Here is a 56,430-nt window from a genome sequence, read left to right as displayed (position 1 = left end):
GCCTGCGGCCAGCCCGGCGCCGCGGAAGATGTTGCCGCCCCCGATCACCAGCGCCACTTCCGCGCCGGCCTGCTGGGCTTCGACCACTTCACGCGCGAGGCGGTTGATGATCTTGGGGTCGATGCCGTAGTCCTCGTCCCCCATCAGCGCCTCCCCGGAAAGTTTCAACAGGATGCGGCGATAGGCGAGCTTGGACATGGGGGACCTCAGGGTGCGTGAATTCCCGGCAGATTCTACTGGCAAGCGCGGCGCTGCTGTAGTTATTTCGCGCGCGGGCCCTGGTTCAGGCGGCGGACGGGGCTTCGGCCGGCCGGACCAGGGCCGCTCCATCGCCCGGCGAACGCGCGATCACCCGGTTGCGGCCAAGGTTCTTGGAGCGGTACAGCACATCATCGGCCGCACGCAGCAGGTCCTGCACGTCGGCGAATCGCTCGTAACCACCCTGGGTCGCCACGCCGGCGGAGAAGGTGATGAACAGCGGACCGCCTTCCAGCATCGCCATCGGCGTGGACACGATGCGTGCCAGCACCCGCCGGATCACGTCCAGCGCGACCGCTTCGGTGGTGTTGGGCAGCAGCGCGACGAACTCTTCGCCGCCAAAGCGCGCCACCGTGTCGCTGGTGCGCAGATGGCCCTGCAGCGTGCCGGCGAACTCGCGCAGCACCTCGTCGCCGGTCAGGTGCCCGTGCGCATCGTTGATCTTCTTGAAGTCGTCCAGGTCGATGAAGGCCACCGACAGGGGCCAGCCATGCCGGGTCGCACGCAGGAACTCCTGCTCCAGCACGGTTTCCAGCTGGCGGCGGTTGAGCACGCCGGTCAGGGCATCGCGGTGGGCCTGTTCGGTGAGCCGGTTGGCCCGCGCTTCGAACTCGTCTGCGCGCCGCCGGGCCTGCTCGGCGTCCTGCATCTGGCGCAGGTTGCGCAGGGTCGCCAGTTCCTGTGCGTGGTCGATCAGCAGCTGCACGCGCTCCGGGGTGGCAGGGGAGGCATCGAACAGGCTGGCGATGGTGGGCAGCGCCTCGCTGATCTTCGCCAGCACCAGGTCGAACTGGGCGCTGTCCAGCTGCAGGCGCGCATGGACCTGCTCCAGTGCCCGTTCGCGAGCCGCATCCGGGTCGCTGTCCAGCCAGATGTCGGCCACCGTGCCGGACAGCTGGACGCAGGCCTGGAAGGTGTCCCCGGACAGGGTGCTGTCTTCACTGCGCGCGATCGCTTCGCTGAGGTAGCGGGGCAGGTCCCACTGCGCGGCCATGTAGGCCCCGACCTCGGCGTGGGTGCACTGCAGCTGCGCACGTTCGGCGTCCAGCAGGGTCGCGTTGCTGTCGGCGTCGCGCAGCAAGGGCAGGTAGGTGTCGGGGTGCGACTGGGCCAGCGCAAGCACGCCGATGTCCTGCAGCAGGCCGGCCAGCATCAGCTCTTCCAGCCGGCGCAGCCCGCGCGCCTGGCCGAGTTGGCTGGCGGCCAGCGCGCTGAGGATGCTGCGCCGCCACGCGCGTTCGCGCACGTCCTGTCCGGGGCTGCCGGCACTACCCGCCACGCCCTGGGTGATGGTGAAGCCCAGGGCCAGGCTGAGGGTGGCGTTGAGCCCGAGCATGGTCAGCGCCTGGCCCAGGTTGTCGATCCGGCGGCGGCTGGCATACAGCGGGGAATTGGCGATGCGCAGCATGCGCGCGCTGAGCGCCATGTCGATGGCGATGATGTCGGCGGCGGTGCTGAGGTCCGCTTCGGGATCCTGGGCCAGTTCGATGATGCGCAGCGCGATGCCGGGAGGCGACGGGAGATTGCGGCAGAGCGCCAGGACGGCTGTCAGCTCGGGAGGCATATCGAGTCGTTCGTTCAAGGGTGCGGGATGAGGGTTCCGTCACAGATCTGCATAGTGGCCCTTGCACTCAACGAACTCCCCCGGAAGAAGTATCGGTCCGAACGCCACATAACGCAAAGGCAGCACGGCGCTGTCCCGGGGCCCCTGCGCCGCACGCACAAAAAAGCCGCGCAGGGCGCGGCTTCTTCGTGAATCAGGTCAACCCGGCAATCAAGCCAGGCCGGCCTGCTTCATCACTTCGGCGGCGTAGTCTTCCACCACCTTCTCGATGCCTTCGCCCACGGCCAGGCGCTTGAAGCCCACCACGTCGGCGCCGGCAGCCTTCAGCACCTGCTCGACGGTCTGGTCGGTGTTCAGAACATACGGCTGGCCGTACAGGGTGACTTCGTTGACGATCTTGGCGATCTTGCCGCTGATGATCTTCTCCAGGATGTCGGCCGGCTTGGCCTTGTCCTTGTCGGTCATCTTGGCCAGCTCGATTTCCTTCTCCTTGGCAACGAAGTCGGCCGGAACGTCGGACGCCTTGTTGTGCGGGGGGTTCATCGCGGCCACGTGCATGGCCAGGCCACGGGCCAGCTCGGCATCGCCACCGGCCAGCTCCACCAGCACGCCGATGCGGCCGCCGTGGACGTAGGCAGCCACGTTGTTGCTGCTTTCCAGGCGCACGATGCGACGCACGTCGACCTTCTCGCCGACCTTGGCGATGACCGCGGCGCGGGTCTCGTCGACGGTGTCGCCCGAAGCCAGCTTGGCGGCCTTCAGCGAATCGATGTCGGCAGCGCCGGAGGACAGCGCAATGTCGACGACCGACTTGGCGAAGTTGGTGAAGTTCTCATCCTTGGCGACGAAGTCGGTTTCGGAGTTGATCTCGACCAGCACGGCCTTGCCGGCTTCCTGGGCGGCCACGATGACGCCTTCGGCGGCAACGCGGTCGGACTTCTTGTCAGCCTTGGCCAGGCCGGACTTGCGCAGCGCTTCGATGGATGCCTCGATGTCGCCGTTGTTCTCAACGAGCGCCTTCTTGCATTCCATCATGCCGGCGCCGGTGCGCTCGCGCAGTTCCTTGACCAGGGAAGCAGTGATTTCCATGGGATTTCCTCACAAAAGAAAGGGGTTGGGCCGGCATGCTGGCCGGCCCGTATGACAGGGTGCTGTCAGCCGCCGAAGCGGCCGGCAGGGCGGGTGGACGCAGCGCATCCACCCGGGGCCTGGATCAGGCCTGTGCGTCGTCGGACTTCTTCGGCGCCGCCTTCTTGGCCGGAGCGCGACGGGCCGGCTTGGCCTCTTCGCCTTCAGCGGCTTCGGCGAACTCTTCTTCGCGCACGGTGGCGGCGTGCGGCGCAGCGGCCTTGCCTTCCAGCACGGAGTCAGCGGCGGCGCGGGCGTACAGCTGCACGGCACGGATGGCGTCGTCGTTGCCCGGGATGGCGTAGTCCACCAGTTCCGGGTTGTAGTTGGTGTCGACCACGGCGATCACCGGGATGCCGAGCTTCTTGGCTTCCTTGATGGCGATGTCTTCATGGCCGATATCGATCACGAAGATCGCGTCCGGCAGGCGGTTCATGTCCTTGATGCCGCCCAGCGAAGCTTCCAGCTTGTCGCGCTCGCGACGCAGGCCCAGCACTTCGTGCTTGACCAGCTTCTCGAAGCTGCCGTCGTTCTCGCCGGCTTCCAGTTCCTTCAGGCGGGCAACCGACTGCTTGACGGTACGGAAGTTGGTCAGGGTGCCGCCCAGCCAACGCTGGTTCATGAACGGCATGCCGCAACGCTCGGCTTCTTCGCGGATCGACTCACGCGCGCTGCGCTTGGTGCCCAGGAACAGGATGGTGCCGCGCTTCTGGGCCACCGAGGAGATGAAGTTCATCGCATCGTTGAACAGCGGGACGGTCTTTTCCAGGTTGATGATGTGGATCTTGCCGCGGGCACCGAAGATGTACGGAGCCATCTTCGGGTTCCAGTAACGGGTCTGGTGACCGAAGTGGACGCCGGCTTCGAGCATCTGGCGCATGGTGATCTGGGGCATTGCAAAACTCCTGGCAGGGAACCGGCGTGCTCCGTTGTCCCTTGCGGGACGCCCGCGGAAAGTGTGCGGGACTGCGCGGGCGCGCATTGATGGTTCCGGGGTTGGGCTTCCCCATCGTCTCCGTGGCCGAACCCCTTGCGGGGCACCCCGGCACGGATCGGGACGATGGGTGTGGATTCACCGGTGACGTCCGGTGTGGACGATGTCCCGCGCAGGGATGCGGCAGGCAATCCACCAATTATAGGCCAGCAGGGGGCTGCGCTGCAATCAGCCCCAGGTGAGCGCCGGCGGCGGCGTCGCGACAGGCCTGGAGCGGCCGTCCGCCACGGCTCGGAGCCCGGCGAGAGCGGGTGCCGGCGCGTATTCAGCTTCCTTTATGGTCCCGTGCCCTCGGTCAGCCCCGGCTGTCGCTGTGTCACGAACCCGTTCAGCATCGGGCCCGGATCGGCGATAATGGCAGGCATGAGCGTAAATCTGAAAACCCCCCAGGAAATCGAGTTGATGCGCGAGGCCGGGCGACTGGCCAGCGAAGTGCTGGACATCGTCACGCCCTTCGTCAAGCCCGGTGTCACCACCGAAGAGCTGGACCGCATCTGCCATGACCACATCGTCAACGTGCAGAAGACGATCCCGGCCAACGTCGGCTACCGCGGCTTCCCCAAGAGCGTGTGCACCTCGGTCAACAACGTGATCTGCCATGGCATCCCCAGCGAGGCCAAGGTGCTCAAGGACGGTGACATCGTCAACATTGATGTCACCGTGATCAAGGACGGCTGGCACGGCGACACCAGCCGCATGTACTACGTGGGCACGCCGTCGGTCATGGCCAAGCGCCTGGTCGATGCGACCTATGAAGCGATGTGGCGCGGCATCCGCGCGGTCAAGCCCGGCGCCACCCTGGGCGATATCGGCCATGCCATCCAGAGCTACGCCGAAAGCGAGCGCTTCAGCGTGGTGCGCGAGTACTGCGGCCATGGCATCGGCAAGGTCTACCACGATGAGCCGCAGGTGGTGCATTACGGCCGCCCGGGGCAGGGCCTCGTACTGCAGCCGGGCATGACCTTCACCATCGAGCCGATGATCAACGAAGGCACCCGTTACAACAAGGTACTGCCTGACGGCTGGACCGTAGTCACCAAGGACCGCAAGTTGTCGGCGCAGTGGGAGCACATGATCGCGGTCACCGAGACCGGCGTGGATGTGTTGACGCTGGCGCCGGGCGAATCGCAGGTCGCTTGACGATGCTGCCGGCGGGGTCGTTGCTGGACACGCCGGCGTCGTCGGTGCCCGATGTCGAATGGGCTGCTGCGGCGCGCCAGGCGCTGCAGCAGACCGACGCGCGCCTGCACCGCCGCTTCGACCAGGGCGACCGGATCGAGCGCCTGCTGGCGTTGCGTGCACGGGCGGCCGACCACCTGATCCGCCTGGCCTGGCAGCGTTGCCTGCCGGCCGGGCAAGGCCTTTCGCTGTTTGCCGTGGGCGGCTACGGGCGCGGCGAACTGTTCCCGCACTCGGATATCGACGTGCTGGTACTGGGCGAGACACAGGCGCAGCACGCCGTCGAAGCCGGGCTGTCGCGCTTCTTCGCGCTGCTGTGGGATTGTGGCCTGCCGGTCAGCCATGCGGTGCGATCACTGCAGCAGTGCCGGGAGGCGGCCGCTGACCAGACCGTGATGACCGCGCTGATCGAGGCACGCCCGCTGGTCGCCACCGAGGGCGAGCGGCGCGGCCTGCGGCAGGCCACCGATGCGCAATCGCTGTGGCCGCCACGGGCCTTTTTCCTGGCCAAGCTCGATGAGCTGCGCACCCGCCATGCCCGCTTCGGTGATACCGCCGACAACCTCGAGCCGGACCTGAAGGACGGACCCGGCGGGCTGCGCGATCTCAATACGCTGGGCTGGATGGCGTTGCGTGCCTTCGGCGTGCGTGAACTGGAGGCGCTGGTCGGCCTGGGCCACCTCGGCGCCGATGAAGCGGTGGCCCTGCAGCGCGAACGCGCGGTGCTGGCCGGGCTGCGCTACGGGCTGCACCTGGTCGCCGGACGCCCCGAAGAACGGCTGCGCTTCGACTACCAGAAAACCCTGGCCGCGCGCCTGGGGTTCGAGGACGACCTGGAAAGCCTGGGTGTCGAGAAAATGATGCAGGGCTTCTACCGCGCTGCTTCGGTGGTGCGGCGGATCAGCGACCGGTTGCTGCAGCGGTTTGAAGAACAGTTCGATGGCGAGGCGGTGCCCGAACCGTTGACGGTCGGCTTCTCGCTGCGCCGGGGGTATCTGGCAGCCAATGACGCGGACTGGCCACGCGGGGAGATCGGCGAGGTCTTCGCCCTGTTTTCCAGCTGGGCCAACAATCCGCAGGTCCGCGGGCTGCATTCGCTCACCGCGCGCGCGCTGGCCGAAGCACTGCCGCAGCTGCCCGGGTACGAACAGGCCTCTCCCCACACGCGCCAGCAGTTCCTGTCGCTGCTGCGCCAGCCGCGGCCGGTCGACACGCTGTCGCGCATGGCGCGGCTGGGCGTGCTCGGCCAGTGGGTCCCGGCCTTCGCCCAGGTCAGCGGTCGCATGCAGTTCGACCTGTTCCATGTGTACACCGTGGACCAGCACACCCTGATGGTGCTGCGGAACATGGGTGAGTTTTCCAGCAGCAGGGCCGCCGAACGCTTCTCCATCGCCCATGAGGTATGGCCGCGCCTGCGCAAGCCCGAACTGCTGCTGCTTGCCGGGCTGTTCCATGACATCGCCAAGGGCCGCGGTGGCGATCATTCCGAGCTCGGCGCGGTCGACGCGCGTGCCTTCTGCCAGACCCTGGAGATGAGTACCGCCGATACCGACCTGGTGGCCTGGCTGGTGGAACAGCACCTGCGCATGTCGGTGACTGCGCAGAAGCAGGACATCTCCGATCCGGCGGTGATCCACCGCTTCGCGACCCTGGTTGCCAGCCGCGAGCGGCTGGATTACCTGTACCTGCTGACCTGCGCCGACATCGCCGGCACCAGTCCGAAGTTGTGGAATGCGTGGAAAGACCGTCTGCTGGCCGACCTGTATTTCGCTACCCGTCGTGCACTACGCGAGGGCCTGGAGCCGCCGCTGCCGGCCGCCGAGCGGGTGATCGAGGCGCGCGAATACGTGCGCCAGCTGGTGCGCGAGCAGGGCTATGACGATGCCACGATCAGCCGCCAGTTCGCGGTGATGCCGGATGAAGGGTTCATCCGCCTGCGCCCGGAGCAGCTGGCGTGGCAGGCGGGTGCGCTGGTGCCGATCCGCCAGGGGCATACCCTGGTGAAGGTGCGCCCGATCAGCCCGGATGACCCGGCGCTGGAAGTGTTCGTGCATTCGCCCGACCGCGACGGCCTGTTCGCCGCGATCGTGATGACGCTGGACCGCAAGGGCTACGGCATCCACCGGGCGCGCGTGCTGGACGGTCCTTCGGATACGATTTTCGATACCTTCGAAGTGAACCCGGCCGACAGCTTCGCCGATGGCGACCCGCTGCGGCTTGAGGCCGCCCTGCGCGAGGCCCTGTCCGGCGACCTGTCGCGGCTGCGTCCTTCGCGACGCGCGATCCCGCGCCAGCTGCGGCACTTCCGCTTCGCCCCGCGCATCGAATTCCGCGATGAAGCGGGCGATGCCACCGGCACCCGCTTCAGCCTGGTCGCCCCCGACCGCCCCGGCCTGCTGGCCGACGTGGCTCACGTGCTGCGCAACCAGCGACTGCGCGTGCACGATGCACGCATCGCCACGTTCGGCGAACGCGCCGAAGATACTTTCGTGATCACTGACGAACACGACCTCCCCCTGGATGAAACCGCCAGGCAACAGCTGCAGGACGCCATGCTGTGCTGCCTGGACCCAGACCGAAACGCCGGAGATACCCACTGATGGCCACCAAGCCGACCAAGAAAGCTTCACAACAGCCGACGGCTGGTCAAACCGCCGCTGCCAAGACCGTGGCAACCAGGAAGCGCACCGCTGGCAAGGCCGTGGCGGTCAAGCCGGCCGTGAAAAAGGCAGCGGCCAAGTCGACCATCGCGAAGAAATCGGCCGCCAGCAAGGCCGTCGCGAAGAAGGTGCCGGCGGAGAACGCCCGCGCGGAAAACATCGCCCGCAAGTCGCTGCGCAAGCCGCCTGCAGTGGGCGTGGAAGAATTGAAGTTCGGCATCGAGAGCGCCTTCGAGCGCCGTGCCACCTTGACCCTGCATGAGCTGGAGGGCTCCACCAAGCCGCTGGTCGGCCGGGTCATCGATGGCCTGGAAAGCGGCGAGTTCCGCGTCGCCGAGCCGGACGGGCACGGCGGCTGGAAGGTCAACGAGTGGTTGAAGAAGGCGGTGCTGCTGTACTTCCGCGTCAACGACATGGCGGTGGTCGATGCGCGCCCGGCACCGTTCTGGGACAAGGTCGAATCGCGCTTCGCCGGCCATGACGAAGCGAAGTTCCGCCGCGCTGGCGTACGCGTGGTGCCGGGTGCGATCGCGCGCCGCGGCACGTACTTCGGCAAGGACGTGGTGTTGATGCCGAGCTTCACCAACATCGGTGCGTACGTCGGCGAAGGCACCATGGTCGACACCTGGGCCACCGTTGGTTCCTGCGCGCAGATCGGCCAGCACTGCCACCTGTCCGGCGGTGCCGGCATCGGTGGCGTGCTGGAACCGCTGCAGGCCAGCCCGACCATCATCGAAGACCATTGCTTCATCGGTGCGCGTTCGGAAGTGGTGGAGGGCGTTGTCGTCGGCCATCACAGCGTGATCGGCATGGGCGTGTTCCTCAGCCAGAGCACCCGCATCTACAACCGCGCCACCGGCGAAATCAGCTACGGCTACATCCCGCCCTACAGCGTGGTGGTGTCCGGCTCGCTGCCTTCGGCCGACGGCACCCATTCGCTGTACTGCGCGGTGATCGTCAAGCAGGTGGACGCGCGTACCCGCAGCAAGACCAGCGTCAACGACCTGCTGCGCGGCCTGGCTGACTGACTACGATGACCACCACCGTGCACGGGTTGAAGAACTGCGACACCTGCAGGAAGGCCACCAGGTGGCTGGACCGTTTCGAGGTGCCGTACACCTTCGTTGATTATCGAGAGAACACGCCTTCGCCCGAGACGCTGATCAACTGGGCCAGCCAGGCCGGTGGCTTCCCCGCGCTGGTCAATAAATCCTCCACCACGTGGCGGCAACTGCCGGACAACCGCAAGGCGGCCGATTCGGACGCCGAGTGGAAGCTGCTGCTGCGCGAATACCCGCAGTTGATCAAGCGGCCGGTGCTGGTGACCGCCGATGGCAAGGTCAGCCAGGGCTTCTCGGACAACGGCTTCAAGCAGCGCTTCGGAGTGGGCGCGTGAGTGCGGTGCTCGACCTGGCCTGCGACCTGATCGCACGGCCGTCGGTCACCCCCGATGATGCGGGCTGCCAGCAGTTGCTGGCCACGCGGCTGCAGGCCGTCGGCTTCCAGTGCGAGCACCTGCGGCTGGGCGAGGTCGACAATCTGTGGGCCACCCACGGCAGCGGTGGGCCAGTGCTGGTACTGCTCGGCCACACCGATGTGGTGCCCACCGGGCCGGTGGCGGACTGGACCAGCGATCCGTTCGTGCCGACCGTGCGCGATGGCGTGCTGTACGGGCGCGGCGCGGCCGACATGAAGGGCAGCGTGGCCGCCTTCGTGGTCGCAGCCGAACAGTTCGTTGCCGCGCACCCTGATCACCCGGGCACGCTGGCGGTACTGCTGACCAGCGACGAAGAAGGCGATGCGATCGATGGCGTGCGCCATGTCGCGCGGCTGTTCGCCGAGCGCGGCGAGCGTATCGACTGGTGCATCACCGGTGAGCCGTCGTCGACCGCACGCCTGGGGGACCTGCTGCGGGTCGGTCGTCGCGGCAGCCTGTCGGCGCGCCTTCTGGTGCAGGGCGTGCAGGGCCATGTCGCGTATCCGGACAAGGCGCGCAACCCGATCCACCAGGCCGCGCCTGCGCTGGCCGAACTGGTTGCCCGGCGCTGGGACGAGGGCTTTGAAAGCTTCCCGCCGACCAGCCTGCAGGTGTCCAACGTGCAGGCCGGCACCGGTGCCAACAACGTGATTCCCGGCCAGTTGCAGGTCGATTTCAACCTGCGTTACAACCCGCATTGGAACGCGGACGGGCTGGAAACGGAGATCGCTGCGCTGCTGGACCGGCACGGGCTGGAGTACACCGTGAAGTGGCATCGCAGTGGCGAGCCGTTCCATACCCCGGAAGGCACGCTGCGACGCGTGGCACGCGAGGTGCTCGGCGAATTCGCCGGCGCGCCGCCGGAAGAAAGCACCGGTGGCGGAACGTCGGACGCGCGTTTCATTGCCCCGTTGGGCGCGCAGTGCATCGAAGTGGGGCCGGTCAATGCGAGCATCCACCAGGTGGACGAGAACGTGCGCGTGGACGACCTGGAGCGGCTGCCGGCGCTGTACCAGCGCTTGGTCGAACGCCTGCTGGGGTGAAAGCGGATCGCGGCTAGGCCACCACCAGGCCGAACGCGGCCAGCGCGGCGGCGGCCTGGCGCTGCGAAATCACCGCTTTCCGGAACAGCTTGGCCTCCATCACGTTGAGCCCGGTGATGTCGGTCCCGCGCAGGTCCGCGCCTTCGAAGCGGGTCAGCCGCGTCTGCGCGTGGCGCAGGCTGCCGCCATTGAACACCGCCTCGCGGAAGTCGCAGCCGGAAAGATCCGCATCGGAGAAATCCATGCCCTGCAACTGGGCCTTGCGGAACGACAGGCCGCGCAGGTCGGCACTGACCATCAGGCAGTCGCGGAACTCCAGTGCCCATCCGCTTGCCTCCTGCAGGTGCGCGCCGGTCAGCTTGCAATCCAGGAACTGCACCGAAGACAACGTAGCGCGCCGCCAGTGGCTGTTGTTGAGATCGCAGTGCGAAAAGCGCGCGTCGCTGAGCAGGGCCGAACTGAAGTCGCAGGCCGCGCCGCGGCACTTGTTCCACTGGCTTTCCTCCAGCGAAGCCGCCAACCAGTTCGCACCCGCCAGCGAACACTGGTTGAACTGGAAGCCGTCCATGTCCAGCCGCGAAAAGTCGCCATGATCGAAGCTGCAGCCTTCGAATATCGCCGCGCGGGGGTGCGCGGCGATGATCGCCTGCATGCGTTCGCGGGTGAGGGTTTCAGCGCGGAAAATGGCGGTCGTCATCCCGCCATTCTGGGCGATGTACACCGCTCACAATAGACTTGAGCATCGCATTGGAGTGTGTACAAAGCCAGCGTGGAGCCGTTACTCGAACGTCCAGAAGGGCGGTGCGATCGCCTCGCGCCAATACGATTCGGCCGCCATGTAGAAGCCCTGTGCTTCGGCCAGGGCGAACCATGCCGCCGCCGCATCCACGTCCTTGGCCAGTCCGTCGCCGCCGCGGCCCACGGCCAGCCCGGCCAGGTACTGGCCATACACGTTGCCCTGCCTGCCGGCACGTTCATACCAGCGCAATGCTTCGGCCTTGTCCTGCACCACGCCGATGCCGGCCTCATGCAGCGCGCCGAGGTCGACCTGTGCCTCGGCATCGCCGCGCGCCGCGCGGCGCTGGATGCCGGCGATGACCGGGTTCGGCGCCGGGCCGGGATCGATCGGCTGGCCGTGCGGTGCCGAGCCGCTGGTTGCCTCGCGCAGCGGCTTCAGCTTGTACAGCTCGCGCAGGTACACCGCCGAACGCAGCCGCCAGCGCAGCGCGCCGGTCATGTCGCCGCGACCTTCGTACCAGCGCTCCAGGTCGTGCATCGCATAGGGCGAGCCGTGGTAGGCCGCACTCTGGAACCAGCGGAACGCCTTGCGCGGTGACGCCTTCATGACCACGTCGGCGGGCTTCTGTGGGCCCTCGCCGCTGTCCAGGCGGCCGCGCGCATACAGCGTCCCGAGCGTTTCCTCGGCGCTGGTGCTGTGGTGCGTGCGCGGGGTCGTCGCGGCCGCGCGTGCGTACCAGTCCAGCGCGCGCGGATCATTCCAGGCCTGGTACATCCGGGCCACGCGCAGCGCCGAGTCGAAACGGCCATCGGCGGCCGCGGCGAGGGCATCGCGCTCGGTGTCGCTGGGCGGGCGGGTGGGCGTGCTGGCGCAACCGGCCAGGGCAAGCAGTGCCAGCGCATGCAACAGTGCGCGGCGGGGGAAGGGAATCATCCGTGAAGTCCTGAAGGGGGCGGGAGATTATCCGGGACGTCGACCGCGTGGCGGCTGAACGCCGGCGCAGGAACGGTTGCCATCGCAACAGTTGCGCCGCCGCCGGAACCCGGTTACGGTCGATCCATGTCCTGGATCCCCGCCACCGCCGTCCGCAATACCAACCGCAATAACCTGCGCGCGAATAATCGTGCGCGGCCGATGCGGGACTGCGCCCTGGGTAGATAAGACACTACACACCCGGACACCAGAAAACCCGCATCGACCGATGCGGGTTTTTTTTGTGCCCGGGAAACCTTCCGGGCCAGGCTGGCCGGTCGAACACCCCTACCGCGTATAGACACCAAACAGGAGCTTCCCCCATGTGTTCGATCTTCGGAATATTCGGCCTGCAGGCCGGCGATGACCTCCCCGCGCTGCGCCGGCACGCATTGGAATCCTCACAGCGCCAGCGCCACCGCGGCCCGGACTGGAGCGGTGTCTACCTGGACGACGGCGCGCTGCTGGTGCACGAGCGGTTGGCCATCGTCGATCCCGCCGGTGGCTCGCAGCCGTTGCTGTCCGACGATGGCAGCCTGGCGCTGGCGGTCAACGGCGAGATCTACAACCACCAGCAGCTGAAGGCCGTATTGAGCCAGCCGTACGCGTTCCAGACCGGGTCGGATTGCGAGGTGATCAACGCGCTGTACCGCCAGGGTGAACCGTCGCAGTGGCTGGAACGGCTCAACGGCATCTTCGCTTTCGCGTTGTGGGACAAGGCGGCCGCGCGGGTGTTGGTGGCGCGTGACCCGATCGGGGTGGTGCCGCTGTACTGGGGCCACGACGCGCAGGGGCGCCTGCGCGTGGCATCCGAATTGAAGGCGCTGGTGGATAGCTGCGCCGACGCCGCGCAGTTCCCGCCGGGTCACTACTACGACAGCGCAACCGGCGAACTGGTGCGTTACTACCAGCAGTCCTGGCGCGACTACGACGCTGTGCAGGGCAAGCCGGTGGACCTGGCCGAACTGCGTGAAGCGTTCGAGCGCGCGGTGGAGCGCCAGCTGATGAGCGACGTGCCTTACGGCGTGCTGCTCTCCGGTGGGCTGGACTCCTCGCTGGTGGCCGCGGTGGCCGCACGCTATGCGCGGCGGCGCATCGAAGACGGTGGAGAGAGTGAAGCGTGGTGGCCGCGCCTGCATTCCTTCGCCATCGGGCTCAAGGGCTCGCCCGATCTTGCCGCCGCCGCCATTGCCGCCGAGGCGCTGGGCACCGTGCACCACGGATTCGAATACACCTTCGAAGAAGGCCTGGACGTACTGCCGGAGGTGATCCGCCATATCGAAACCTACGACGTCACCACCATCCGCGCCTCCACGCCGATGTTCCTGCTGGCGCGGCGGATCAAGGCGATGGGGGTGAAGATGGTGCTGTCCGGCGAGGGCAGCGACGAGATCTTCGGGGGCTACCTGTACTTTCACAAGGCGCCGGATGCGCGTGAGTTCCACAACGAACTGGTGCGCAAGCTGGACGCCCTGCACAACTACGATTGCCTGCGCGCCAACAAGTCGATGATGGCGTGGGGCGTGGAGCCGCGCGTGCCGTTCCTGGACCGTGAGTTCCTGGACGTGGCGATGCGTTTCGATGCCGCGCACAAGATGGTCGGCAGCGAAGCCTCCGGTGGCCGCCGGGTGGAGAAGGGCGTGCTGCGTGCGGCGTTCGAAGGCTATCTGCCGGACAGCATCCTGTGGCGCCAGAAGGAACAGTTCAGCGACGGCGTGGGCTACGGCTGGATCGACGGGCTGAAGGCGCATGCCGAAGCGCAGGTCAGCGACCGTGTGCTGGCTGCCGCCGACAAGCGCTTCCCGCACAACCCGCCGCAGACCAAAGAGGCGTACTACTACCGCCACGTGTTCGAGCAGTACTTCCCCAGCCATGCGGCGGCGGAAACCGTGCCCGGTGGCAAGTCGATCGCCTGTTCGTCACCGGCGGCGATCGCGTGGGATGCCAGTTTCGCCGCCGCCGCGGACCCGTCCGGCCGGGCGATCGCCGGCGTGCACGAAGCGGCGTTGGCCTGACATGCGGCCGCTGCCTGCGGCGCTACCGCCGGACGGTCGACGGCCATGGATGAATCAGGCGCGTCGGGACGTCAGCGGGCGGGCCGCAGGGTCAGCGTGTGCCGGCTGGGACCGGGCAGGAACGGGGTCGGCCGCCCGTGCACGTAATCCTCGTGGCCGGCCGCCCAGAACGGTGACAACGGGTGGCCGCTCTGGCCGCCCGGCATGTGGATGATGCCCTCGGCCTCGTGGCCGGGGGACACCACCATCCGCTGCGAAGCGCCGAAGCCCGGCCCCTGCACGCGTGGCATGTTGTTGTCACCGGGCAGCGGCTCGGCCGGCATGCACAGCCAGCGTTCTGCGAAGGTGGGCAGGGCACGGCTGATCGGGTGGCAGATCGCAGCGGTATTGCGCTCACCCCAGCTGCGCTCGGCCAGCGGCCCCTGCGCGGTCAGGTCCGCTTCCAGGCGCTTGGCGGTGTCGGCCAGCAGCGCGTCCCAGCTTGCGTGGCCAGGCGGCAGCAGGTGCGGCGGGCGCTGGTCGACCAGCGGCCACAGCACGCCTTCGAACTGTGCCAGCCGCGGTTCCAGCCAGTCGTCGCCCAGCGCTTGTTTCGCCGGTGCCAGCATCGCACCGGACACTTCGTCCAGCAGCATCCCGCGGAAACCACGCACCACCCGATAGCTCACCGAGTCCACCGACGCATGGCCCTCCCAGCTGCGCGTGACGGCCTCCAGCCGCTGCAGTTGCGGGTCACTGGAGCCCACCACCACCTGGCGCAGCAGGTGCCACCAGCGTTGCAGGAACAGCGCGCGGTCATCCAGCTGGATCGCCAGCAGGTCCGCTTCGCTGAAGCGTTCGTTGGCCTGCAGTGCATCCCGGATCTGCGCCCCGCGCGCGCCGAGGTCGTAACCGCCGTCACCGGCGACAGCCAGTGCTTCGCCGTCCATCACACGTCCGTTGGCGGTCCACAGGCGGTGGCTTGGCGGGTCGATCAGCGAGGGCGCCGCGTCACTGCGGATGCCCCATGCCGGGCAGCCATCGGCCGCGGTGGTGCGCATGTCGGTGGGCGCGCAGCCGGCACTACGGTCCGGGCGCGCACCGAGCACACGCCAGCCGATGCGCCCGTTGCTGTCGGCCAGCAGCAGGTTCTGCGCCGGGATGCGGGTGCGGTCGGCGACCTGCAATGCCTGGTCTAGATCGGCGACGCGCGCCAGCTCGGTCAGTGCCAGGCTGACCGCACCGGGCTGGTGGGCAACCCAGCGCAGCGCGTCGCCGCTGCCATCGGCGCGCTGGTGCAGCAGCGGCCCCCATGCGCTCTCGCGCACGGTGAAATCCACCGGCGGGGCACCGGCCACCTCGATCTTTTCGTGGTACTCGGTAAGCTTCGTGCCGGCCGGCACCGGCTGGAAATCGGCGGTGTCGATGTAGCTGTTGGTGAAGCCCCACGCCACGTGTCCGTTGCTGCCGACGATGACCGCCGGCAGGCCAGGCAGCGAAAATCCACTCACGTCGACCTGCCCACCGGGCGCCTGCGGATCGGGGTAGCGCAGGCGCACGCGGAACCAGATGTTCGGTGCGCGCAGGCCCAGGTGCATGTCGTCGGCGAGGATCGCGCGGCCATCGGCGGTCAGCGCCGCGCCGACGGCGAAGTTGTTGCTGCCTTTGACATCCGCATCCGCCACGGCAGCGGCAGGTGCGGCAGGCTGGCCACGCAGGTCCAGCACATCGGCGCCGGGCAGCACCGCATCGCCACGCGGCCCGCCCATCAACGGCGCGTCCCAACTGCTGCCATCGTGGCTCAGCAGCGCATACAGCGCCGGCGGCACCACCGCACGCAGGCGGCTGTACGCCAACTCGCTCTGGTTGGATGGATCCTGCAGGTCGGCATACATCGCATAGCCGGTCAGCAGGCTGTCGGCGGCCTGCCACGGCGCGGGCTGCTGGCGCAGCAGCAGGTAAGGCCAGGGCCGCACGCGCAGGCTGGCGATTCCTGCATTCACGCCTTCCACGTAAGCCTGCAGTTCGGCACTTACCGGTTCTTTCGATGCGCGATGGCGCAGGCGATGCACGCGCATGCGTTTGTCAACCTCCAGCGCAGCTGGGCCGAACAGCGCGGACAGCTCGCCAGCGGCACTGCGGCGCATCAGGTCCATCTCGAAACCGCGTTCCTGTGCGTGCACCTGGCCCAGGGCGCGCATCACATCGCGCTGGCTGGCGCCTTCGATGGTGACCACGCCCAGGCCGTCGCGGCTGACGGTCACCGGGGCCTGCAGGCCACCGAGGACCTGCTCGCCGTCCAGCGGCGCAAGGCTGCCGCGCAGCAACCACCAGGCCATCAGGCCGAGTCCCAGGGCCAGTACCAGCAGCAGCCAGAACAGCCGCAACAACCATCGACGCATGGGACGCTTCCTTGCAGGGTGGAGGGTGGGGCCGAGTGTAGCCAGCCGGTGTGGCAGATCGCAGACGTGACGCGACTGCGATTGATTCCGATTAGATCACGGGATTTCCGGATAGGGCACCATGGCGCCATCGAGTCAAAGGAGCATCCCCCATGAAAGGCAATCCGGACGTCATCGCCTGCCTGAAAGAACTGCTGCGCGGCGAGCTTGCTGCCCGCGACCAGTACTTCATCCATTCCCGCCGTTACGAGGACCAGGGCCTGTTCGCGCTGTATGAACGCCTGAACCACGAAATGGAAGAAGAAACCCAGCACGCCGATGCGCTGCTGCGCCGGATCCTGTTCCTGGGCGGCGACCCGGACATGCGCGCGCACGCCTTCGAACCCGGCAAGACCGTGGAAGAGATGCTGCGCAAGGACCTGGACACCGAATATGCGGTGCGCAACAGCCTGGCCGCCGGCATGAAGCTGTGCGAAGCCAACGGCGACTATGTCAGCCGTGACATGTTGCTGGTGCAGTTGAAGGACACCGAAGAAGACCACGCCTGGTGGCTTGAGCAGCAGCTCGGTTTGATCCAGCGCATCGGCCTGGAGCTGTACCAGCTGAGCAAGATCGACGGAAAGGGCGCTGCCGCGCACTGACCTCGCAGCCAGCCACCCTCGCGCCAGCCAGCAACCAAAATGCGGGGGAGGCCCCGGGCTTTTTATTGTTCGATCCCTGGTGTTGTGGGGCGCCGGGCTGGGCCCGGCGCTACCGCCCTCATTCCACCGACAGCCCTTCCACCTTCTGCCAACCGCGCGGCAGCAGGTGGCCACGCGTGGCGCGCGAACCCAGGTAGGTGTCCAGCTCGCTGAACTTCAGGCCCATGGTGCGCTGGCCGCTGCGGACCTGCAGGGTCTGGCCGGGGCTGATCGCCACCACCGCCACCACCCGTTCGGTGGCCAGCTTGGCCTTGGGGATTTCGATGATCTTGTTGCCCTTGCCCTTGTCCAGTTCCGGCAGGTCGCTGGCGGCGATCGCCAGCAGGTTGCCCGAACTGGTCACCGCCACGATGCGGTCGGTATCCACGTTGGCCACCAGCGCCGGCTGCAGCACCGACGAGCCCGATGCCAGGTTGAGCATCGCCTTGCCGGCCTTGTTGCGGCCGATCAGGTTCTCGAAGCGGGTGACGAAGCCATAACCATGGGTGGAGGCCAGCACGAAGCGGCCGTTCGGCTCGGCACTGGCCAGGGTGACGAAGCTGGTGCCCGGGGCCGGCGAGAAGCGGCCGGTAAGCGGTTCACCGTTGCCGCGTGCCGACGGCAGCGTGTGCACCGGCGTGGAATACGCGCGGCCCTCGCTGTCCAGGAAGGCGACCTGCTGGGTACTGCGCGCGCGCACCGAAGCCAGCATGCTGTCGCCATCGCGGTAATTCAGCGACGACGCATCCACGTCGTGGCCCTTGGCCGCGCGGATCCAGCCCTTCTCCGACAGCACCACGGTCATCGGCTCGCTGGGCACCAGCTCGGTTTCGTCGATGGCCTGGGCGGCAGTGCGCTGCACCAGCGGCGAACGACGCGCGTCGCCGAATTTCTTCGCATCGGCGGTCAGTTCGTCCTTGATCAGCTTCTTCAGCTTGGCCTTGCTGTCCAGGATGCCGAGGATCCTGTCGCGTTCATTGGCCAGCTCATCCTGCTCGCCGCGGATCTTCATTTCTTCCAGGCGGGCCAGCTGCTTCAGCTTGGTTTCCAGGATGTACTCGGCCTGGTCGTCGGACAGGCCGAAGCGCGCGATCAACGCGGCCTTCGGCTCGTCTTCGGTACGGATGATGTGGATCACCTCGTCCAGGTTGAGGAAGGCGACCAGCAGGCCTTCCAACAGGTGCAGGCGACGCTCCACCTTCTGCAGGCGATGCTGCAGGCGGCGGGTCACGGTGCTGCTGCGGAACGCCAGCCATTCGCTCAGCAGGGTCTTGAGGTTCTTGACCTGCGGGCGGCCATCCAGGCCGATCACGTTGAGGTTGACCCGGTAGCTGCGTTCCATGTCCGTGGTGGCGAACAGGTGCCCCATCAGCTGGTCGGCGTCGACCCGGTTGGAGCGCGGCACCAGCACCACCCGCACCGGGTTGGCATGGTCGGATTCATCGCGCACGTCCTCGATCCACGGCAGCTTCTTGGCGCGCATCTGCGCGGCGATCTGCTCGATCACCTTCGACGGCGATACCTGGAAGGGCAGGGCGTTGACCACCACGTTGCCGTTTTCCTTGAAGAACGTCGCACGCGCGCGGACGCTGCCATGGCCGGTCTCGTACATGTGCAGCAGGTCGGCGGCCGGGGTGATGATCTCCGCGTTGGACGGATAGTCCGGGCCCTTCACGTGTTCGCACAGGTCGCGCACGCTGGCATCGGGATCTTCCAGCAGGTGCAGCAGGGCGCTGACGATCTCGTTGAGGTTGTGCGGCGGCACGTCGGTGGCCATGCCCACGGCGATGCCGGTGGTGCCGTTGAGCAGCAGGTGCGGCAACCGCGCCGGCATCCAGGTCGGCTCCTGCATCGTGCCGTCGAAGTTCGGCGTCCAGTCGGTGGTGCCGTGGCCCAGTTCGCCCAGCAGCACTTCGGCGATCGGGGTCAGCTTGGATTCGGTGTAGCGCATCGCCGCGAAGGATTTCGGGTCGTCGCTGGAACCGAAGTTGCCCTGGCCTTCGATCAGCGGATAGCGGTACGAAAACGGCTGCGCCATCAGCACCAGTGCTTCGTAGCAGGCGCTGTCACCATGCGGGTGGTACTTACCGATGACGTCGCCGACGGTGCGGGCGGACTTCTTCGGCTTGGAGGCAGCGTTGAGCCCCAGCTCGCTCATCGCATAGATGATGCGGCGCTGCACCGGCTTGAGGCCGTCGCCGAGGAAAGGCAGCGCACGGTCCAGCACGACGTACATCGAGTAGTCGAGGTAGGCGCGCTCGGCATACTCGCGCAGCGGCAGTTGTTCGAAGCCGTGGAAGACGGGGCGGGCAAGATCGGTCATGCGGGGTTGTTACCTGTGTTCGGAGGCGGCGACGGCCGTCGCCCTCGCAATGCGTTGATTATCCGGATGCGGCCGGAGAAGCCAAGCCGCGCGGTGGATCCAGTCCGTGCGCGGCCCGGGCCAGATAGCGTCCCGGTGGCACCCCGAAGTGGCGGCGGAACACGGTGACGAAGGCGCTGGAGCTGCTGAAGCCCAGTGCGTGGGCGATATCGGCCACCGCGCGGCCCTCGCTGAGCTGGCGCAGCGCCTCGGCCAGGCGCGCCTGCTGGCGCCAGTGGGCGAAGCTGAGCGTGGTTTCTTCGCGGAAATGGCGGGTCAGCGAACGGGTCGACAGGCCAGCCCAGGCCGCCCACTGCGCCAGGCTGCGGTCGTCGGCCGGTTCGGCCAGCAGCTGCGAGGCGATCTTCAGCAGGCGCCGGTCGCGCGGCATCGGCAGGTGCATGCGCTGGCGCGGGGCGGCGCGGATCTCGTCCAGCAGTACCTCGATCAGGTGCTGCTGGCGCGCGCTGGCGGCGTTGGCGGCCGGCCAGTCGCAGACCCGCAGCGCCACCGCGTGCAGCAACGGGGAAATGCCGATCACGCAGGGGTCGGTGGGCAGGTCATGGCACAGCGCCGGCGCCAGCACCATGCCCCAGCCGCGCAGCGGTCCATCGATGGCCACCGTGTGCGGTTCGGCGGCGGGCATCCAGCCGGCCGATCCAGGCGCCAGCGACCAGGTCCCGTGGCGGGTGCGGGTGGTCAGCAGGCCACTTTCCACGCAGATCAGCTGGGCACGGCCGTGGGTGTGCCAGTCCACCTCGTTGGCCAGGCCGGTCGGGCTGTCGATGCGGAAGCCCACCACCGGCAGCCCATCCTCGCGTTCGAACCATTCCAGCGCACTCTCGCGCAGGACCTGCCGGCCCGCCTCGAGGTCGGGGCCTTGGCGGATAAGGGTGGGCGACATTGGCTGAAAAGTGTCATTCATTGGCTGGATTGTACTACCGGGCCAACGGCGCCTGCTATTAACGTGGCGGCCTGCCGATCACGCCATTGCTGCAACACAGCATTCCCAGCCAGATCGAAATATTTCCATTGAGAAATATATTTTCTGGAAGAGAATGCTACCCCATGATCTGTCCCTCCGACTCACCCCCCAGCTTCGGGCTGCTGTTGCGCCAGGTGCGCGACGGCCTGGTCCGCCAGCTTGATGCGTCGATGGCCGAAGAAGACCTTGGCCTCAACTTCACCCATTACATCGGCCTGAAAGTGCTCGCGCGGATGGCGCCGTGCACCGCCAACGAACTGGCCAAGGCCATCGACCAGGTGCCCAGCGCGGTGACCCGCCTGCTGGACAAGCTTGAGGCGCTGGGCTGTGTTCGCCGCGAAGCGCATGCGCAGGACCGGCGCGCGCTGCAGATCGTACTGACCGAAGAAGGCCGCGCGCTGTGGCTGCGGCTGCAGAAACGTGGCGAGGACGTGATCGATTATGCCTCCCGTGAGCTCAGCGCCGACGAACGCGCGCAGCTGCTCTCCTTGTTGACCCGAATCCGCGACTCCCTGGCGACCCCATGACTCCCATCACTTTCTCTTCCAAATGGCGGCACGGCCGGCCGTTGCTGCTTGCCGGCCTCGCGCTGGCCCTGGCAGCGTGCGCCAGCAGCCGTGGCCTGCAGCCGCACGGCGCGCTGCGCGATGTCGATTCCCTGCACAGCGAGCGCACGCTGGCCGATGCCTCGCTGGGTGCGGCCGGTTTCCCCGCGCGCGACTGGTGGACCGCGCTGGGCGACCCGCAGCTGGATGCCCTGATCAGCGAAGGCCTGGCCAGCCACCCCAGCCTGGAAGCGGCTGACGCACGCCTGCGCCAGGCCCGTTCGCAGGTTGGCGGTGCACGCGCCGACCAGTTGCCGAACCTGTCTGTTTCCGGTGGTTACACCGGCCTGCGCCTGCCCGAGTCGATGCTCGGCGAGGAGACCGGTGGCCATTACGCCGGCAGCGGGCAGGTCGCGTTCAATTTCAGCTACGGCGTGGACCTGTGGGGCGGCAAGCGCGCGACCTGGGAAGCGGCGGTGGACAGCGCCCACGCGGCGGCCATCGATGCGCAGGCCGCTCGACTGAACCTGTCGGCCAACATCACCCAGGCCTATGCCGGGCTGGCCTATGCGTGGCAACTGCACGACGTGGCGGCCGAAGAGCTGGCGCGCTCGCAGAAGGCATTGCAGCTGACCCGCCAGCGTCGCGCGGCCGGCATCGACAGCGACCTGCAGGTGCGCCAGGCGGAATCCCGCGTGCCGGCGGCGCAGCAGCAGTTGCAGGCCGCCCAGCAGCAGATCGACGAAGGCCGTACCGCTTTGGCTGCGCTGGTCGGGCAGGGGCCGGATCGTGGCCTGCGGATCGAACGGCCCCATGCGCTTGATCCGATGGCGCTGCAGCTGCCGGGCGTGCTGCCCAGCGCGCTGCTGGGCCGTCGTCCGGACATCGTGGCGGCGCGCTGGCGGGTGGAAGCGGCCGGCAAGCAGATCGATGCAGCCAAGGCGAAGTTCTACCCCAGCCTCAACCTCACCGCGCTGGCCGGGGTGGTCGCCCCGAACGTTGGCGACCTGCTGCAGAGCAGCTCCACCTTCGCCTACATCGGCCCTGCGCTGAGCCTGCCGATCTTCGACGGCGGCCGCCTGCGCGCGGGACTGGACAGCAAGGACGCCGACTACGATCTGGCGGTGGCCACCTACAACCAGCGGCTGGTGGACGCGCTGCACGAGGTCGCCGACCAGGTCAACGCCATGCGCTCGCTGCAACAGCAGTCGCAGTCGCAGCAGCAGGCGGTGGATACCGCGCGCGCCGCGCATGGCCTGGCCGAACAACGCTACCGCGCCGGCATCGGCGGCTATCTCGACGTGCTGACCGCGCAGTCCACCTTGTTGCAGGCACAGCAGCGGTTGGCTGGGCTGCAGTCGCAGCAGGTGCTGTCCTCGGTGCGCCTCAGCCAGGCGCTGGGCGGGGGCTTCGAGCCCTCCGCCGACGACGGCCGCCGCGCCGCCTCCCTTTCCGATTCCTCGCATTCCTGAAGAAGCCTCCCATGAGCCAGACTCCCAACTCCGCGGCCCCCGCCGCTCCCAGCCGCCGCGGCAAGCTGCTGCGCGGACTGCTTGTCATCGTGCTGCTGCTGATCGCCGCGGCCGCGCTGTGGTACTTCATGTTCGGCCGCTGGTTCGAAGAAACCGACGATGCCTATGTCGGTGGCAACCAGGTGCAGATCACCTCGATGATCACCGGCACGGTGGTTGGCATCGCGGCCGACGACGGCATGCGCGTGGAGCGTGGCCAGGTGCTGGTGCAGCTGGATCCGTCCGATACCGAAGTCGCCCTGCAGCAGGCCGAAGCCAAGCTGGCCGGTACCGTGCGCCAGGTACGCGGTCTGTACCGCAGCGTGGAAGGTGCGCAGGCCGAGCTCAACGCCCGCCAGGTCACCCTGAAACGCGCCCGTGATGACTTCGCACGCCGCAAGGACCTGGCTGCCACCGGCGCCATTTCCAATGAAGAGCTGGCGCATGCGCGCGATGAACTGGCCGCTGCCGAAGCAGCCGTGGCCGGTTCGCGCGAGACCTTCGAGCGCAGCCGGGCATTGGTGGATGACACCGTGATCGCCACCCAGCCGGACGTGCAGGCCGCCGCGGCGCAGCTGCGCCAGGCGTGGCTCAACAATGCGCGTGCCGGCATCGTTTCGCCGGTCAGCGGCTACGTTGCGCGTCGTTCGGTGCAGGTGGGCCAGCGCGTGCAGCCGGGCAATGCGCTGATGGCGGTGGTGCCGACCGAGCAGATGTGGGTGGAAGCCAACTTCAAGGAAACCCAGTTGCGGCACATGCGCCTGGGCCAGGAAGTGGAGCTGCGTTCGGACCTGTACGGCGGCGACGTGCGCTATACCGGCCACCTGACCAGCTTGGGGATGGGCACCGGTTCGGCGTTCTCGCTGCTGCCGGCGCAGAATGCCAGCGGCAACTGGATCAAGATCGTCCAGCGCGTGCCGGTGCGCATCGCCATCGATGCCAGGCAACTGGCCGAACACCCGCTGCGCATCGGCCTGTCGATGAAGGCCGAAGTGAGCCTGCGCGACCAGAAGGGCGAAGTGCTGCCCAGCCAGGTCGCCACCGGTTCGGTGTTCGACACCGATGTGTATTCCAAGCAGATGCACGATGCCGATGATGCGATCCACAGCATCATCCAGGGCAACCTGCCGCAACGCGCCGACGCGGCCGCAGCGGCCGGCCCGAAGGCGACCGCCGCGGTGGGCCAGCAGCCGACCACGCCGCCCCACGTCTCCAAGGCAGGCTGAGTTTCCATGTCCTCCCAAGCCCCTGCCGTGCCCGGTACGCCGGGACCGCCGGCCGCCCCGGCGACCGGTTTCCTGCCGCCCAACATCGCCCTGTGCACCGCCGGCCTGGCGATGGCCTCGTTCATGCAGGTGCTGGACACCACCATCGCCAACGTGTCCCTGCCGACCATCGCCGGCAACCTGGGCGCCAGCTCGCAGCAGGCGACCTGGGTGATCACCTCGTTCGCGGTCAGCACCGCCATCGCGCTGCCGCTGACCGGCTGGCTCAGCCGCCGGGTCGGCGAGACCAAGCTGTTCGTGTGGGCCACGCTGGCCTTCACCATCGCCTCGCTGCTGTGCGGGCTGGCCCAGAGCATGGGCATGCTGGTGGTATCGCGCGCGTTGCAGGGCTTCGTCGCCGGCCCGATGTATCCCATCACCCAGTCGCTGCTGGTGTCGATCTACCCGCGTGAGAAGCGCGGACAGGCGCTCGCGCTGCTGGCGATGATCACCGTGGTGGCGCCGATCTGCGGGCCGATCCTTGGGGGTTGGATCACCGACAACTACAGTTGGGAATGGATCTTCCTGATCAACGTGCCGCTGGGCATCTTCGCCGCATTGGTGGTGGGCAGCCAGATGAAGGGCCGCCCGGAGCAGATCGAAAAGCCGAAGATGGATTACGTCGGCCTGGTCACCCTGGTGATCGGGGTCGGCGCGCTGCAGCTGGTGCTCGATCTGGGCAACGACGAAGACTGGTTCAGTTCGCCGATGATCGTCGCGCTGTCCTGCGTTTCGGTGGTCGCGCTGGCGGTGTTCCTGATCTGGGAACTGACCGACAAGGACCCCATCGTCGACCTGCGCCTGTTCCGCCATCGCAACTTCCGTGCAGGCACGATGGCGATGGTGGTGGCCTACGCGGCGTTCTTCAGCGTGTCGCTGCTGATCCCGCAATGGCTGCAGCGTGACATGGGCTATACGGCGATCTGGGCCGGCCTGGCCACCGCGCCGATCGGCATCCTGCCGGTCATCATGACCCCCTTCGTGGGCAAGTACGCGTCGCGCTTCGACATGCGCATGCTGGCCTCGGTGGCGTTCGTGTTCCTGTCCTTCACCAGCTTCCTGCGTTCCGGGTTCAACCTGCAGGTGGACTTCCAGCACGTGGCCGGCGTGCAGTTGTTGATGGGCGTCGGCGTGGCGCTGTTCTTCATGCCGGTGCTGCAGATCCTGTTGTCCGACCTGGACGGGCGCGAGATCGCCGCCGGCTCCGGCCTGGCCACCTTCCTGCGCACGCTGGGCGGCAGCTTCGCGGCTTCGTTGACCACCTGGCTGTGGTCACGGCGCACCCAGGTGCACCACGCCGACATCACCGAGCACATATCGGTGTACCAGCCGGGCATCCAGGAGCAGGTGACCGCGATGGGGCAGGGCGACCTGCAGCATGGCGCGGCGGCGCTCAATACGATGATCAACCATCAGGCATCGCAGATGGGGTTCAACGACATCTTCTTCCTGCTGGGCTGGATCTTCCTGGCCATCATCGCGTTCCTGTGGTTGGCCAAGCCGCCGTTCGGCGCAGGCGCGGGAAGTGCGGCGGCCGCCGGCGGGCACTGATCCGCAATCGAAAACGCCGAGCGTTGCTCGGCGTTTTTTTTTTTTGCATGGGGGGCGCCATCAATGCCGAACGCCAGGCATGAAAAAACCCGCTTGCGCGGGTTTGATCATTTCCGAGTCGTGGTGCCCAGGAGAGGACTCGAACCTCCACGAAGTTGCCCCCGCTAGCACCTGAAGCTAGTGCGTCTACCAATTCCGCCACCTGGGCGACTCAGGAGGAGAATTATGGGCAACGAATTAATTCGTGTCAACACTATTCCTGCATTCCGATGACGCCACCTCGTCAGTCCTCCACGGCGTGCCCGCCGAGGTGCAGCAGCAGGCTCTGCATCGAGCGTGAAAGGCCGTTCCAGCGGACGAAGCACAGGCTCAGCTGGCGGCGCGCCCAGGCATCTTCCAGCGCGATGGCGTGGAAGCCGTAGCGGCGCCGATGCTGCCGGCAGATCGAGCGCGGCACGATGCCGATGCCGATACCGTGGCCGACCATCTCGCACACGCCTTCGAAGGTCTTCATGCGGATGCGCGGTGACAGGCTGCGGCCGAGCGTGCGCGCGTTGTCTTCGATGTGTTGCTGCAGCGCGTTGCCATCGGCGAGGGCGACGAAGGTATCGCCCAGTACCTCGGCGAAGCGGATCGAGGTGCGGGCCGCGAGGCGGTGGTCGGGCGGCACGATCAGCAGCAGCGGATCATCGGCCACCGGCTGCAGCTGCAGCGGGGCGCTGTCCACCGCATTGGAGGTGATACCGGCCTCGGCCTGTCCGCCGCGTACCGCGCGGACGATCTCCTTGCTGGTGCGTTCCTTCAGGTCCACGTGCAGGCGCGGTCGCGCGGCCATCCAGGGCGCCAGCCGGCCCGGCAGGAAGGTGGTGAGTGCGCCGGTGTTGGCATACAGGTGCAGGGTGCCACGCGCACCGCTGGCGAACTCCTGCAGTTCTTCGCGCAGCAGCGACTGCTGGCGCAGCATCAGCCGTGCATGGTGGGCAAGGGTCTCGCCGGCCTCGGTGGTGGTGACCCCGCGCGGGTGGCGGGTCAGCAGGGCGATGCCCGCTTCGGCCTCCATCGTGCGCAGCCGTTCGCTGGTCGAGGCCAGTGCAAGGTGCGCGCGTTCGGCGCCTGCCGTGATGCTGCCGGCTTCAACCACCATCAGGAACAGGCGCAGGTCGGCCAGGTCCATTCGCATATCCGCTGCTCCCTGCCTTCGGCCCAGCCGAAGGCTCGCTCATCCAGGCCGCATTGTGCCGCAGGCGGGTGGCAGGTCCTAATGAGGGAATGAACGATTCGCTCTACTTCTATTTCCTGTTGGTGGTGGTGTTCGTGTTGGCCGGCGTGGTCAAGGGCGTGACCGGGATGGGCCTGCCGACTGTCGCGATGGGCCTGCTCGGCAGCGCGCTTTCACCGGTGGCCGCCGCCTCGATGCTGTTCGTGCCGACGCTGGTCACCAACGCGTGGCAGATCCTGGCCGGGCCGTCGATCGGGCGCATCGTGCGCCGGCTGTGGCCGATGATGCTGGGCGTGGTGGTCGCCACCGTGGCCGGCGCGGCGCTGCTGGTGCAGGTGCAGGCGCGCTGGTCCGGCCTGGCACTGGGCGTGGCGCTGATCGTGTATGCCCTGTACTCGGCGTTCGCGCCGGCCTTCCGCGTGCCGCCGCGAAAGGAGCGCTGGCTGTCGCCGCTGGTCGGTGCGATATCCGGCCTGGTCACCGGCGCCACCGGGGTGTTCGTGATGCCGGCGGTGCCGTACCTGCAATCGCTCGGGCTGGATCGCGATGAGCTGGTGCAGGCGCTGGGCCTGGCGTTCACCGTATCCACGATCTCGCTGACCACCGGGCTGCTGGTGCACGGCGCGTTCGGTGTGCAGCAGCTGGGGCTGAGCGCACTGGCGATCATGCCAGCGCTGGCGGGAATGTGGCTGGGGCAGAAGATCCGCGGGCGGATCAGCGCGCGCGCGTTCCGGCTGTGCTTCCTCGGTTTCCTGCTGCTGCTGGGAATCGAGCTGGTGGTGCGTCCGTGGATCGGATGAGACGGCAAAAAAAAACCCCGCATCAGCGGGGTTTTTTTTATCGATGGTGCCCAGGAGAGGACTCGAACCTCCACGAAGTTGCCCCCGCTAGCACCTGAAGCTAGTGCGTCTACCAATTCCGCCACCTGGGCATCGAGGGAGCGAATTATGCAGAGGCGTGAAGAGGCTGTCAACCCTGTTTTCAGGCGTTTTATCGCGCCCAACAAAAAACCCCCGCTTGCGCGAGGGTTGTTTGTTTTGGTGCCCAGAAGAGGACTCGAACCTCCACGAAGTTGCCCCCGCTAGCACCTGAAGCTAGTGCGTCTACCAATTCCGCCATCTGGGCTTGCAGAGCGGGCGATTGTGAACAGGTGAGCGGAACTTGTCAACGACTTTGTTGAAAATGCCTGCGCCATTCATTTACGCCGGGCCATGACCCGTTCTGCACGCCCGCAGCGGCTACCATGGAGGGCGATGAACACCAAAAAACCAAGCAAGGGCGGGAAGAGCTCCCGCACATCGCCGCCCCAGGGCGCCCCCGCCGGATCGCCGAAGGGCCCGAAGAAGAAGAGCCTGCCGCCGTGGATGCCGGAAACCCTGACCGGTGGAAACGCCGGTGCGGCTGCCGCGCCACGTGGCGCAGGCCGCCGCGGCCCGGCCCCGTCCGGCCCGCGCGGGCGCCGTCCGCTGCCGCCTTTGGGCGCACCGGTGGATGATCCGCATGCCGCGCGCGAAGCGGAAAAATATGAGCAGCCCATCGCCAGCCGCGAGGCCATCCTGGCCTTGCTGGAACGTTGCGAAGGGCCGCAGACCGCCGAGGAAGTCGGTGCCCGCCTGGGCCTGACCGCACCGGATCGCGCCGAAGCGCTGTCGCGCCGGCTGGGTGCGATGGTCCGAGACGGCCAGCTGGTGCAGAACCGCCGCGGTGGCTTCGCCCCGATCCAGGCGCTGAACCTGGTGACCGGCGTGGTGATCGCCAATCCGGAAGGCTTCGGCTTCCTGCGCCCGGTGGAAGGCGGCGACGACCTGTTCCTGCCACCGTATGAAATGCGCAAGGTCATGCACGGTGACAAGGTGCTGGCCAACGTGACCGGCATCGACCACCGCGGTCGCCGCGAGGGCAGCATCGCCCGCGTGCTCGAGCGCGGCATGACCCGCCTGATCGGCCGCTTCAGCGTGGAGATGGGCATCAATTACGTGGTGCCCGATGACAAGCGCATCCAGCGCAACGTCCAGGTACCGCCGGACCACACCGGCGGCGCGCGCGATGGCCAGCTGGTGGTGTGCGAACTGACCCAGGCCCCGGACAGCCGCCGTCCGCCGATCGGCCGCATCATCGCGGTGCTCGGTGACAAGCTGACCGCTTCGCTGGTGGTGGAAACGGCCATCCACGGCCACGAACTGCCGTTCGAGTTCCCGCAGGAAGTGTTGGATGAAGCCGCCTCGGTGCCGCTGGTGGTTGAACCGGCGATGATCGGCAACCGCGTGGACCTGCGCAGCACCCCGCTGGTCACCATCGATGGCGAGGATGCCAAGGACTTCGATGACGCGGTCTACTGCGAACCCAATGCCAACGGCTTCCGGCTGGTGGTGGCGATCGCCGATGTGTCCAACTACGTGCGCCCCGGCACCCCGCTGGATGACGAAGCGCAGAAGCGCGCCACCTCGGTGTATTTCCCGGGCTTCGTGGTGCCGATGCTGCCGGAGACGCTGTCCAACGGCATCTGCTCGCTGATGCCCAAGGTCGACCGCATGTGCTTCGTCTGCGATATGCAGGTGGACCGCGATGGCCAGGTCAGCAGCTCGAAATTCTACGAAGCGGTGATGAACTCGCACGCGCGCCTGACCTACACCCAGGTGTGGCAGGCGGTCGGCGAGGACGATGCCGGCGCCAAGGCGGTGATCGGTCCGCTGCTGCCGCAGGTGGAACGCCTGTACCAGCTGTACCACGTGCTGGCCAAGGCGCGCAGCAAGCGCGGTGCGATCGAGTTCGAATCCAGCGAAGTGCGCTTCGTGCTGGACAACACCGGCGAGGTCACCCAGGCCGGCATGCTGGTGCGCAACGACGCGCACAAGCTGATCGAAGAATGCATGATCGCCGCCAACGTGGAGGCCGCGCGCTACCTGCTCGGCCATGGCGTGCCGGCACCGTATCGCGTGCATGAAAAGCCGCCGGAGACCAAGTTCGCCGACCTGCTGGAGTTCCTGAAGGAGTTCAAGCTGAGCCTGCCGCCGTGGTCGAAGGTGGTGCCGGGCGACTACACCAGGCTGCTGAAGAAGATCCGCGATCGCCCCGATGCCGCGCTGCTGGAATCGGTGCTGCTGCGCAGCCAGAGCCTGGCGGTGTACAGCCCGGACAACAACGGTCACTTCGGCCTGGCGCTGGAGGCGTACGCGCACTTCACCTCGCCGATCCGTCGTTACCCCGACCTGCTGGTGCACCGTGCCATCAAGCACGCGCTGACCGGTGCACGCGTGGACAAGTACATCTACACCGCGCGCGAAATGGCCGCGCTGGCGCTGCAGTGTTCCGAACGCGAGCGCCGTGCCGATGAAGCCGAGCGCGAAGTGGACGAACGTTACCGCGCCGCGTGGATGGAAAAGCACGTCGGCGGCCAGTTCGAAGGCGTGATCAGCGGCGTCACCAGCTTCGGCCTGTTCGTCGAACTGACCGATTCCAAGGTGCAGGGCCTGGTGCATGTCACCCAGCTGCCGCATGACTATTACAAGTTCGACGCGGTGCGCAAGACACTCGGTGGCGAGCGTCGTGGCACCAGCTACCGCTTGGGTGACAGCGTGCGCGTGCTGGTGCTGAAGGCGAGCATGGAAGAGCGCAAGATCGACTTCCGCCTGGTCGAGCACAAGGGCGAGGAAGAAGAAGCGCCGCGCGCGGCACCCTTGCCCGAGCACGGCAAGCCGGCCAAGCGCAGCAAGAAGAAGTACTGAGAAGACGCGGTAGCGCCGGGTCCTGCCCGGCGTCCGCTGCAGAGGGAGGCGAACACCATGCAGGGCCAACCCGAACACAGCGGCGGCTGCCAGTGCGGCGCCGTCCGCTTCGAAGTCCGCGGTGAGCTGAAGGACAGCTCGATATGCCATTGCCGGATGTGCCAGAAAGCGTTCGGTGCGTACTACGCGCCGTTGGTTTCAGTGCGCGGCGCGCAGTTCAGCTGGACCCGCGGCCAGCCCAGCCACTTCCAGTCGTCCAACCTGGTGCGGCGCGGCTTCTGCAACCAGTGCGGAACCCCGCTCACCTACGAAGCGCCGGATGGAATGGCCATCGCGGCCGGCGCCTTCGACCAGCCTGCGCGGCTGCCGCCGGTGCGCCAGTACGGCATGGAAGCGCGGCTGCCGTTCATCGATGCGCTGGGCGCGTTGCCGTCCTCGCGTACCGAACAGGACGTGGAGGCGCTGGAGTTCCTGGCCCGGCTGGTCTCCCACCAGCATCCGGACCACGACACCCCGCACTGGCCCCCGCAGAGTCGCTGAGGTGCCTGCGCCGGCGCGGCCGATGCTCTACCATACCCACCCCCCTTACCGGTCACGCCGAGCATGAGCAGCAAGAGCAGCCAGTGGATTGTCGGCGTCAACGCCGTCGCTTCCTCCATCGAAAACGATGCCGAGAACGTCCGCGAGGTGCTGGTCGAAGCAGGCGCGAAGAACCCGCGGCTGGTCGAGATCGAGGAAAACGCCCGCCGCAAGGGCATCGATGTGCGCAAGGTGAACAGCCAGGCGCTGGACGGTGTCGGTGGGTCGGTGCGCCACCAGGGCGTTGCCGCGCGCTATGCCGCTGCGCGCACCTACAACGAAAACGAGCTGGAAGCGCTGGTGGAAGCTGCCGAGGGCAAGGCGCTGCTGCTGGTGCTGGATGAAGTGCAGGATCCGCACAACCTCGGTGCCTGCCTGCGCAGTGCGGCGGCTGCCGGTGCCACGGCGGTGATCATTCCGAAGGACAAATCGGCGACGGTGAACGCCACCGTGCGCAAGACTTCGGCCGGCGCCGCCGACCGCATCCCGGTGGTCGCGGTGACCAACCTGTCGCGCTGCCTGAAGGACCTGCAGAAGCAGGGCGTGTGGATCTACGGCCTGGCCGGTGAAGCGACCGCCTCGCTGTACGACCTGGACCTGAAGGGCAACATCGCGCTGGTGCTGGGCGGCGAGGCGGACGGCCTGCGCCGGCTGACCCGTGAGAACTGCGATGGGCTGGTCAAGATTCCGATGCCGGGCGAGATTGAAAGCCTGAACGTGTCGGTCGCCACCGGCGTGAGCCTGTTTGAAGTGGTGCGCCAGCGCGGCTGAGCCGCCGCGCACGGTAGCGCCGAGCCATGCTCGGCGAGCGCAGCGGTGATGGAGCAACAGCGTGACGATCAACGGTCGTCACCCACCAGGGCGGGTCGTCACCCATCAGGGCGGAAAGCCTGACGGCCAGCGGCCGTCACTACCGGCATCAGGAGGGTAGCGCCGAGCCATGCTCGGCGAGCGCAGCGGTGATGGAGCAACAGCGTGACGACCAACGGTCGTCACCCACCAGGGCGGGTCGTCACCCACGAAGGCGGAAAGCCTGACGGCCAGCGGCCGTCACTACCGGCGTCAGGAGGACGGCCAGCGGCCGTCATTACCGGGCTGCGCTGCCCCCCAGCGCCTTGAACAGCGTCACGTCGTTGGCCAGCTGGGTCTGCCGCACGCGCGCCAGGGACAGCTCGGCCTGGCGCCGGGTCTGCTGCGCCAGCAGCCAATCGCGCAGGTCGGTCGCACCGACCCGGTAACGCACTTCTTCGGCCCGCTCCACTGCCACCGCCTCGTTGAACGAGGCTTGCGATGCGGCCACCTGGATGGCCAGCTGGTCACGTGCGGACAGCGCGTTGTCCACTTCGGAAAGCGCGGTATACAGCGTCTTGCGGAACGTGGTGGCGGCGATCTGGTAGTCCGTGCCGGCCACATCGGTGTCCAGCTGCGCACGCTGCAGGTTGAGGAAGGGCAGGGCAAGTCCGGCGCCCAGTGTAGCCACCGGGTTGCGCAGCACATCGCCCAGGCTCGGACCGCTGGTGCCGATGCCGCCGTTCAGGCTCAGCGTCGGGTAGTAGCTGGTGGCCGTCACGTGGATCTGCTTGAGGCTGTTGCGCAGGCGCAGTTCGGCCGCGCGCAGGTCCGGCCGGCGCGCCAGCAGCTCGGCTGGCAGGCCGGCCTGCAGCGACGGGCTGCTGGCACCAGCCAGGCGCTGCGGTTCCTCCGCCTGCGGCCACGGCTGGCCATCCAGCAGCACGGTCAGCGCGTTGCGCGCCTCCACCCGCTGCTGTTCCAGCGCGGATTGCCCCGCACGTTGGGCTTCAAGGCTCTGCCGGGCCTGGCGCACTTCCATGCCCGATGCCGCGCCGGCGTCCAGCCTTGCCTGCACCAGCTCCAGGGTGCGCTGCAGGCGCGCGAGGTCTTCCGCACCGGCGGCGATGGACTGGTTCAGATAAGCGAGGTTCCAGTAGTAGTTGACCGCATCGCCGATGGCGATCAGCGCGGTGTTCTGCCGGTCTTCCTCGCTGGCCTGCGCCGACCACACCGCGATGTCACGCTGGGTGCGCAGCCTGCCCCACAGGTCCACTTCCCACTGCAGCGAAACGCCGGTGCTGTAATCGCCCGTACGCTGCCAGTCCGCACTGCGGTCGATCGGCCGCGCCGTGCTGGTGCTGATGCCGGACAGGGACGGATCCGGCCACAGCGCATTGCGCGCGAGGCCAGCCTGCAGGCGGGCCCGTTGCACGTTCAGCCCGGCCACGGCGAGGTCGTTGTTCGCGTCCAGTACGCGGCTGACCAGACGGTCCAGCCCGGCATCACCGAAGCCGGTCCACCAGGCATCGGCGCGTACATCCGGACGAGGCTGGTCCAGTCCGCTCTGCGGTGCTGCATGGGCCGCGCCCAGGCCGGCGCTGTGGCTGCCATAGCGGGCGGGAACGGCGGCGTCCTGCACCGGGTAGCGGCCTGCCGTGGCGCAGCCGGCCAGCGCGGCGAGCAGCGATCCGGCCAGCAGCAGGCGCGAAGGCATCGAGTAGGAACGGGTCATGGGGATCCTCATTCGCGGGCCAGCGCGTCGACCGGATCCAGCTGCGCGGCACTGCGCGCGGGCAGGAAGCCGAAAGCCACGCCGATCAGGGTGGAACAAGCAAAGGCAGCAATGATGGACCCGGTGGAGAACACCATCTGGAAGTCGTTGGAGAACCGCCCGAACGCCCAGCCCAGCGCCAGCGCGAGGCTGACGCCGATCAGCCCGCCCAGCAGGCAGACCAGCACCGCTTCGATCAGGAACTGCTGGCGGATGTCACTTTGGCGCGCCCCCACGGCCATGCGCACGCCGATCTCGCGGGTGCGTTCGGTCACCGACACCAGCATGATGTTCATCACTCCGATGCCGCCGACCAGCAGCGCAATGGCGGCAATCGCCCCGATCAGCAGGGTCATCGTGCGGGTGGTCTGCTCGATGGTCTCGCGGATTTCCGCGCTGTTGCTCAGGAAGAAGTCCTCGGTGCCGTGGCGCATCGTCAGCACGTTGGTGATCGCCGCCTGGGCGGCATCCATCGGCGTATCGTCCTTCACCCGTACGGTGATGCTGGACACATGGTTCTGGCCCAGCATGCGCGACATCGCCGTGGTGTGCGGCACCCAGACACCCAGGCTGGTGCTGCCGCCAAAGCCGAAGCTCTGCCGCTTCGCCACGCCGACCACGCGTGCCGGCACGTTGCCGAGCAGGATCACCTGGCCGATCGGGTCGCTGTCCGGGAAGAACTGGGCCTTGGTGTTTTCGTCGATCATCGCGACCTGTGCCAGTGACTTCACCGCGTCGGTATCAAAGAAGCTGCCACTGACCAGGCTGACCCCTTTCACCCGGAAGAACTGCTCGCCCACGCCGCTCACCGACGCGGTGGCCGACAGGTTGCGGTAGCGTGCGGTCACCGAAGTGGAAACACTGGGCGTAGCACTGTCCACGTAGCTCTGCCGGGACAACGCATCGGCGTCACTGGCCTTGAGCGTCTGCACCCGCGCCGAACGCATGTCACCGAAGCCACGACCCGGATAGACATCGATGGTGTTGGTGCCGAGCGAACTGATGTTCTGCAGGATCTGCTGCTGCGAGCCGTTGCCCAGCGCCACCACCGACACCACCGAGGCGATGCCGATGATGATGCCGAGCATGGTCAGGAAGGTGCGCAGGCGGTGCGCGTTCATCGCCAGCAGGGCCATGCGGAAGGCTTCGGTGAAGCGGTCGCGGGCTGCACGCCAGCTGTTGCCCTTGCCGGCATCGATGCTCGGCGCGCGCTGCGCACGGTAGGCCGGCGCCCTCTCGTTGATGCGGTCGGCGATGATCTCGCCGTCGCGGATTTCGATGATGCGCTGGGCGTGCTCGGCCACGCTCATGTCGTGGGTCACGATGATGATGGTGTGGCCTTCGGCATGCAGTTCGCCCAGGATCCCCATCACCTCTTCGCCGGAACGCGTATCCAGGGCGCCGGTGGGTTCGTCGGCCAGGATCACCTCGCCGCCGTTCATCAGCGCACGCGCGATGGACACGCGCTGCTGCTGGCCACCGGACAACTGTCCCGGCTTGTGCTGCATGCGATCACCCAGCCCCAGGCGTTGCAGCAGCTGCACCGCACGCGCGCTGCGCTGTTCGCTCGGGTTGCCGGCATAGATGGCCGGCACTTCCACGTTGCCACGCGCGTCCAGGTCGCCGAGCAGGTGGTAGCGCTGGAAGATGAAGCCGAAATGTTCGCGGCGCAGTTCCGCCAGTTCATCCGGGCCCATGCGACCGGTCTCGCGGCCGGCCACCTGGTAACTGCCGCGGGTAGGGCGGTCCAGGCAGCCCAGGATGTTCATCAGCGTCGACTTGCCGGAGCCGGACTGGCCGACGATGGCGACCATCTCACCGGCATGGATGTCCAGGTTGACGTCGCGCAGCACGGCGATGGTGTCTTCGCCGGCCGGGAATTCGCGGCGCAGGTCGCGCAGCCGCAGCAGCACGGTGGAAGCGGCCGGCGTGCTCATCGGCGTGGCCCGCCGCCGCCCATGCCCGGGCCCATGCGCATGCCGGGGGCACGGTTGGACGAGGCCGAGGCGCTGGCCGTGCCGCCTTCGCCGACCACCACGCGCTCGCCTTCGACCAGCCCGGACAGGATCTCCACGTTGGCGCCGTTGTTGATGCCGACCTTGACCCGGCGCGGCTGCGGCTGGCCGTCTTCGCCGACCACGCGCACCATCTGCTGGCCATCACGGGTCTTCGGTCCCAGCGCGACCGATGGCACCGTCAACGCGTCCTTGGCCTGCTTCAGCAGCACCGATACCTGGGCGGTCATGTCGATGCGAAGGGTGCCATCGGGGTTTTCAACGTCGAACAGCGCGTTGTAGTAGACCGCCGTGCTGGAGCTCGAACTGGATGAACTGCTTGAACTGGACGAGCTTTCGCTGGCGATCGACGCCGGCGCCGGATTCACCTGGCGCAGCGTGGCATGGTACCTGCGGTCCGGTTCGCCCAGCGTGGTGAAGTAGACCGGCATGCCCGGCTTGATCTTCACCACGTCGGCTTCGGAGATCTCCGCATTGACCGTCACCAGGTCCAGCCGCGCCAGCATCACGATGGTCGGTGCGGTCTGGTTGGCATTCACGGTGCGGCCTTCTTCGGTGACCACCGCCACCACCGTGCCATCCATCGGCGCGGTGATGCGGGTGTAGGCCAGGTCGGCCCGTGCGGTGGCGACTTCGGTTTCGCTGCCCTTGATCTGCGCCTGGTTGGCCTGGATCTGCGCGCGGGCGGTCTTCAGCGCGGCTTCGGCGGCGTCGTATTCCTGCCGCGAAGTGGCTTCGGCGGCGAGCATCTGCTGCTGGCGGGCGAAGTCCAGTTCGGCCTGGCGCAGGCTGGCCTGCTGCACCGCCAACTGCGCGCGCTGCTGCTGCAGGGTGGCTTCGGCCTTGAGCACGGTGTTCTGCTGGGTGGTGGCGTCGATCTCGGCGATCAGGTCGCCTTCCTTCACCGTGTCACCGAGCTGGACCTTCAGCGAGCGCACCTGGCCGGAGGCCTGCGCGCCGACGCTGACCAGCCGGTAGGCATCGATGACCCCGGTGGCGTCCACGGTCTGCTCCACGTCGGCGCGGGTCACCGGGGAGGTGGCCAGCGCCGGCGCGGCGGGCTTGCGCAGCGACCACCAGGCAATGGCCGCCAGCAGCACGATGACCAGCAGTGACAGCAACAGGCGACCGCGGCGGGTCCTGGGCAGCAGACGGAAATTCACGATGGGGTGTACTCGGCAGGCCGGCCAGCGGCGTCGCGTTCATTGTGCGAACCGTTTACCTGCAGGCTCAATCCTCAACGTGTGTCTGTGTGTAACATTGCGGCCTCCTGTCTGTTTCACCGTGTATCGCGATTGCCGCTGGATACACTGCAACGCATTGGCCCGCGTGCGGTTCAGCTGCCGACAGGGGATGATGCCGCCATGGAGACCGCCCACCCGATGCACCGCCTGCTCATCGTCGATGACGACACCGACATCCGCAGCCTGCTCGCCGAACAGCTCGGTCGCGCCGGCTACCAGGTCAGCACTGCCGCCGATGGCGCGGCCATGCGCCAGGTGCTGGAACGCGAGCACGTCGACCTGATCGTGCTGGACCTGAACCTGCCGCGCGAAGATGGGCTGACCCTGTGCCGCGACCTGCGCGCACGCTCGGCCACGCCGGTGATCATGCTCACTGCACGCGCCGAACCCATCGATCGCGTGCTGGGGCTGGAAATGGGGGCCGACGATTACCTGGCCAAGCCGTTCGAACCGCGCGAGCTGCTGGCGCGCATCCGCAACGTGCTGCGCAGGACCGAAGCGTTGCCGGCCAACCTGGAGCCGCTGGCGATCCGCCGCGCGCGTTTCTCGCGCTGGGTCTTCGACCTTGAACACCGCCACCTGGTCGACCCGGACGGGCGGGTGGTGGTGCTGTCCGGCGCCGAATTCCGTCTGCTGCGGGTGTTCGTCGGGCATGCCAACAAAGTGCTTTCGCGCGAACAGCTGGTGGCGCTCAGCACGGGGCGCAACTACGAATCGCAGGACCGCGCGATCGATCTGCAGGTCAGCCGGCTGCGCAACAAGCTGGCCGATGATGGCGGTCCCGACGGCCTGATCAAGACCGTGCGCAACGAAGGCTATGTACTGGCCACGGCGGTGACGCTGGAATGAGTCGCCTGCGCCGCTTCCTGTCTTCGATGGTGGGACGCCTGTTCGTGATCCTGCTGCTGGGCATGAGCGTGGCGGCGATCGGCGCGACCCTGCTGGCCGGCGCCAAACGCCAGCAGGAGTTCGAACGGCAGAACCTGACCCGCATCGCCGACCGCCTGCAGGGCTACGTGAACCTGCTGGACGGCAATCCGGAACTGCGCGAGCGACTGCTGGCGGCGGGCGGCCCCAGCGTGCGCGTGCTGCTGCCCGGCGCCCGCACCGGCAGGCAGGACACTGCGTTGATGGGGGTGCTGGCGGCGCGCCCCGGGCCGGTGGCAGGCGCATCGGTGCATTTCACGTCCTTCCGGGCCTGCCTGCCACGCATGGAAGACCTGCTGCCGCCGCAGCAGGACAAGGACAAGCACCGCAACCGACCGCCACGCGATCGCGATCCAGCGTTCATCCCGCCGCGTTGCCGCGCGGTGCAGCTGACCCTGTCCGATGGCACCGCGCTGGCGCTGGCGCTGGAATCGCCTGCAGTGGCGCACAACGGCGTGCTGGCAGTGGATCCGCTGTTCCTCAGCCTGCTGGTGCTGGCCATCGCGGTGCTGGCGTATGCCGTCGCGCGGATGGCCAGTGCGCCGCTGCAGCGGTTGGCCAGCGCTGCGCAGGAGCTGGGACAGGACCTGCACCGCGAGCCGATGCCGGTCACCGGCCCGCTGGAAGTCCAGCGTGCCGCCGAGGCCTTCAATGCCATGCAGCAGCAACTGCAGCGGCACCTGGCCGAGCGCACCCATATGCTGGCGGCGATCACCCACGACCTGCAGACGCCGGTCACGCGCCTGCGCCTGCGGCTTGAAAACGTGGAAGATGAAGCCCTGCGCGAGCGCCTGGTCGCTGACCTGGCGGCCATGCAGGCGCTGATCCGTGAGGGGCTGGAGCTGGCGCGCAGTGCCGAAAGCGCGGAACAGCGCGCCCCGCTGGACCTGGATTCGCTGCTGGAAAGCCTGGTGGAAGATGCCGTGGAAGCGGGCGCCGAGGCCCGCTTCGATGGCGGCTGTGGCGCGGTGCTGATGCTGCGGCCGCTGGCCATGCGCCGTCTTTTCAGCAACCTGCTGGACAACGCGCTGATGTACGGGCAGTCGGCCAGCGTGCGGGCCGAACGGGAGGGCAAGGGCGTGCGGGTACGCATCAGCGACCAGGGCCCCGGGCTGGCCGAAGACGAGCTGCGCAGCGTGTTCGATCCCTTCGTGCGGTTGGAAACCTCGCGTTCGCGCGCGACCGGCGGGGCCGGACTGGGCCTGACCATCGCCCGCGCCCTGGCCGACAAGGACGGTGCCCGGGTGAGCCTGGAGAACCGCGCAGGCGGCGGTCTGGACGCGGTCGTTTACTGGCCGGCGCCCGTGGTGGCCGCCTCGCGCGGCGGGGCTTGACACGGGCGGGCGCGGATTTGCCTATGATGCGCATCTCTTCCCAGCGTCAACCCGATGAACCAGATCGATCCCGCCCCTGCCCGCAAGGGCGCATGGCGCACTTGCGTGCGCGTGCGCCGCTGCCATCGTATGCCGGGAGCTGACGCGCTGCGATGAGGCACCGGGGGATTCAAGCCACCGCGCGGCGGCGCGATGGAGGCGTGGCCGGCTTCCGGCGCCTGGCGCTGTGCGTGCTGCTGGGGCTGCTGATGCTGGCGGTCTGGCGGCCGGCGTCCGCACACGGCGGCGGCGCGCCGCCGCTGCGCGACTATGCCATCGATGTATGGACCTCGCGCAATGGCCTGCCGCACAACTCGCTGCGCGATATCGCCCAGACCCCCGAAGGCCACCTGTGGTTTGCCACCTGGGAAGGCCTGGTGCGTTACAACGGCCTGGATTTCACCGTCTTCGACCGCAGCACGCGCCCCGGCCTGCGTGACAACGGCGTGGGCTCGCTGCTGGTGGACCGGCAGGGCGGGCTGTGGATCAGCGATTCGCGCGGCAACATCACCCGGCGTTCGACCGATGGCCAGTGGGACGTGTGGCAGCGCCAGCAACACACCCCACAGGTGCTGATCCAGGCGATGCAGATGGACAGCCATGGCCGCCTGTGGCTGTTGTTCGAAGGCAAGGGGATCGGCTATCTGGGGCCGGACGGGAAGATGGTCTACGAGGCGCCACCGAAGGACCTGCCGTTCGCGCTGAACTTCACCAAGCTGGTGGTCGATGCGCAGGACCGGGTCTGGATCGGCACCCTGGACGGCCTGTTGCTGCGCGATACCGATGGCACGCTGAAGCGGGCGCCGGCCGCCTGGGGCGTGGGTAGCGGACTGGTATGGCCCTACCGCGCCCCCGATGGCGTGGTGTGGATCGTCGGCGGGGAGAGCCTGTACCGGTTGCAGGACGACACGCCGCACCTGGTCCATCGCCTGCCCGGGCAGATCCACCTGACCGCGATGCTGCAGGATCGCCACGGCGACCTGTGGCTGGGTACGGAGAACCAGGGCCTGCTGCGTATTTCACAGCACGGACTGGAACGCCTGCCGGCGGGGCTGAACCTGCCCGGTGGGCGGGTGGTGAGCCTGCGCGAGGATGCCGAAGGCAGCATCTGGGTCGGCGCCAATGGCGGACTGTACCGGCTGCGCGAAACCCTGTTCGCCAGCTATACCGAGCGTGACGGCCTGAGCGGCGACTATGTGCGCACGGTGCTGGAAGATGCCCGGCGCACGCTGTGGGTCGGCAGCGCCAGTGGCCTGGACCGGCGCGGCGCGGACGGTCGTTTCGCACCGGTCATCCTGCATAACCGGGGGGGCAAGGCCCCATCGGTGCTGAGCCTGGCGCAGGGCCGGGACCGCGATGTATGGGTGGGGACCTTCGGTGACGGGGTGATGCGGTTGGACGAAAACGGGCATCCCGAACGCACCTATGACAGCGTCGATGGGGTGCCTATCGGCAACATCCGCGCGATCAGCATCGATGCCCAGGGCGTGGTGTGGGCCGGTACCCAGAGGGGCGTGGCGCGCATCGATGACAAAGGGGCGAGCCTGCCGCGCATCGAAGGCATGCCGACCGCATTGATCACCGCACTGGCCCACGATGCCGCCGGCAACCTGTGGATCGGCACCATCGAAGGCATCCGCGTGCTGCGCGGCGACACCGTACAGCACATCGACCTGGCCGGACTGGGCGGGGGGCGCAGTGTGTTCGGCTTCCAGCAGATCGGCGATGCGATGTGGATCAGCAGCGACCGCGGTCTCTACCGCTACCAGAAGGGCGTGCTTGCGCGCGTGGGGCTGGAGCAGGGCATGCCGGTGGACACGGTGTTCCAGCTGGTGCCGGACAAAGTGGGCAACGTGTGGATCAGCAGCAACCGGGGCGTGCTGCGCACCGACATGGGCATGCTCAACGAAGTGGCCGACGGCCGCGCCGCGCGCCTGGACGTGGAGCGTTACAACGAAATCGACGGGATGGCGAACTCGCAGGCCAACGGCAGTTCCGGGCCGGCGGCGCTGTTGCGCCAGGACGGCACCTACTGGGTGGTGACCGCCGGTGGCTTGAGCATGGTCGATCCGCTGCGGCTGCAGCGCTTCCGCGAGCGGCTGGCGCCGCCGGCGGCGATCGAGAACGTGCAGGTGGATGGCGCACCGATCCATTGGGAGGGCAGCGATCGCAATCGCATCGAAGGCGGGCGACGGCTGGCGGTGAGCTTTGTCGGGCTGAGCTACCTGATGTCCGAACGGATCCGCTACCGCACCCGGCTGGACGGACTGGACAGTGGCTGGGTGGAGCGCGGGCAGCAGCGCAGCGTGGAGTTCATCGGCCTGCCGCCGGGCGATTACACCCTGCATGTATCCGCGGCGCATCCCGGTGGTGCCTGGAGTGACAGTGAAGCGGTGTGGTCGTTCACCATCGAGCCGTTCTGGTGGCAGCGGCACAGCGTGCAGGCGGTGGCGGCGCTGCTGCTGCTGGCCGGCCTGGTCGCCCTGTACCGTTTCCTGATCAACCGCTACAAGACCTCCAATATCCGCCTGGCGCGCATGGTGGACGAGGCCACGCGCGACCTGCAGGCGCAGACCGTGCACCTGCAGGCGTTGAATTCAGAGAAGAGCGACCTGGTGGACCGGTTGGCACTGCAGTCCGAGGCGTTCGAACGCCAGGCCCGCGAAGATGCACTGACCGGCCTGCCGAACCGCCGCGCCTTCGACGAAACGATGGCGCGTGACTTCGCCCGTTCGCAGCGCAGTGGGCATCCGCTGTGCCTGGTGGTGCTCGACGTGGATCACTTCAAGAACGTCAACGACCGCCATTCGCACAGCGTGGGCGACGCGGTGCTGGTCGAGGTGGCGCAGGTGCTGGCCTCTGCCTGCCGCGATTCGGACCTGCCCGCGCGCACCGGAGGCGAAGAGTTCGCCCTGCTGCTCAACGACACCCGGCTGGAGGAAGCGGCGCAGGTCTGCGCGCGCCTGCACGGGCTGTTCCACGACCATCCGGACTGGGCCGGGATCCCGGATCTGCGGGTCACCTTCAGCGCCGGCCTGGTGGAGCTGGACCCGGCCGACCGCACGCCCAAGCTGCTGTACCAGCGCGCCGACCGGGCGCTCTACCGCGCAAAGAGCGATGGCCGCGACAGGACCAGCATCGGCTGACCTTCGGTCAGCCGATGCTGGTCCACGCATTCCACCTTATCCCCGCGCCTGTCGGCGCGCCCCCTTGAACAACAAGGGGGCTGTTCTGCAGACACATGGCGTGCGGAAAGCCCGGAGGCTGTCGGACTGCAAGCCCCCGTTGTCAGGTGGCCGCCTCGGTGGGTGACGACCGTTGGTCGTCACGCTCCTGATGCAGCTCAGCGCGGCCAGGCGTTCGCGATCGTGCAGAACAGCTTTGCGGTCTGCTCGGTGTCATACACCGCGCTGTGCGCCTCTTCGGCATCCCAGCCGAGCCCTGCCGCCGTGGCGGCGCGGGCCAGTACGGTCTGGCCGTAGGCGATCCCGGCCATGGTCACCGTGTCGAACACGCTGAAGGGATGGAACGGGTTGCGCTTGTGGCCCACGCGCTCGACGGCGGCGTTGACGAAGCCCAGGTCGAAATGCGCGTTGTGGCCGACCAGGATCGCGCGCTGGCAGCCGTATTTCTTCATCGCCGCACGTACCGGGGTGAAGATGTGGTCCAGCGCGTGCTTCTCTTCCTTGGCCAGCCGGAACGGGTGGTCCAGGATGATGCCGGTGATTTCCAGCGACTTCGGATCGATCTCCAGGCCTTCGGCCGGCACCACGTGCGCGCTGGCCGTCTGGCCCGGGTACAGCAGGCCGTTCTCGTCCATTTCAATGGGCACCGCGGCGATTTCCAGCAGCGCATTGCGTCGACAGTCGAAGCCGCCGGTTTCCACGTCCACCACCACCGGCAGGAAGCCGCGGAAGCGCTGCGACATCGCGCGATGCGTGGCAGGAGGCGGGGCAGGGGCGTCGACGGGCGGGGGCAGCGGGGTGTCAGTCATGCCCGAATTCTAACAGAGGCCGCCGGTCGCCCCCTCCAGGGGCCATGAACGAGGAAAGCCGAGCAGGGCTCGGCTTCCGGGCACGGCCACGCCGGGGATCACTCCGCGGCGCTGGAGGTCTCGTCGCGCTTCTCGCGCGGCGGCAGCGGCTGTTCGCCATGCACCAGGAACCAGACGTTCTCGGCGATGTTGGTGGCGTGGTCGCCAACCCGTTCCAGGTTCTTGGCCATGAACAGCAGGTGGGTGCAGGGGGTGATGTTGCGCGGATCTTCCATCATGTAGGTCAGCAGCTCGCGGAACAGCGCGGTGTACTGCGCATCCAGGCGGGCGTCGTCCTCGCGCAGCGCCAGCGCCGCTTCCACGTCGTTGTCCCGGTAGGCTTCGATGGCCCGGCGCACCTGCACCGCGGCCAGCCGGCCGAGTGCCCGCAGGCCCTGGATCTGCGGCAGCGGCGGCACCTTGCCCAGCGCGATGGAGCGCTTGGCCACGTTGGCGGCATAGTCGCCGATGCGTTCGATGTCGGCCGGGATGCGCAGGCCGGCGAGGATCTCGCGCAGGTCGCGCGCCATCGGGCCACGCAGCGACAGGCGCATGACGTCGTGGCTGATCTGCTGTTCCAGCGCGTCGATGGCTTCGTCGTTGGCGATGATGCGGCGGGCGGCATTCTCGTCGCGCTTCTCGATGACGTCCATCGACGCCTCCAGCTGCGCCACGGCCATCTCGCCCATGCGCACGATTTCGGCGACCAGGCGCTGCTGCTCTTCGTCGTAACTCTTGACGATGTGGTCGTTGGGAAGGTTCATGTCTGTGCTCTCGGAAGGGGGCGTGCGCGGATCAGCCGAAACGGCCGGTGATGTAGTCTTCGGTCTGCTGCTTGCTGGGCTGCGAGAAGATCACCTCGGTCCGGTCATGCTCGATCAGGTCGCCCAGGTACATGAAGGCGGTGTAGTCCGAAACACGCGCGGCCTGCTGCATGTTGTGGGTCACGATGACGATGGTGTAATCGTGCTTGAGCTCTTCCACCAGCTGCTCGATGCGGCTGGTGGAGATCGGATCCAGCGCGGAAGTCGGTTCGTCCAGCAGCAGCACGTCCGGGCGCAGGGCGACGGCGCGTGCGATGCACAGGCGCTGCTGCTGGCCACCGGACAGGCCCAGCGCGCTCTGGCCCAGCTTGTCCTTCACTTCGTCCCACAGCGCGCCCTGGCGCAGCGCATGTTCGACGCGGTCGTTCATGTCCGCCTTGGACAGTTTTTCGTGGTGGCGGATGCCGTAGGCCACGTTCTCGAAGATGGTCATCGGGAACGGCACCGGCTTCTGGAACACCATGCCGACCTTGCTGCGCAGGCGGTTCATCGGGTACTTCGGCGACAGGATGTTCTCGCCGTCCAGCAGCACCTCACCACGCGCTTCCAGCTTCGGGTACAGCGCGTAGATGCGGTTGAAGATGCGCAGCAGGGTCGACTTGCCGCAGCCGGAAGGGCCGATCAGCGCGGTGACGCGCTTCTCCGGCACTTCGATGTCGATGCTCTTCAGGGCATGGAACTTGTCGTAGTAGAAGTCCAGTCCACGCGCGGCCAGCTTGACCGGCGCCGGGGTGGCAAGCGATTCATGCGAGGCCGGGACCACGATGCGCTGCATCGGCACGGCGTTGGAAAGATCGTTCATGGCAGTGTCCGCGGAAAGGTCAGTCATGGGAGATACGGTTGCGCAGCAGGATGCCGCGTGCGCTCAGGCTGATAAGGAGCACGAAGACGGTCAGCACCAGCGCGCCGGCCCAGGCCAGCACCTGCCAGGATTCGTACGGGCTGCCGGCGAACTGGTTCATCACCACCGGCACCGAAGCCATCGGCTGGAACACGTTGCTGCTCCAGTACTGGTTGCCGAAGGCGGTGAACAGCAGCGGGGCGGTCTCGCCGGAAATGCGCGCCAGGGCAAGCAGGATGCCGGTGACGATGCCGGCCGAGGCGCTGCGGTACAGCACCTGCACGGTGACCTTCCACTGCGGGATGCCCAGCGACAGCGCGGCTTCGCGCATCTGCGACGGCACCAGGCGCAGCATCTCGTCGGTGGTGCGAACCACCACCGGCAGCACGATGAAGGCCAGTGCCAAGGCACCGGCGAAGGCGGAGAAACTGCCACCGGTCTGCATCACGAACAGCGTGTAGACGAACAGGCCGAGCACGATCGACGGGGCCGACAGCAGGATGTCGTTGACGAAACGGACCACGGTGCCGGCCTTGCGGAAGTTGCCGTACTCGGCCAGCCAGGTGCCGGCCAGCACGCCCAGCGGGGTACCGATGCCGATCGCCATGGCGCACATCACCGCACTGCCGTAGAAGGCATTGGCCAGGCCGCCTTCCTGCATCGGCGGCGGGGTCATCTGGGTGAACAGCGCCCAGTTGATGCCCGGCAACCCCTTGGAAAACAACGTCCACAGGATCCAGCCGAGGAAGAACAGGCCGAACAGCGCGGTGACGACGGACAGCAGGATCGCAACGACGTTGCCGATGCGGCGGCGCAGGTACAGCGATTCGGTGGCAGTGGACATCAGTTGCCCTCCTTGCGGGACAGGCGCATCAGCATCAGGCGGGCGATGGCGAGCACCACGAAGGTGACGATGAACAGGACGAAGCCGAGCAGCAGCAGGGCCGAACGGTAGGTCTCGGTGGCTTCGCCGAAGTCATTGGCGATCAGCGCGGCGATGGTGGTGCCCGGTTCCAGCAGCGAAGGCGACAGGCGCACGCTGTTGCCGATCACGAAGGCCACCGCCATGGTCTCGCCGAGGGCGCGCCCCAGGCCGAGGAAGATGCCGCCGATCACCGCCGAGCGGGTGTAGGGCAGCACGATGTCCCAGCTGACTTCCCACTTGGTCGAACCCAGCGCATACGCCGATTCCTTCAGGCGGGTCGGCACGGTCAGGAACACTTCGCGCATCACCGAAGAGATGAACGGAATGACCATGATGGCCAGCACGAAGCCGGCGGTGAGCATGCCGATGCCCAGCGGCGGACCCTGGAACATCGGGCCGATGATCGGCCATTCGCCCAGGGTTTCATTGAGGAAGGGAGTCACGTACTCGGTCATCACCGGCACCAGCACGAACAGGCCCCACATGCCGTAGATGATCGAAGGAATGCCGGCCAGCAGTTCGATGGCGGTGCCGACCGGGCCACGCATCCAGCGCGGGGCGACTTCGGTCAGGAAGAAGGCGATGCCGAAGCTCACCGGCACGGCGATGACCATCGCGATCAGCGCGGTGACCAGGGTGCCGTAGATCGGCGCCAGCGCGCCGAATTTGTTCTCCACCGGATTCCATTCGGAGGAGTAGAAGAAGCTCAGGCCCTGGGCTTCCAGGGCGTGGCGACCGCCCCACAGCATCGACAGCGCGGCGCAGGCCAGCGCAGCCAGGACGAAGATGACGGTGCCGACCAGCACCCATCGGAACAGGCGGTCATTGCGGGCGTCACGCGCATCACGCGTGGAAGGTACGGCGGCAGGCTGTGCGATGGCATTCATGGGATAGGCGGCGCGGCCAGTTGGGGGCGGGGTGACGCGGTACTCGAAAGGACGGTGCCCGCGCAGGGCGGGCACCGTGCCGGCATCACTTCAGTTCAGTACCCCAGTAGGCTTCGATCTGGGTGACCAGCTCGGCCGGCAGCGGCACGTAGTGCAACTCGTTGGCCTGCGCCTGGCCGTTTTCGAAGGCCCATTTGAAGAACGCCAGCGCGTCCTGGTTGCGCTTGGCATCCTTGGGCTGCTTCTGCATCAGCATGAAGTTGGTGGCGGTGATCGGCCAGGCCTGCTCACCCGGTGCATTGGTGATGACCAGGTTGAAGTCCTTGGCGCTGGCCCAGTCGGCGCTGGCGGCAGCGGCGGCGAAGGTTTCAGCATTCGGCTGCACCCAGGTGCCGGCCGCGTTCTGCATGGAGGTGTACGGCATGCTGTTCTGCAGGGCGTAGGCCAGTTCGACATAGCCGATCGAGCCCTTGATCTGCTTCACGTACGAAGCCACGCCTTCGTTGCCCTTGCCACCCACGCCGTCCGGCCACTGCACCGAAGTTCCTTCGCCGACCTTGCCCTTCCAGTCCGCGCTGACCTTGGACAGGTAGTTGGTGAAGTTGAAGGTGGTGCCCGAACCATCGGAGCGGTGCACCAGGGTGATCTTGCCTTCCGGCAGGGTCACGCCCGGGTTGGCGGCGACGATGGCCGGGTCGTTCCAGGTCTTGATCTTGCCCAGGAAGATGTCGGCCAGCAGGGCGCCGCTCAGGCGCAGCTTGCCCGGCTCCAGGCCTTCGATGTTGACCACCGGCACCACGCCGCCGATCGCCGACGGGAACTGTGCCAGGCCGGACTGGGCCAGCTCTTCGCTGCTGAGCGGCTTGTCCGACGAACCGAAATCAACGGTGCCGGCCTTGATCTGGGCGATGCCGCCGCCGGAGCCGATCGACTGGTAGTTGATCTTGGCGCCGCTGGCGGCGTTGTAATCGGCCGACCACTTGGACACCAGCGGGAAGATGAAGGAAGCGCCGGCGCCGGAGACTTCGGCGCTGACCTTGTCACCGGCGGCCGGGGCCGCGGCGGTGGAACCGTCGGCCGGCTGCTGGGCGGTCGGCGCTTCGTTGCCGCCGCAGGCCGACAGGCCGAGGGCAATGGCCAGGGAAAGGGTGGCCAGGCCGGCCTTCTGCAGTTTCATGCGTCACTCCATAGCGGTAGGTTGCCGGTCTGTCCGGCGGTTGCGGCTATGAAATGATGTTTTTGTTACAGCCTGATGACGCAGGTCACGGACACCCGCCACGTCACCACATGACGGGCCTTTCACACCCCAGGCCAGCGCCCGCCTCCCCCCGCGAGGACCAGAACTGCGCGGCTTCTGCTCCCCGCTTTCAACCCGCACCGCGCCCGCAGTCTGTCAGCAGCGGTGCCGGGTGGGGTCGTGCAGGACGCTGAGCCGCATGGATGCGGCGACGCAGCCTACAAGGACGTACTTGCGGCGTGTCCTGCACGACCCCACCCGGGACCGCATGCACGCGAGCAAGACCGGGCGCAAAAAAAAACGCGCAACCCTGGAAAGGTCACGCGCCCCGGAAAGGGGCCGGCGGAGGGAGAGAGTCCCCGCCGGCCCCATGCCTTGATGGATCAGTACTTCAGGTTCTGCGTCCAGTACGTTTCGATCTGCTGCACCAGGCTGTCCGGCAGCGGCACGTAGTCCAGCTGCTTGGCCTGGTTGTCGCCGCTCCTGTAGATCCAGCGGAAGAAGTCCTGGGTCGCCTTGGCGTTGGCCACGTTGCGCGGCTGCTTGCGCACCAGGATGAAGTTGGTGGCGGTGATCGGCCACGCCTGGGCGCCCGGCGCGTTGGTCATCACCAGGTAGAAGTCCTTGGCGTTGGCCCAATCGGCGCTGGCGGCCGCGGCGGCGAAGGTGGTGTCAGACGGCTGCACGACATTGCCGGCGGCGTTCTTCATCGAAGCGTAGGACATGCGGTTCTGCAGGGCGTAGGACAGTTCGACATAGCCGATGCCGCCCTTGATCTGCTTCACGTAAGCGGCGACGCCTTCGTTGCCCTTGCCGCCGATGCCGGCCGGCCACTGGACCGAGGTGCCTTCGCCGACCTTGGTCTTCCACTCCGGGCTGACCTTGGACAGGTAGTTGACGAAGTTGAAGGTGGTGCCCGAACCGTCCGAACGGTGGACGATGGTGACCTTCGCGGCCGGCAGGGTCAGGCCCGGGTTCAGCGCGGCGATGGCCGGGTCGTTCCAGGTCTTGATCTTGCCGAGGAAGATGTTGGCCAGGGTGGCGCCGTCCAGCTTCAGCGCGCCCGGGGCGATGCCGGCCACGTTGATCACCGGCACCACGCCGCCGATCACCGACGGGAACTGGGCCAGGCCCGCAGCAGCCAGTTCTTCCGGCTTCAGCGGAGCATCGGAGGAACCGAAGTCGACCGTAGCGGCCTTGATCTGCGCGATGCCACCGCCGGAACCGATGGACTGGTAATTGACCTTCTTGCCGGTGGCGACGGTGTAGTCGGCCGACCACTTGGACATCACGGGGAAGATGAAGGACGCGCCGGCGCCGGTCACATCAGCGGCGTTGGCGGCGAAGACGGACGACGCGGCCAGGATGGCGACGGCGGCGCGCGACTTGAAGGCGTGGATCACGGGGATGGCTCCTGGGTGGTGGACGGGCGAGTACCCGTCGTGTCGCTGCACATTCCATAACGATTGCGTGACATCAACGCGACTGTCACATGACGCATCCATGACAGCGCCCGGGTGACCGATTTCCAACAGTTGCCCGGGCGGTGCAGGCGTATACCTGCACTGGCGCCCATCCGGCGCATGACAGCAAGGAGACGATGATGGACGTACTGGTCCTGCATGACCTTGAAGAGCGCATCTCCGCCATCAGCGAAGAGGACGCGATGTACGTGGCAGGGGAAGAGATCGACCTGGACTGATCCGGCCGGGGGGCAGGGCATGTCCTGTTCCCCTTCTTCATGTGGAGGATCCGATGGTTCCGATCAAACCCCTGCTCAAGCGCTCGCACCATGTACTCGTTTCCGAACAAGGTGACGTGTGCATCGGAGAGATTCCCGGTACGGCGAAAATACTCACCGCACCACCGGAGTGGGCCACGGTGGTGCTGTCGCTGCTGGATGGCCAGCACACCGTTCCACGCATCCAGAAGGAACTGGCTGCGCGCCAGATCACCTTCGTCCCCCACGATGTTCAGGCGTTGATCGAGCAGCTCGGGAGCCACCGGCTGCTGGAAGAGGGCGCTTACGCGTCCGTGGTGCTCAGCGCAGCGGAGATGGAGTGCTACGACCGGCAGATACTGCAGTTCGCACTGCTCGACCAGGCGCGGCAGCCGCATGGCACCTGCTACCAGGAGCGGCTGAAGCAGAAGCGTGTGCTGGTGCTGGGCCTGGGCGGCTGGGGCACGTGGTGCTGCCTCAACCTGGCGCGGTTGGGAATCGGCACCCTGCGCATCGTGGACGGCGACTGCGTGGAGCTTTCAAACCTCAACAGACAGGTTCTCTACGACGCAGACGATGTGGGCGCCAGCAAGGCCGTGGCTGCGGCCGCGTCGCTGCGCCGGCACAACCCCCATCTGAACGTGGAAGCGGTGGCCGAATTCGCCAGTACCGGCGAGGAGCACCTGCGCGCGCTGCTCGAGGGGGTCGACCTGGTGGTGCTGGCCTGGGCCAGCCTGGGCTACTACCGCATGCGCAGCGTGGAGCGTCGCCTGCACCGGCTCGCCGGGACGCTGGCCATACCCGTGATCGAGCTGGGTGGCGACCCGCTGCAGATATCGGTGGGACCTGTCTACCTCAACGATGGGTCGCATCCGGGATTCGAACAGTTGCGTGAAGCGGCGCAGCGGTCGTTCTACGGCAGTAGTCCGCAGATCCGTGCGTTCCAGCGTGCGCGCATGCGCAATGCCTTCAACGACGGCGGGCGCCTGGTCAACGCCTGGCAGAGCGCGCCCTCGCTGAGCATCATGGGCGGGCTGGTCGCTGACCAGGTGATCAAGCTGCTCAACGGCTACGACGCCTGCATCCTGGTGGGCAAGCGGCTGCACTTCTCGTTGCAGACCTATCAAAGTCACCAGGAGGTGGTCTTTGAGCATGCCTGACGCGCTTGCGCACACCTTCCGCGATCACGGCCATGTGCATTTCAACGTGCTGCCTTGGCTGCCGGAGCTGGACGGCATCAGCGGCGGGCTGGAGCACCTTCCGGAGCAGGCGTGGAGCTACATCATCAGGAACCGTGACGGCGAGTTCGAGTTTCCTGCCAGGCAACGTAGCCTTGCGCGGGTACAGCAGCGCAAGGCAATGCGTGATCGCACTGCCGGAACGTTCGCATTCTCATTCCGGCGCATCGATGGCGCGTCGCAGAATCTTCATGTTCCCGCACTTGCCGGCGCGCGGCGCCTGATGGATGGGCCCGCCCTGCGATCGCTCCTGCACACAGTCACCGGCCGCGTACCGTTGGCGATCCGGCAATTCTACGTAAGCCGCTTCGATGAGGGAGACTTCCTGTCCACGCATTGCGATCCTGGCCAGAGCTTCGGTGTAGTGATCAACCTGACCCGCGAATGGGACCCCAACCACGGCGGTCTGACGATGCTGTTGAGCGAGGACCGCAGCCGGGTGCGCTCGTGCCTGTTGCCGGTCAGATTCCAGTTGCTGGTGTTTGACACCAGCAAGCGCCTCATTCCACATTTCGTTTCCACCGTTGGTGCCCACGGGCCGTGCAAGCGCTTGGCTCTGGTGGTCCGTTACGACGCAGCGTTCGTCGATGGCAATTCCCCGGACTGACCTGCGCGGCGCCGCTGCTGCGCTTGCCGTGGTAGTGATATGGGCTGCGAGCTTTTCCTTCGCGCGGCAGGCCATCGAGCATCTTGGGCCCTGGATGTTCCGCTTCTACAGCGGCTCGCTCGGCCTGTTGCCGCTGCTGGGCGGCCTGGCCGCCAGCCTTGCGGAACTACGGCGGCTTGACCGGCGGTCACGCTGGCAGATCCTCGTTGCGGTGACGGTGAACGGCAGCCTTGTGGCGACAATGAACATCGTGGCGCTGTCCTGGTTTCCCGCGTCCACGGTGCTTGCCTTGATCTACACCATGCCGGCGTTCACCAGCCTGATCGACGCTGCGCACTCCCGCCGCTGGACGCTGTTGGGTGCCGCAGCGCCTGCAGCCGCGTTGGCCGGCGTGCTGCTCTTCGCAGGAGCGAGTGCAACGCCACTGGGCGCCGGCGGGCTGCTGGTGGTGGCCAACGCGCTGGCGTGGGCATTCGGTACGTGGTTGGCAGGCCAGCCGACCCAGCGCCTGCCAGCGCGGTCGATGGTGACCCTGCAGATGCTGTTGGCACTGCTGACCTCCCTGCCGATGGCGGGCTGGGTACTGCTGCAGCCGGGCGCACTTGCGCAGCCCGGCGCGGCGGACCTGCTGGGGATCGGCTGGGCGGGCCTGCTCAATGGCAGCGTGGTGTTCGGTCTGTGGTACTACGCAATCAACCTGCTCGGTGCAGTCCGCGCATCATGGTTCACCTTGCTGGTGCCTGTGCTGGGCAGTGCGGTGGCAGTGCTGTTCTTCGCCGAAACGCTGGCGACGTGGCAGCGGATCGGCATTGGGCTGGTCAGCGTGGGGATCGCGCTGCATTCCCTGTCCCGGCGTCGCCAGCAGGTCCCGCGCGCCCTGTAAGGACAGTGTTCCGCAACAACGCAGAAGGGCACGGCGCAATGCCGTGCCCTCCATCATCAGCGTGTTGCAACTGCGGGGCTTACCAGAAGAACTGCAGGCGCGCTTCCAGGATGTTCGGATCATCGTTGACGAAGCCGCGCACGCTGGAGCTGTACTTCTGGCTGTCCACCATCACGTAGTTCAGGGCGAACTTGGTGTTGGAGCGCCAGTAGTAGTTCACGCCCACGGTCCAGATATCCATCTTGCCGCCGAGCACGCCGTCCACGATCGGCGGACGACCGGCGACCGGGTTGGCGCTCAGGTTGCCGTCGTTGAGGTCCATGTGGTCGTAGCGGGCGCCAAGCTGCCACATGCCGCTGCCCGGGTTGTCCGGCAGGCCGGTGCCCGGCACGCCGCCCTTGTAGCCCCAGGTCTCGCCGGTGATGTTCCACAGGCCGCTGACATAGAAACCATCGCTGGTGTAGTTGTCGTTGGCCATGCGCTTGGCCTTGCTGCTGTAGTACTCACCCTGCGCCTTGAACGGACCGCCGATGTACATCGCTTCCACGCCCAGCGTGGTGACGTTGTCGGTGTCGACCATGTTGCCGCTGTCGACCAGGCGCACAGTGGCCAGGTCGGCATTCGGACGGGCCCGCACGCGCAGGGTGTCCGCATCGGTGTCATAGGCCACGTAGCTCAGGCCGAAATGCAGCACCTGGCCCTTTTCGTTGATCGGGGCGAAGGTACCGCGCGCGCCATAGCCGCTGCCGTGGGCCAGGTTGCGGGTCAGTTCGCGGCCGAAGGCGCTGGCGGTCACCGACCAGTTGTCCTGGCCGTAGCCCCAGGCGCCGCCGAGGCGACGGGCCACCGCGTAGGTGTTGGTGACCGCGGCCTTGGAGATGAAGTCGTTGTTCTTGGTGCTGGACAGTTCTTCCAGGCTGTTGGGCTGCTTGTACTGGCCCAGCTGGATGAAGTGGTTGCTGTTGCCGCCCAGCTTGTACTTGATGTTGGTGTCGAGGAACTTGTCGGCCTTGGCGTCATAGCCGACCACCCATTCCACGTTGCCCGGGCCCTTGCCCTTGAGCACCAGTTCGGCGCGGCGCAGCTCGAACTCGCTGTCCTTGCCGTTGGCTGCATCGCCGCCGTTGAGGTCGGCTACATCGTTGTCGAACCAGTTGCCATCGGCCTGGACCAGGCCTTCGAAGGTGATCTCCGAACCGCCGATCACATCGATGGCCACTTCAGCGTGGGCGGCCGGGACGAACAGCGCAGCCGCAACGGCCGCAGTGAGAAGTTGGCGATGCAGTTTCATGGAGAAAGTAGCCTTGCAGGCAGGTGGGAAGATGCGCGCAGGCTAGATCGTGAAGATTGCGTAAATATGACAGTTCGCGAACGGCCGCCGTCCGCGAGGAGCGCTGCCCATGCAGAAAGTGCCTATCAGGCCCGACCCATATGACGGCAGGATTGCGTCCCGATGGCAGCGCGTGCGGCCGGCTCAGGTGGCCGGCGTCTTGTCCTTGAAGCGGCACAGATCGCGGATGACGCACTGCGGGCAGTCAGGTCTGCGCGCCTTGCACACATAGCGCCCGTGCAGGATCAACCAGTGGTGCGCATCGAGCAGGAACTCCCCTGGAATCGCCTTCATCAGCCCGTCCTCAACAGCGCGCACATCCTTGCCCGGTGCCAGCCCGGTACGGTTGGACACCCGGAAAATATGCGTGTCCACCGCCATGGTCGGCTGCCCGAAGGCGGTGTTGAGCACCACGTTGGCGGTCTTGCGGCCCACGCCGGGCAGGGCTTCCAGCGCGGCGCGGTCTTCCGGCACCACGCTGCCGTGCTGCTCGACCAGCAGGCGGCAGGCGGCGACCACGTTCTTCGCCTTGGCGTTGAACAGGCCGATGGTGGAGATGTAGCGCTTCAGGTCTTCCTCGCCCAGGTCCAGGATCGCCTGCGGCGTGTTGGCCACCGGAAACAACTTGCGCGTGGCCTTGTTGACGCCCACGTCGGTGGCCTGCGCGGACAGCGCCACGGCCACCAGCAGCTCGAACGGCGAGCTGTATTCCAGTTCGGTCTTCGGATGTGGATTGAGCTCGCGCAAGCGGGTGAACATTTCCACCACGTCGGCGCGCGGCATCTTCGCGGTACGCCGCGCGGGTGCGCGCGCGTTCTTGCTGGCGTTGGCCATCAGTTTCCTTTGGGGACGGCCGCCCGCGCCTTGGCGCGCGCCAGGATCGCTGCGGCGGCAGAGGGCAGGGCGGGCTTCTGGTCGGGTGCCGGCGGCGGTGCACGGCGCGCATCGCGCTCGGCATCGCGGCGCGCCAGGCGTACCGCGCGTGCCCGGTAGCGCTCGCGGGCCGCCCAGGCCCGGCGCAGCTGGTGCTGGGCCTGCAGCAACCGCTGCGGCAGATCCGGATGCCCGGGCACGCGGCCGCCATCGGCATCACCAGCTGCGTATTCCATCAAGCCAGCCTGCACGGCGGCATCCAGGTCGTCTGCCAGCACCAGCTGCAACAGCACGGCGGGATCGGGCGAACGTGCCATGGCTCAGCGGTTCCGGAAGACAGCGGCCCGCCGTTCGAGGAAGGCATGGGTGCCTTCCCGCATGTCCTGCGTGGCAAACAGCAGGCCGAACTGCGCACTTTCATACTCCAGCCCGGATTCCAGGCTGCATTCTCCGCCCACGTGCACCGCATCGAGCAGCGCCCGCAGGGCCAGCGGTGCGGCGCTGGCCAGCCGTTCGGCATGGGCGGCCACCCGTGCATCCAGCTGGTCGGCGCTGGCCACCTCGTTGACCAGGCCCAGCTGCAGCGCACGCGCGGCGTCGATGGGGGTGCCCAGCAGGCACAGTTCCAGCGTCGCGGCGCGGCCGCACAGGCGCAGCAGGCGCTGGCTGCCGCCGAACCCGGGAATCAGCCCCAGGGTGATCTCCGGCTGGCCGAGCCTGGCGGAATCGGCGGCAATGCGCAGGTGGCAGGCCATCGCCAGTTCCAGCCCGCCACCCAACGCGAACCCGTTCAGCCGGGCGATGACCGGCTTGGGCATGCGCTCGATCTGACGCATAAGGCGCTGTCCCAGCAGGGAAAAATCCCGCCCGTCCACGGCAGAAAGGGTATTCATCTCACCGATGTCGGCCCCTGCGACGAAGGCTTTCGGCCCGGCACCGGTCAGCACCACGACGCGAACGGCCGGTTCCCGGGCGGCATCTTCGAAGGCCGCAGCCAGCGCACGCAGGGTTTCCCGGTTCAGGGCGTTGAGTTTCTCCGGCCGCTGCACCGTCACGGTGCGGATGGCACCGTGGTCCATTACGGCGACGGGGACGGCAATCGGGGCGTCGGCCACGCGGAATCTCCAGGAACGTTAAAAAACGGTGATGTTGAACTCTTGAAACGTAATCAGGTCAAAGCCTGCGTTGTCAGTAGCGGAACCCCCCTCGCGGCCGCTATCCTAACCCGTCGCCTCAGGGCGGCGAAAACGCCCCCTGAGTTACCACCCCTGGAGAATTGTTTGATGAAGTTGCGTTCTATCGCGGTCGCCGTCGCGGCCCTGGCCCTGACGGGCAATGCCTTCGCCCAGGACGTTGCGTCCGAAAAGGGCAAGCTCAGCTATTACTTCGGTTATGACTACGGCAACAACCTTGCCGAGCTGACCGGTCGCGGTGAGCAGCTGGACATCAACTCGGTGGTGAAGGGCCTGCAGGACGCCTACGCCAAGAAGCAGCCGGCCATTACCGCCGACCAGCTGAAGCCGGCCGTTGAAGCGTTCCAGAAGCGCGAGCAGGGCCGTGCCCAGGCCGCCAAGGCCGAGTACGACAAGGCTGCAGCCGAAAACAAGACCAAGAGCACCCAGTTCCTGGCCACCAACAAGGCCAAGTCGGGCGTGCAGACCCTGGCCAGCGGCGTGCAGTATCGCGTGATCGAAGCCGGCAACGGCGCCAAGCCGACCCAGGCCAGCACCGTGCAGCTGGAAGTGGCCGGTCCGTTCCCGTACGGCACCCGTCCGGCTGAAGCACGCCCCGCCCAGCAGATTCCTGCGATGAAGCTGAGCGAAGTGGAAATGAAGGCCATGCGCGAGACCCTGCTGCAGATGCCGGCCGGTTCGAAGTGGGAAGTGACCCTGCCGCCGGAACAGGCCTATGGTGCCGACCCGCGTACCCCGTTCCCGCCGAACGTGGCCGTGCAGTTCGAAATCAAGCTGGTCAGCGTCAAGTAATCAGCAACACCGTTCAACCCGACGCGCCGGTGGCTTCCACCGGCGCGTTTTTGTTTGCGCCGGGTGCCGGCCGCGGTCCATTCGCGGTAATGT

Annotated in this window: 46 protein-coding genes, 3 tRNA genes and 1 pseudogene (1 of these 50 cut by a window edge); 23 read left to right on the top strand and 27 right to left on the bottom strand. The window is 67.2% G+C overall.

Annotation, left to right across the window (positions count from 1 at the left end):
* From pyrH to rpsB, 4 genes are all read right to left on the bottom strand, one after another.
* Positions 1–198, bottom strand: the start of a protein-coding gene (gene pyrH, locus ABE522_RS04850; protein WP_042613838.1) for a UMP kinase. It extends 534 nt beyond the left edge of the window; only the first 198 of its 732 coding nucleotides appear in the window; it begins with the start codon at positions 196–198; its stop codon lies beyond the left edge, outside the window.
* A gap of 85 nt (positions 199–283) precedes the next feature.
* Positions 284–1,822 carry a GGDEF domain-containing protein gene (locus ABE522_RS04845; RefSeq protein ID WP_346590737.1) on the bottom strand — a complete coding sequence of 513 codons (1,539 nt, stop codon included), beginning with the start codon at positions 1,820–1,822 and terminating at the stop codon, positions 284–286.
* 210 nt (positions 1,823–2,032) lie between these two features.
* Complete coding sequence (gene tsf / locus ABE522_RS04840; protein ID WP_346590736.1) at positions 2,033–2,911, bottom strand: translation elongation factor Ts; 879 nt, start codon at positions 2,909–2,911, stop codon at positions 2,033–2,035.
* A gap of 124 nt (positions 2,912–3,035) precedes the next feature.
* On the bottom strand, positions 3,036–3,845 hold the full coding sequence (gene rpsB, locus ABE522_RS04835; RefSeq protein WP_042613841.1) for a 30S ribosomal protein S2: 810 nt from the start codon (positions 3,843–3,845) through the stop codon (positions 3,036–3,038).
* Between the two features lie 462 nt (positions 3,846–4,307).
* Here rpsB and map point away from each other — a divergent pair, with 462 nt between their 5' ends.
* From map to dapE, 5 genes are read left to right on the top strand one after another with little or no spacing between them, the layout of a single operon-like run.
* Positions 4,308–5,084 (top strand): type I methionyl aminopeptidase, encoded by a 777-nt coding sequence (gene map, locus ABE522_RS04830; RefSeq protein ID WP_220485006.1) that lies wholly within the window; start codon positions 4,308–4,310, stop codon positions 5,082–5,084.
* A 2-nt stretch (positions 5,085–5,086) separates the two neighbouring features.
* Positions 5,087–7,723 carry a [protein-PII] uridylyltransferase gene (locus ABE522_RS04825; RefSeq protein ID WP_346590755.1) on the top strand — a complete coding sequence of 879 codons (2,637 nt, stop codon included), beginning with the start codon at positions 5,087–5,089 and terminating at the stop codon, positions 7,721–7,723.
* Positions 7,723–8,811 carry a 2,3,4,5-tetrahydropyridine-2,6-dicarboxylate N-succinyltransferase gene (dapD, locus tag ABE522_RS04820; protein WP_406846306.1) on the top strand — a complete coding sequence of 363 codons (1,089 nt, stop codon included), beginning with the start codon at positions 7,723–7,725 and terminating at the stop codon, positions 8,809–8,811. Before ABE522_RS04825 ends, dapD begins: the two co-directional genes overlap by 1 nt.
* Before the next feature lie 5 nt (positions 8,812–8,816).
* Entirely contained in the window at positions 8,817–9,179 is a 363-nt protein-coding gene (locus ABE522_RS04815) for a Spx/MgsR family RNA polymerase-binding regulatory protein (protein ID WP_346590735.1), read from the top strand.
* Positions 9,176–10,303 carry a succinyl-diaminopimelate desuccinylase gene (gene dapE / locus ABE522_RS04810; protein WP_346590734.1) on the top strand — a complete coding sequence of 376 codons (1,128 nt, stop codon included), beginning with the start codon at positions 9,176–9,178 and terminating at the stop codon, positions 10,301–10,303. Before ABE522_RS04815 ends, dapE begins: the two co-directional genes overlap by 4 nt.
* A gap of 13 nt (positions 10,304–10,316) precedes the next feature.
* Here dapE and ABE522_RS04805 read toward each other — a convergent pair whose 3' ends face one another.
* A complete protein-coding gene (locus ABE522_RS04805) occupies positions 10,317–11,000 on the bottom strand; it encodes a pentapeptide repeat-containing protein (RefSeq protein WP_346590733.1) in 684 nt (227 codons plus the stop codon).
* Positions 11,001–11,081: 81 nt separating this feature from the next.
* Positions 11,082–11,975, bottom strand: a complete 894-nt coding sequence (locus tag ABE522_RS04800; protein WP_346590732.1) for a tetratricopeptide repeat protein — start codon at positions 11,973–11,975, stop codon at positions 11,082–11,084.
* 362 nt (positions 11,976–12,337) lie between these two features.
* Here ABE522_RS04800 and asnB point away from each other — a divergent pair, with 362 nt between their 5' ends.
* A complete protein-coding gene (gene asnB / locus ABE522_RS04795; RefSeq protein ID WP_346590731.1) occupies positions 12,338–14,029 on the top strand; it encodes an asparagine synthase B in 1,692 nt (563 codons plus the stop codon).
* 71 nt (positions 14,030–14,100) lie between these two features.
* Here the strand turns inward: asnB and ABE522_RS04790 are convergent, their stop codons facing one another.
* Entirely contained in the window at positions 14,101–16,410 is a 2,310-nt protein-coding gene (locus tag ABE522_RS04790; protein ID WP_346590730.1) for a penicillin acylase family protein, read from the bottom strand.
* Positions 16,411–16,562: 152 nt separating this feature from the next.
* Here ABE522_RS04790 and bfr point away from each other — a divergent pair, with 152 nt between their 5' ends.
* The gene (gene bfr, locus ABE522_RS04785) at positions 16,563–17,051 is read left to right on the top strand and encodes a bacterioferritin (RefSeq protein ID WP_346590729.1); all 489 of its coding nucleotides are present in this window, start codon (positions 16,563–16,565) and stop codon (positions 17,049–17,051) included.
* Positions 17,052–17,169: 118 nt separating this feature from the next.
* Here the strand turns inward: bfr and parC are convergent, their stop codons facing one another.
* Entirely contained in the window at positions 17,170–19,413 is a 2,244-nt protein-coding gene (gene parC / locus ABE522_RS04780) for a DNA topoisomerase IV subunit A (RefSeq protein WP_346590728.1), read from the bottom strand.
* Between the two features lie 58 nt (positions 19,414–19,471).
* A complete protein-coding gene (locus ABE522_RS04775; protein ID WP_346590727.1) occupies positions 19,472–20,356 on the bottom strand; it encodes an AraC family transcriptional regulator in 885 nt (294 codons plus the stop codon).
* A gap of 164 nt (positions 20,357–20,520) precedes the next feature.
* On the opposite strand from ABE522_RS04775, the gene ABE522_RS04770 reads away from it, so the two are divergent.
* From ABE522_RS04770 to ABE522_RS04755, 4 genes and pseudogenes are all read left to right on the top strand, one after another.
* Positions 20,521–20,964: a MarR family winged helix-turn-helix transcriptional regulator gene (locus tag ABE522_RS04770; RefSeq protein WP_042615348.1), complete on the top strand. Its 444-nt coding sequence runs from the start codon at positions 20,521–20,523 to the stop codon at positions 20,962–20,964.
* Entirely contained in the window at positions 20,961–22,454 is a 1,494-nt protein-coding gene (locus tag ABE522_RS04765; protein WP_346590726.1) for an efflux transporter outer membrane subunit, read from the top strand. The genes ABE522_RS04770 and ABE522_RS04765 overlap by 4 nt, the downstream gene beginning before the upstream one ends.
* An 11-nt stretch (positions 22,455–22,465) precedes the next feature.
* Positions 22,466–23,629: pseudogene (locus ABE522_RS04760) on the top strand (multidrug transporter); the annotation flags it as partial.
* 96 nt (positions 23,630–23,725) lie between these two features.
* Positions 23,726–25,309: a DHA2 family efflux MFS transporter permease subunit gene (locus ABE522_RS04755; protein WP_101099970.1), complete on the top strand. Its 1,584-nt coding sequence runs from the start codon at positions 23,726–23,728 to the stop codon at positions 25,307–25,309.
* A 121-nt stretch (positions 25,310–25,430) separates the two neighbouring features.
* On the opposite strand, the gene ABE522_RS04750 is transcribed toward ABE522_RS04755, so the two are convergent.
* Both ABE522_RS04750 and ABE522_RS04745 read right to left on the bottom strand, forming a co-directional pair.
* Positions 25,431–25,517: transfer RNA gene (locus ABE522_RS04750), tRNA-Leu, on the bottom strand.
* A 75-nt stretch (positions 25,518–25,592) separates the two neighbouring features.
* A complete protein-coding gene (locus tag ABE522_RS04745) occupies positions 25,593–26,489 on the bottom strand; it encodes a LysR family transcriptional regulator (RefSeq protein WP_346590725.1) in 897 nt (298 codons plus the stop codon).
* Between the two features lie 89 nt (positions 26,490–26,578).
* Here ABE522_RS04745 and ABE522_RS04740 point away from each other — a divergent pair, with 89 nt between their 5' ends.
* Complete coding sequence (locus ABE522_RS04740; protein WP_346590724.1) at positions 26,579–27,328, top strand: sulfite exporter TauE/SafE family protein; 750 nt, start codon at positions 26,579–26,581, stop codon at positions 27,326–27,328.
* A 44-nt stretch (positions 27,329–27,372) separates the two neighbouring features.
* Here ABE522_RS04740 and ABE522_RS04735 read toward each other — a convergent pair.
* Together ABE522_RS04735 and ABE522_RS04730 are read right to left on the bottom strand one after the other, a co-directional pair.
* A tRNA-Leu gene (locus tag ABE522_RS04735) sits at positions 27,373–27,459 on the bottom strand.
* A 107-nt stretch (positions 27,460–27,566) separates the two neighbouring features.
* A tRNA-Leu gene (locus ABE522_RS04730) sits at positions 27,567–27,653 on the bottom strand.
* Positions 27,654–27,781: 128 nt separating this feature from the next.
* Between ABE522_RS04730 and rnr the strand changes: the two genes are divergently transcribed.
* The 3 genes from rnr to rlmB all read left to right on the top strand — a co-directional run bounded on the left by rnr (position 27,782) and on the right by rlmB (position 31,603).
* Positions 27,782–30,253: a ribonuclease R gene (gene rnr, locus ABE522_RS04725; RefSeq protein WP_346590723.1), complete on the top strand. Its 2,472-nt coding sequence runs from the start codon at positions 27,782–27,784 to the stop codon at positions 30,251–30,253.
* A 57-nt stretch (positions 30,254–30,310) separates the two neighbouring features.
* Positions 30,311–30,793: a GFA family protein gene (locus ABE522_RS04720; protein ID WP_182655411.1), complete on the top strand. Its 483-nt coding sequence runs from the start codon at positions 30,311–30,313 to the stop codon at positions 30,791–30,793.
* A 63-nt stretch (positions 30,794–30,856) separates the two neighbouring features.
* Complete coding sequence (gene rlmB / locus ABE522_RS04715) at positions 30,857–31,603, top strand: 23S rRNA (guanosine(2251)-2'-O)-methyltransferase RlmB (RefSeq protein WP_101099975.1); 747 nt, start codon at positions 30,857–30,859, stop codon at positions 31,601–31,603.
* Positions 31,604–31,919: 316 nt separating this feature from the next.
* Here rlmB and ABE522_RS04710 read toward each other — a convergent pair whose 3' ends face one another.
* The 3 genes from ABE522_RS04710 to ABE522_RS04700 are packed head-to-tail and all read right to left on the bottom strand — an operon-like array spanning position 31,920 to position 36,573.
* Positions 31,920–33,356 carry an efflux transporter outer membrane subunit gene (locus tag ABE522_RS04710; protein ID WP_346590722.1) on the bottom strand — a complete coding sequence of 479 codons (1,437 nt, stop codon included), beginning with the start codon at positions 33,354–33,356 and terminating at the stop codon, positions 31,920–31,922.
* Positions 33,357–33,364: 8 nt separating this feature from the next.
* Entirely contained in the window at positions 33,365–35,332 is a 1,968-nt protein-coding gene (locus ABE522_RS04705) for a MacB family efflux pump subunit (protein ID WP_346590721.1), read from the bottom strand.
* On the bottom strand, positions 35,329–36,573 hold the full coding sequence (locus ABE522_RS04700) for an efflux RND transporter periplasmic adaptor subunit (protein ID WP_346590720.1): 1,245 nt from the start codon (positions 36,571–36,573) through the stop codon (positions 35,329–35,331). Before ABE522_RS04700 ends, ABE522_RS04705 begins: the two co-directional genes overlap by 4 nt.
* 201 nt (positions 36,574–36,774) lie before the next feature.
* Between ABE522_RS04700 and ABE522_RS04695 the strand changes: the two genes are divergently transcribed.
* The 3 genes from ABE522_RS04695 to ABE522_RS04685 all read left to right on the top strand — a co-directional run bounded on the left by ABE522_RS04695 (position 36,775) and on the right by ABE522_RS04685 (position 42,100).
* A complete protein-coding gene (locus ABE522_RS04695; protein ID WP_346590719.1) occupies positions 36,775–37,503 on the top strand; it encodes a response regulator transcription factor in 729 nt (242 codons plus the stop codon).
* Positions 37,500–38,915: an ATP-binding protein gene (locus ABE522_RS04690; protein WP_346590718.1), complete on the top strand. Its 1,416-nt coding sequence runs from the start codon at positions 37,500–37,502 to the stop codon at positions 38,913–38,915. Before ABE522_RS04695 ends, ABE522_RS04690 begins: the two co-directional genes overlap by 4 nt.
* 248 nt (positions 38,916–39,163) lie before the next feature.
* Positions 39,164–42,100: a diguanylate cyclase gene (locus ABE522_RS04685; protein WP_346590753.1), complete on the top strand. Its 2,937-nt coding sequence runs from the start codon at positions 39,164–39,166 to the stop codon at positions 42,098–42,100.
* 197 nt (positions 42,101–42,297) lie between these two features.
* Here the strand turns inward: ABE522_RS04685 and rnt are convergent, their stop codons facing one another.
* The 7 genes from rnt to pstS (ABE522_RS04650) all read right to left on the bottom strand — a co-directional run bounded on the left by rnt (position 42,298) and on the right by pstS (ABE522_RS04650) (position 49,104).
* Complete coding sequence (rnt, locus tag ABE522_RS04680) at positions 42,298–42,933, bottom strand: ribonuclease T (RefSeq protein ID WP_406846309.1); 636 nt, start codon at positions 42,931–42,933, stop codon at positions 42,298–42,300.
* 113 nt (positions 42,934–43,046) lie between these two features.
* Positions 43,047–43,751: a phosphate signaling complex protein PhoU gene (gene phoU, locus ABE522_RS04675; RefSeq protein ID WP_042614352.1), complete on the bottom strand. Its 705-nt coding sequence runs from the start codon at positions 43,749–43,751 to the stop codon at positions 43,047–43,049.
* 31 nt (positions 43,752–43,782) lie between these two features.
* Complete coding sequence (pstB, locus tag ABE522_RS04670; RefSeq protein ID WP_042614353.1) at positions 43,783–44,613, bottom strand: phosphate ABC transporter ATP-binding protein PstB; 831 nt, start codon at positions 44,611–44,613, stop codon at positions 43,783–43,785.
* A gap of 19 nt (positions 44,614–44,632) precedes the next feature.
* On the bottom strand, positions 44,633–45,496 hold the full coding sequence (pstA, locus tag ABE522_RS04665; RefSeq protein ID WP_042614354.1) for a phosphate ABC transporter permease PstA: 864 nt from the start codon (positions 45,494–45,496) through the stop codon (positions 44,633–44,635).
* Positions 45,496–46,464, bottom strand: a complete 969-nt coding sequence (gene pstC / locus ABE522_RS04660; RefSeq protein WP_042614355.1) for a phosphate ABC transporter permease subunit PstC — start codon at positions 46,462–46,464, stop codon at positions 45,496–45,498. Before pstC ends, pstA begins: the two co-directional genes overlap by 1 nt.
* A gap of 85 nt (positions 46,465–46,549) precedes the next feature.
* Positions 46,550–47,641: a phosphate ABC transporter substrate-binding protein PstS gene (pstS, locus tag ABE522_RS04655; protein WP_346590717.1), complete on the bottom strand. Its 1,092-nt coding sequence runs from the start codon at positions 47,639–47,641 to the stop codon at positions 46,550–46,552.
* A gap of 443 nt (positions 47,642–48,084) precedes the next feature.
* On the bottom strand, positions 48,085–49,104 hold the full coding sequence (pstS, locus tag ABE522_RS04650) for a phosphate ABC transporter substrate-binding protein PstS (protein WP_346590716.1): 1,020 nt from the start codon (positions 49,102–49,104) through the stop codon (positions 48,085–48,087).
* A gap of 197 nt (positions 49,105–49,301) precedes the next feature.
* Between pstS (ABE522_RS04650) and ABE522_RS04645 the strand changes: the two genes are divergently transcribed.
* The 4 genes from ABE522_RS04645 to ABE522_RS04630 are packed head-to-tail and all read left to right on the top strand — an operon-like array spanning position 49,302 to position 52,149.
* Positions 49,302–49,403, top strand: a complete 102-nt coding sequence (locus ABE522_RS04645; RefSeq protein WP_406846305.1) for a pantocin A family RiPP — start codon at positions 49,302–49,304, stop codon at positions 49,401–49,403.
* Between the two features lie 53 nt (positions 49,404–49,456).
* The gene (locus ABE522_RS04640) at positions 49,457–50,581 is read left to right on the top strand and encodes a HesA/MoeB/ThiF family protein (protein ID WP_346590715.1); all 1,125 of its coding nucleotides are present in this window, start codon (positions 49,457–49,459) and stop codon (positions 50,579–50,581) included.
* Entirely contained in the window at positions 50,574–51,266 is a 693-nt protein-coding gene (locus ABE522_RS04635) for a 2OG-Fe(II) oxygenase (protein ID WP_346590714.1), read from the top strand. Before ABE522_RS04640 ends, ABE522_RS04635 begins: the two co-directional genes overlap by 8 nt.
* A complete protein-coding gene (locus ABE522_RS04630) occupies positions 51,247–52,149 on the top strand; it encodes a DMT family transporter (protein WP_346590713.1) in 903 nt (300 codons plus the stop codon). Before ABE522_RS04635 ends, ABE522_RS04630 begins: the two co-directional genes overlap by 20 nt.
* A gap of 79 nt (positions 52,150–52,228) precedes the next feature.
* Here the strand turns inward: ABE522_RS04630 and ABE522_RS04625 are convergent, their stop codons facing one another.
* The 4 genes from ABE522_RS04625 to ABE522_RS04610 all read right to left on the bottom strand — a co-directional run bounded on the left by ABE522_RS04625 (position 52,229) and on the right by ABE522_RS04610 (position 55,431).
* Complete coding sequence (locus ABE522_RS04625) at positions 52,229–53,440, bottom strand: OprO/OprP family phosphate-selective porin (protein WP_346590712.1); 1,212 nt, start codon at positions 53,438–53,440, stop codon at positions 52,229–52,231.
* 183 nt (positions 53,441–53,623) lie between these two features.
* A complete protein-coding gene (gene nth / locus ABE522_RS04620) occupies positions 53,624–54,313 on the bottom strand; it encodes an endonuclease III (RefSeq protein WP_346590711.1) in 690 nt (229 codons plus the stop codon).
* Positions 54,313–54,669, bottom strand: coding sequence for a hypothetical protein (locus ABE522_RS04615; protein ID WP_346590710.1), 357 nt, complete (start codon positions 54,667–54,669; stop codon positions 54,313–54,315). Before ABE522_RS04615 ends, nth begins: the two co-directional genes overlap by 1 nt.
* 3 nt (positions 54,670–54,672) lie before the next feature.
* On the bottom strand, positions 54,673–55,431 hold the full coding sequence (locus tag ABE522_RS04610) for an enoyl-CoA hydratase/isomerase family protein (RefSeq protein ID WP_346590751.1): 759 nt from the start codon (positions 55,429–55,431) through the stop codon (positions 54,673–54,675).
* Between the two features lie 204 nt (positions 55,432–55,635).
* Between ABE522_RS04610 and ABE522_RS04605 the strand changes: the two genes are divergently transcribed.
* Positions 55,636–56,337: an FKBP-type peptidyl-prolyl cis-trans isomerase N-terminal domain-containing protein gene (locus tag ABE522_RS04605; protein WP_057507738.1), complete on the top strand. Its 702-nt coding sequence runs from the start codon at positions 55,636–55,638 to the stop codon at positions 56,335–56,337.
* The last annotated feature ends 93 nt before the right edge of the window (positions 56,338–56,430 follow it).

This window comes from Stenotrophomonas lacuserhaii (assembly GCF_039674585.1).
Taxonomy (GTDB): Bacteria; Pseudomonadota; Gammaproteobacteria; order Xanthomonadales; family Xanthomonadaceae; genus Stenotrophomonas; species Stenotrophomonas pennii_A.
Note: the sequence above shows the minus strand (reverse complement) of the source record. Positions and strands in the feature narration are given on the sequence as shown.

Bases quoted from the DNA above. Each gene is read 5' to 3' on its own strand.
- ABE522_RS04845 (WP_346590737.1), bottom strand. From the start codon at position 1,822: ATGCCTCCCGAGCTGACAGCCGTCCTGGCGCTCTGCCGCAATCTCCCG.
- tsf (WP_346590736.1), bottom strand. From the start codon at position 2,911: ATGGAAATCACTGCTTCCCTGGTCAAGGAACTGCGCGAGCGCACCGGC.
- rpsB (WP_042613841.1), bottom strand. From the start codon at position 3,845: ATGCCCCAGATCACCATGCGCCAGATGCTCGAAGCCGGCGTCCACTTC.
- map (WP_220485006.1), top strand. From the start codon at position 4,308: ATGAGCGTAAATCTGAAAACCCCCCAGGAAATCGAGTTGATGCGCGAG.
- ABE522_RS04825 (WP_346590755.1), top strand. From the start codon at position 5,087: ATGCTGCCGGCGGGGTCGTTGCTGGACACGCCGGCGTCGTCGGTGCCC.
- dapD (WP_406846306.1), top strand. From the start codon at position 7,723: ATGGCCACCAAGCCGACCAAGAAAGCTTCACAACAGCCGACGGCTGGT.
- ABE522_RS04815 (WP_346590735.1), top strand. From the start codon at position 8,817: ATGACCACCACCGTGCACGGGTTGAAGAACTGCGACACCTGCAGGAAG.
- ABE522_RS04805 (WP_346590733.1), bottom strand. From the start codon at position 11,000: ATGACGACCGCCATTTTCCGCGCTGAAACCCTCACCCGCGAACGCATG.
- ABE522_RS04800 (WP_346590732.1), bottom strand. From the start codon at position 11,975: ATGATTCCCTTCCCCCGCCGCGCACTGTTGCATGCGCTGGCACTGCTT.
- asnB (WP_346590731.1), top strand. From the start codon at position 12,338: ATGTGTTCGATCTTCGGAATATTCGGCCTGCAGGCCGGCGATGACCTC.
- ABE522_RS04790 (WP_346590730.1), bottom strand. From the start codon at position 16,410: ATGCGTCGATGGTTGTTGCGGCTGTTCTGGCTGCTGCTGGTACTGGCC.
- bfr (WP_346590729.1), top strand. From the start codon at position 16,563: ATGAAAGGCAATCCGGACGTCATCGCCTGCCTGAAAGAACTGCTGCGC.
- parC (WP_346590728.1), bottom strand. From the start codon at position 19,413: ATGACCGATCTTGCCCGCCCCGTCTTCCACGGCTTCGAACAACTGCCG.
- ABE522_RS04775 (WP_346590727.1), bottom strand. From the start codon at position 20,356: ATGTCGCCCACCCTTATCCGCCAAGGCCCCGACCTCGAGGCGGGCCGG.
- ABE522_RS04770 (WP_042615348.1), top strand. From the start codon at position 20,521: ATGATCTGTCCCTCCGACTCACCCCCCAGCTTCGGGCTGCTGTTGCGC.
- ABE522_RS04765 (WP_346590726.1), top strand. From the start codon at position 20,961: ATGACTCCCATCACTTTCTCTTCCAAATGGCGGCACGGCCGGCCGTTG.
- ABE522_RS04755 (WP_101099970.1), top strand. From the start codon at position 23,726: ATGTCCTCCCAAGCCCCTGCCGTGCCCGGTACGCCGGGACCGCCGGCC.
- ABE522_RS04745 (WP_346590725.1), bottom strand. From the start codon at position 26,489: ATGCGAATGGACCTGGCCGACCTGCGCCTGTTCCTGATGGTGGTTGAA.
- ABE522_RS04740 (WP_346590724.1), top strand. From the start codon at position 26,579: ATGAACGATTCGCTCTACTTCTATTTCCTGTTGGTGGTGGTGTTCGTG.
- rnr (WP_346590723.1), top strand. From the start codon at position 27,782: ATGAACACCAAAAAACCAAGCAAGGGCGGGAAGAGCTCCCGCACATCG.
- ABE522_RS04720 (WP_182655411.1), top strand. From the start codon at position 30,311: ATGCAGGGCCAACCCGAACACAGCGGCGGCTGCCAGTGCGGCGCCGTC.
- rlmB (WP_101099975.1), top strand. From the start codon at position 30,857: ATGAGCAGCAAGAGCAGCCAGTGGATTGTCGGCGTCAACGCCGTCGCT.
- ABE522_RS04710 (WP_346590722.1), bottom strand. From the start codon at position 33,356: ATGACCCGTTCCTACTCGATGCCTTCGCGCCTGCTGCTGGCCGGATCG.
- ABE522_RS04705 (WP_346590721.1), bottom strand. From the start codon at position 35,332: ATGAGCACGCCGGCCGCTTCCACCGTGCTGCTGCGGCTGCGCGACCTG.
- ABE522_RS04695 (WP_346590719.1), top strand. From the start codon at position 36,775: ATGGAGACCGCCCACCCGATGCACCGCCTGCTCATCGTCGATGACGAC.
- ABE522_RS04690 (WP_346590718.1), top strand. From the start codon at position 37,500: ATGAGTCGCCTGCGCCGCTTCCTGTCTTCGATGGTGGGACGCCTGTTC.
- ABE522_RS04685 (WP_346590753.1), top strand. From the start codon at position 39,164: ATGCTGGCGGTCTGGCGGCCGGCGTCCGCACACGGCGGCGGCGCGCCG.
- phoU (WP_042614352.1), bottom strand. From the start codon at position 43,751: ATGAACCTTCCCAACGACCACATCGTCAAGAGTTACGACGAAGAGCAG.
- pstB (WP_042614353.1), bottom strand. From the start codon at position 44,613: ATGAACGATCTTTCCAACGCCGTGCCGATGCAGCGCATCGTGGTCCCG.
- pstA (WP_042614354.1), bottom strand. From the start codon at position 45,496: ATGTCCACTGCCACCGAATCGCTGTACCTGCGCCGCCGCATCGGCAAC.
- pstC (WP_042614355.1), bottom strand. From the start codon at position 46,464: ATGAATGCCATCGCACAGCCTGCCGCCGTACCTTCCACGCGTGATGCG.
- pstS (WP_346590717.1), bottom strand. From the start codon at position 47,641: ATGAAACTGCAGAAGGCCGGCCTGGCCACCCTTTCCCTGGCCATTGCC.
- ABE522_RS04645 (WP_406846305.1), top strand. From the start codon at position 49,302: ATGATGGACGTACTGGTCCTGCATGACCTTGAAGAGCGCATCTCCGCC.
- ABE522_RS04640 (WP_346590715.1), top strand. From the start codon at position 49,457: ATGGTTCCGATCAAACCCCTGCTCAAGCGCTCGCACCATGTACTCGTT.
- ABE522_RS04635 (WP_346590714.1), top strand. From the start codon at position 50,574: ATGCCTGACGCGCTTGCGCACACCTTCCGCGATCACGGCCATGTGCAT.
- ABE522_RS04630 (WP_346590713.1), top strand. From the start codon at position 51,247: ATGGCAATTCCCCGGACTGACCTGCGCGGCGCCGCTGCTGCGCTTGCC.
- ABE522_RS04625 (WP_346590712.1), bottom strand. From the start codon at position 53,440: ATGAAACTGCATCGCCAACTTCTCACTGCGGCCGTTGCGGCTGCGCTG.
- nth (WP_346590711.1), bottom strand. From the start codon at position 54,313: ATGGCCAACGCCAGCAAGAACGCGCGCGCACCCGCGCGGCGTACCGCG.
- ABE522_RS04615 (WP_346590710.1), bottom strand. From the start codon at position 54,669: ATGGCACGTTCGCCCGATCCCGCCGTGCTGTTGCAGCTGGTGCTGGCA.
- ABE522_RS04610 (WP_346590751.1), bottom strand. From the start codon at position 55,431: ATGGACCACGGTGCCATCCGCACCGTGACGGTGCAGCGGCCGGAGAAA.
- ABE522_RS04605 (WP_057507738.1), top strand. From the start codon at position 55,636: ATGAAGTTGCGTTCTATCGCGGTCGCCGTCGCGGCCCTGGCCCTGACG.